The organism is Amycolatopsis sp. (assembly GCF_035546795.1).
Taxonomy (GTDB): Bacteria; Actinomycetota; Actinomycetes; order Mycobacteriales; family Pseudonocardiaceae; genus Amycolatopsis_E.
This window is the reverse complement of sequence record NZ_DASZWC010000013.1, coordinates 1-41780: the sequence shown is the minus strand read 5'-3', so window position 1 is coordinate 41780 and position 41780 is coordinate 1. Positions and strand designations below refer to the sequence as shown.

34 protein-coding genes are annotated in these 41780 nt (G+C 70.1%); 24 read left to right on the top strand and 10 right to left on the bottom strand.

The window, feature by feature from the left end:
* Positions 1-46 precede the first annotated feature (46 nt).
* The 8 genes from ruvA to VHD82_RS10095 all read left to right on the top strand — a co-directional run bounded on the left by ruvA (position 47) and on the right by VHD82_RS10095 (position 8909).
* Positions 47-637 (top strand): Holliday junction branch migration protein RuvA, encoded by a 591-nt coding sequence (gene ruvA / locus VHD82_RS10130; RefSeq protein WP_325700123.1) that lies wholly within the window; start codon positions 47-49, stop codon positions 635-637.
* Entirely contained in the window at positions 634-1701 is a 1068-nt protein-coding gene (gene ruvB / locus VHD82_RS10125; RefSeq protein ID WP_325700112.1) for a Holliday junction branch migration DNA helicase RuvB, read from the top strand. The genes ruvA and ruvB overlap by 4 nt, the downstream gene beginning before the upstream one ends.
* 95 nt (positions 1702-1796) lie before the next feature.
* Complete coding sequence (yajC, locus tag VHD82_RS10120) at positions 1797-2180, top strand: preprotein translocase subunit YajC (RefSeq protein WP_325700109.1); 384 nt, start codon at positions 1797-1799, stop codon at positions 2178-2180.
* Positions 2181-2309: 129 nt separating this feature from the next.
* On the top strand, positions 2310-3887 hold the full coding sequence (gene secD / locus VHD82_RS10115; protein ID WP_325700106.1) for a protein translocase subunit SecD: 1578 nt from the start codon (positions 2310-2312) through the stop codon (positions 3885-3887).
* A gap of 2 nt (positions 3888-3889) precedes the next feature.
* The gene (gene secF, locus VHD82_RS10110; RefSeq protein WP_325700103.1) at positions 3890-5125 is read left to right on the top strand and encodes a protein translocase subunit SecF; all 1236 of its coding nucleotides are present in this window, start codon (positions 3890-3892) and stop codon (positions 5123-5125) included.
* A 2-nt stretch (positions 5126-5127) separates the two neighbouring features.
* The gene (locus VHD82_RS10105) at positions 5128-5646 is read left to right on the top strand and encodes an adenine phosphoribosyltransferase (protein ID WP_325700100.1); all 519 of its coding nucleotides are present in this window, start codon (positions 5128-5130) and stop codon (positions 5644-5646) included.
* 151 nt (positions 5647-5797) lie between these two features.
* Entirely contained in the window at positions 5798-8113 is a 2316-nt protein-coding gene (locus tag VHD82_RS10100; protein ID WP_325700097.1) for a bifunctional (p)ppGpp synthetase/guanosine-3',5'-bis(diphosphate) 3'-pyrophosphohydrolase, read from the top strand.
* A gap of 22 nt (positions 8114-8135) precedes the next feature.
* Positions 8136-8909: an enoyl-CoA hydratase/isomerase family protein gene (locus VHD82_RS10095; RefSeq protein ID WP_325700094.1), complete on the top strand. Its 774-nt coding sequence runs from the start codon at positions 8136-8138 to the stop codon at positions 8907-8909.
* Positions 8910-8994: 85 nt separating this feature from the next.
* On the opposite strand, the gene VHD82_RS10090 is transcribed toward VHD82_RS10095, so the two are convergent.
* A complete protein-coding gene (locus VHD82_RS10090) occupies positions 8995-10701 on the bottom strand; it encodes a GGDEF domain-containing protein (protein ID WP_325700090.1) in 1707 nt (568 codons plus the stop codon).
* A 106-nt stretch (positions 10702-10807) separates the two neighbouring features.
* Positions 10808-11842 (bottom strand): lycopene cyclase family protein, encoded by a 1035-nt coding sequence (locus tag VHD82_RS10085; RefSeq protein ID WP_325700087.1) that lies wholly within the window; start codon positions 11840-11842, stop codon positions 10808-10810.
* A 23-nt stretch (positions 11843-11865) separates the two neighbouring features.
* Between VHD82_RS10085 and VHD82_RS10080 the strand changes: the two genes are divergently transcribed.
* The 4 genes from VHD82_RS10080 to VHD82_RS10065 all read left to right on the top strand — a co-directional run bounded on the left by VHD82_RS10080 (position 11866) and on the right by VHD82_RS10065 (position 16343).
* On the top strand, positions 11866-13428 hold the full coding sequence (locus VHD82_RS10080; protein WP_325700084.1) for a dGTP triphosphohydrolase: 1563 nt from the start codon (positions 11866-11868) through the stop codon (positions 13426-13428).
* A complete protein-coding gene (locus VHD82_RS10075) occupies positions 13425-14117 on the top strand; it encodes an acVLRF1 family peptidyl-tRNA hydrolase (protein ID WP_325700081.1) in 693 nt (230 codons plus the stop codon). The genes VHD82_RS10080 and VHD82_RS10075 overlap by 4 nt, the downstream gene beginning before the upstream one ends.
* Before the next feature lie 107 nt (positions 14118-14224).
* On the top strand, positions 14225-15853 hold the full coding sequence (locus tag VHD82_RS10070; protein WP_325700079.1) for an ABC-F family ATP-binding cassette domain-containing protein: 1629 nt from the start codon (positions 14225-14227) through the stop codon (positions 15851-15853).
* Positions 15854-16133: 280 nt separating this feature from the next.
* Positions 16134-16343: a helix-turn-helix domain-containing protein gene (locus VHD82_RS10065; RefSeq protein ID WP_005437638.1), complete on the top strand. Its 210-nt coding sequence runs from the start codon at positions 16134-16136 to the stop codon at positions 16341-16343.
* Here VHD82_RS10065 and VHD82_RS10060 read toward each other — a convergent pair.
* Positions 16330-17628: a glycosyltransferase 87 family protein gene (locus VHD82_RS10060; protein WP_325700077.1), complete on the bottom strand. Its 1299-nt coding sequence runs from the start codon at positions 17626-17628 to the stop codon at positions 16330-16332. The two genes, VHD82_RS10065 and VHD82_RS10060, sit on opposite strands and share 14 nt — an antisense overlap.
* A gap of 146 nt (positions 17629-17774) precedes the next feature.
* On the opposite strand from VHD82_RS10060, the gene VHD82_RS10055 reads away from it, so the two are divergent.
* A complete protein-coding gene (locus VHD82_RS10055; protein ID WP_325700074.1) occupies positions 17775-19640 on the top strand; it encodes an ABC transporter ATP-binding protein in 1866 nt (621 codons plus the stop codon).
* Positions 19641-19646: 6 nt separating this feature from the next.
* On the opposite strand, the gene VHD82_RS10050 is transcribed toward VHD82_RS10055, so the two are convergent.
* Entirely contained in the window at positions 19647-20339 is a 693-nt protein-coding gene (locus VHD82_RS10050) for an SIS domain-containing protein (RefSeq protein ID WP_414637483.1), read from the bottom strand.
* 62 nt (positions 20340-20401) lie between these two features.
* On the opposite strand from VHD82_RS10050, the gene VHD82_RS10045 reads away from it, so the two are divergent.
* From VHD82_RS10045 to VHD82_RS10030, 4 genes are all read left to right on the top strand, one after another.
* Positions 20402-21082: an alpha/beta hydrolase gene (locus VHD82_RS10045; RefSeq protein ID WP_325700068.1), complete on the top strand. Its 681-nt coding sequence runs from the start codon at positions 20402-20404 to the stop codon at positions 21080-21082.
* A gap of 259 nt (positions 21083-21341) precedes the next feature.
* Positions 21342-22484 carry an LCP family protein gene (locus VHD82_RS10040; RefSeq protein ID WP_325700115.1) on the top strand — a complete coding sequence of 381 codons (1143 nt, stop codon included), beginning with the start codon at positions 21342-21344 and terminating at the stop codon, positions 22482-22484.
* 3 nt (positions 22485-22487) lie between these two features.
* Entirely contained in the window at positions 22488-23189 is a 702-nt protein-coding gene (locus VHD82_RS10035) for a hypothetical protein (RefSeq protein ID WP_325700066.1), read from the top strand.
* Positions 23176-23727, top strand: coding sequence for a GNAT family protein (locus tag VHD82_RS10030; protein WP_325700063.1), 552 nt, complete (start codon positions 23176-23178; stop codon positions 23725-23727). The genes VHD82_RS10035 and VHD82_RS10030 overlap by 14 nt, the downstream gene beginning before the upstream one ends.
* Before the next feature lie 17 nt (positions 23728-23744).
* Here VHD82_RS10030 and VHD82_RS10025 read toward each other — a convergent pair whose 3' ends face one another.
* The 6 genes from VHD82_RS10025 to VHD82_RS10000 all read right to left on the bottom strand — a co-directional run bounded on the left by VHD82_RS10025 (position 23745) and on the right by VHD82_RS10000 (position 32521).
* Positions 23745-24200, bottom strand: a complete 456-nt coding sequence (locus VHD82_RS10025) for a peroxiredoxin (RefSeq protein ID WP_325700060.1) — start codon at positions 24198-24200, stop codon at positions 23745-23747.
* On the bottom strand, positions 24197-26056 hold the full coding sequence (locus VHD82_RS10020; RefSeq protein WP_325700057.1) for a diguanylate cyclase domain-containing protein: 1860 nt from the start codon (positions 26054-26056) through the stop codon (positions 24197-24199). Before VHD82_RS10020 ends, VHD82_RS10025 begins: the two co-directional genes overlap by 4 nt.
* A gap of 189 nt (positions 26057-26245) precedes the next feature.
* Positions 26246-27670 carry a cytochrome P450 gene (locus tag VHD82_RS10015; protein WP_325700054.1) on the bottom strand — a complete coding sequence of 475 codons (1425 nt, stop codon included), beginning with the start codon at positions 27668-27670 and terminating at the stop codon, positions 26246-26248.
* 64 nt (positions 27671-27734) lie between these two features.
* Positions 27735-28760, bottom strand: coding sequence for a ribonucleotide-diphosphate reductase subunit beta (locus VHD82_RS10010; RefSeq protein WP_325700051.1), 1026 nt, complete (start codon positions 28758-28760; stop codon positions 27735-27737).
* Positions 28757-31513 (bottom strand): ribonucleoside-diphosphate reductase subunit alpha, encoded by a 2757-nt coding sequence (locus VHD82_RS10005; RefSeq protein ID WP_325700048.1) that lies wholly within the window; start codon positions 31511-31513, stop codon positions 28757-28759. The genes VHD82_RS10010 and VHD82_RS10005 overlap by 4 nt, the downstream gene beginning before the upstream one ends.
* A gap of 180 nt (positions 31514-31693) precedes the next feature.
* Positions 31694-32521 (bottom strand): enoyl-CoA hydratase-related protein, encoded by an 828-nt coding sequence (locus VHD82_RS10000; RefSeq protein WP_325700045.1) that lies wholly within the window; start codon positions 32519-32521, stop codon positions 31694-31696.
* A gap of 86 nt (positions 32522-32607) precedes the next feature.
* Here VHD82_RS10000 and VHD82_RS09995 point away from each other — a divergent pair, with 86 nt between their 5' ends.
* The 7 genes from VHD82_RS09995 to VHD82_RS09965 all read left to right on the top strand — a co-directional run.
* Positions 32608-33396 (top strand): TIGR03084 family metal-binding protein, encoded by a 789-nt coding sequence (locus VHD82_RS09995; protein ID WP_325700042.1) that lies wholly within the window; start codon positions 32608-32610, stop codon positions 33394-33396.
* Positions 33393-35159 (top strand): acyclic terpene utilization AtuA family protein, encoded by a 1767-nt coding sequence (locus tag VHD82_RS09990; RefSeq protein WP_325700039.1) that lies wholly within the window; start codon positions 33393-33395, stop codon positions 35157-35159. Before VHD82_RS09995 ends, VHD82_RS09990 begins: the two co-directional genes overlap by 4 nt.
* A gap of 88 nt (positions 35160-35247) precedes the next feature.
* Positions 35248-36387 (top strand): acyl-CoA dehydrogenase family protein, encoded by a 1140-nt coding sequence (locus VHD82_RS09985; RefSeq protein WP_325700036.1) that lies wholly within the window; start codon positions 35248-35250, stop codon positions 36385-36387.
* The gene (locus VHD82_RS09980; protein ID WP_325700032.1) at positions 36384-37982 is read left to right on the top strand and encodes an acyl-CoA carboxylase subunit beta; all 1599 of its coding nucleotides are present in this window, start codon (positions 36384-36386) and stop codon (positions 37980-37982) included. The genes VHD82_RS09985 and VHD82_RS09980 overlap by 4 nt, the downstream gene beginning before the upstream one ends.
* A 5-nt stretch (positions 37983-37987) precedes the next feature.
* Positions 37988-39865, top strand: coding sequence for an acetyl/propionyl/methylcrotonyl-CoA carboxylase subunit alpha (locus tag VHD82_RS09975; protein ID WP_325700029.1), 1878 nt, complete (start codon positions 37988-37990; stop codon positions 39863-39865).
* A 3-nt stretch (positions 39866-39868) separates the two neighbouring features.
* A complete protein-coding gene (locus VHD82_RS09970) occupies positions 39869-41026 on the top strand; it encodes an acyl-CoA dehydrogenase family protein (protein WP_325700026.1) in 1158 nt (385 codons plus the stop codon).
* A 94-nt stretch (positions 41027-41120) separates the two neighbouring features.
* A partial coding sequence (locus VHD82_RS09965) for an SDR family oxidoreductase (RefSeq protein ID WP_325700023.1) occupies positions 41121-41780 on the top strand: 660 nt, incomplete at its 3' end.

The following is a 41780-nucleotide window of genomic DNA, read 5'->3' as shown; positions in this document are numbered from 1 at the left end:
CCGCCCGGCTGAAGGCCGCGCCCGGCCGGATGTCGCGGAGCGCGCCGTGATCGCCTCGGTGCGCGGTGAGGTCCTCGACATCGCGCTTGACCACGTCGTCATCGAGGCCGCCGGCGTGGGCTACAAGGTGATGGCCACCCCGTCCACGCTCGCCACGCTGCGACGCGGCACCGAGGCACGGCTGATCACGGCGATGATCGTCCGCGAGGACTCCCAAACGCTGTACGGATTCGCCGACTCCGATGCCCGCGACCTGTTCCTCACACTGCTCGGAGTGTCCGGGGTCGGGCCGAAGATCGCGCTGGCGACGCTGGCGGTTTACGACGCGACCGCGCTGCGCCAGGCGTTGGCCGACGGTGACGTGACGGCCTTGACGCGGGTGCCGGGCATCGGCAAGCGTGGTGCCGAACGGATGGTGCTGGAACTGCGGGACAAGATCGGTGCGGTGTCCGGCGGCACCGGGGCGGCTGCGGCCACCGGGCACGCGGTGCGCGGACCGGTGGTGGAAGCCCTTGTCGGACTTGGTTTTGCGGCCAAGCAGGCTGAGGAGGCATGCGACAAGGTGCTGGCCGCCGATCCGGACGCGACCACGCAGAGCGCTCTGCGGGCGGCGCTTTCGATGTTGGGTAAGAAATGAGCAGGTTCGAGGGCGACGACGAAGACGAGGCGTTCGACCGTGATGTCTCGCCGGCCCTGACCGTCGGCGAAGGCGACATCGACGCCAGCCTGCGGCCCCGGTCACTGCGCGAGTTCATCGGCCAGCCACGGGTGCGCGAACAGCTGCAACTGGTCCTGGAGGGCGCCAAGAATCGCGGCGGCACACCGGATCACATCCTGCTGTCCGGACCGCCGGGTCTGGGCAAGACGTCGCTGGCGATGATCATCGCCGCCGAACTGGGCTCCTCGCTGCGCGTCACCTCCGGGCCCGCGCTGGAACGCGCCGGCGATCTGGCGGCCATGCTGTCGAACCTCGTCGAGCACGATGTGCTGTTCATCGACGAGATCCACCGCATCGCCCGGCCGGCGGAAGAAATGCTCTATCTGGCGATGGAGGACTTCCGGGTCGACGTCGTGGTCGGCAAGGGCCCGGGCGCTACCAGCATCCCGCTGGAAATCGCCCCGTTCACCCTGGTCGGGGCCACCACCCGGTCCGGCGCGCTGACCGGCCCGCTGCGCGACAGGTTCGGGTTCACCGGGCAGATGGAGTTCTACGCCGACCACGAGCTCGACCAGGTGGTCACCCGCGCGGCGGCGATCCTCGGCATCGAGATCGACACCGCGGGCAGCGCGGAGATCGCCCGCCGCTCCCGCGGCACGCCCCGGATCGCCAACCGGCTGCTGCGCAGGGTCCGCGACTACGCCGAGGTGCGGGCCGACGGGCACATCACCCTGGACGTCACGCGCGCCGCGCTCGAGGTCTACGACGTGGACGAGCTGGGCCTGGACAGGCTGGACCGCGCGGTGCTCAGCGCGCTGGTCAACTCGTTCGGCGGCGGCCCGGTCGGCATCTCCACGCTGGCCGTGGCGGTCGGTGAAGAGGCGACCACGGTGGAGGAGGTGTGTGAGCCCTACCTCGTACGCGCGGGTATGCTCGCGCGGACTCCCCGGGGCAGGGTCGCCACCGCGACCGCGTGGGAGCACCTGGGCCTGCGGCCACCGGCTGATTACGGCCGGATGGACCAGCCACCGCTGTTCGATTAGCGCCGGGTGATGAGAGTTGTGGTGGCACCTGGCACACTCGAGAGAGCACATCCGGACATAAAGGCGCGCGCACCGCGCTCGCCGAATGGAGAATCATGAATAGCCTCTTCCTGCCGTTGCTCCTGATGCTCGTCGTGGCGATCCCGCTCGTCATGGGCAGCCGCAAGCAGAAGCGCGCCGCGCAGGAGCAGAAGAACCTGCAGAGCAGCCTGTCCGAGGGCGACCGCGTGATGACCACCTCGGGCCTCTACGGCACGGTGGCCGACACCAGTGACGAGACCACGATCGACGTCGAGATCGCCCCCGGCGTGGTGACCACGTGGCTGCGGCAGGCCGTGCGCGAGAAGGTGCAGCCCCCGGTCGACGAGATCGAGGACGACGACACCGACGACACCGTCGAGGCCGTCGCCGAGACCCCGGCCGAGGACGAGAAGGCCGGTCCGCAGATCGCCCCGCCGCTCGAGCACGGCAAGAAGTAAGGCCCGCGCGGCCGGCCCCTGGCGCCCTCCGGAACGGCGCCGGGGGCAACACGCTGCGCTCACGTGGCACCGAGTACTGTCTCGGTGCTACCAGCGCCGTCGACCCTTTTTCCGAGGAGAACCACCACCGTGGCACCATCGGCCGGGCGGATCCGCCCGGGACGCTATCTCGCCATCTTCGCCCTGATCGTGGTCGTGCTCTACGCGCTGGTGTTCTTCACCGGCGGTGGCAAGCCGACGCCGAAACTCGGCATCGATCTGCAGGGCGGCACCCGCGTCACGCTGAGTGCGCGCACCCCCGACGGCTCGGCGCCGTCGAAGGACTCGCTGAACCAGGCGCGCCAGATCATCGAGAAGCGCGTCAACGGGATCGGCGTCGGGGGCACCGAAGTCCTCCTCGACGGCAACAACATCGTGATCACGGTGCCCGGCGAGCAGGGTGACCAGGCCAAGAAGCTCGGTCAGACGGCGCAGCTGAACTTCCGCCAGGTGCTGAACGTGACCCAGGCGACCGCGCCGCCCACCCCGGCGCCGGCGAACACCACCGACGACCAGTCGGCGCAGCTGATCCAGCAGGCCAAGGCGTCCCGCCAGGACGCCGCGCTGATGACCGGCACCGGTGACAGCATCGCCGCGTCCGACGCCTCGCAGCAGGCGCTCGCCGCGTTCACCTGCTCGGCGCAGGATCCCTTGCAGGGCAACGACGATCCGAACCTGCCGCTGATGACCTGCAACCAGGACGGCACCGAGAAGTACCTGCTGGGCCCGGTGTTCCTGAAGGGCACCGAGATCGACAGCGCGGTCTCCTCGCCGCCCGCGCAGGGCAAGCCCGGCTGGACGGTCGACCTGACCTTCAAGGACGCGGGCCGCCAGACCTGGGCGGACTTCACCACCAAGCACTACCAGCAGCAGACGCAGACCGCGTTCACCCTGGACACCCAGGTGGTCTCCGCGCCCGCGATCCAGAGCGCGATCGTCGACGGCAACACCCAGATCAGCGGCAACTTCACCCAGCAGCAGACCAAGGACCTGGCCGACATCCTCAAATACGGCTCGCTGCCGCTGTCGTTCACGTCCTCGGACGCGACGACGGTGTCGGCCACGCTCGGCCTGGCCTCGCTCAAGGCGGGCCTGATCGCCGGCGGCATCGGCCTGGCGCTGGTGTTCGTGTACTGCCTGTTCTACTACCGGCTGCTGGGTGCGCTGACCATCGTTTCGCTGGCGCTGTCCGGCCTGATGGTCTACGCGGTGCTGGTGCTGCTCGGGCGGTGGATCGGGTTCACGCTCGACCTCGCCGGCGTCGCCGGGTTCATCATCGCGATCGGTATCACCGCGGACTCCTTCGTCGTCTTCTTCGAACGACTGAAAGACGAGATACGCGAGGGCCGAAGTTTCCGCTCCGCGGTGCCACGAGGCTGGCAGCGCGCGCGGCGCACGATCCTGGCTTCCGACGCCATCCTGTTCCTGGCCTCGGTGGTGCTCTACGCCATCGCGGTCGGCGACGTACAGGGCTTCGCGTTCACCCTGGGTATGTCCACCGTGCTGGACCTGGTCGTGGTCTTCCTGGTGACGCACCCGCTGGTGGCGCTCGCGTCGAGGTCGAAGTTCCTGTCCAACCCGAAGCTCACCGGGCTCGGCGGCGTGCAGACACTGGCGAACGAACGCAAGTCCGCCCGTAAGGCCACCGCGGCCACGAAGGAGGCGTGAGCATGTCCACCGCGGAACCGCAGGACACCCAGGCCTCGCCGAAGAAGAACGAGGGCAGCGTCTTCCACCGGCTCTACGTCGGCACCGGCGCCTTCGACATCGTCGGCAAGCGCAAGCGGTGGTACGTCTTCTTCATCGCGCTGGTGCTCGTCAGCGTCGCGTCGATGGGCATCAAGGGGTTCAACCTCGGCATCGAGTTCGAGGGCGGCACCCAGATCCAGCTGCCGGGGCACGGCGCGCACGGCGCCATCACCTCCGACGACGCCACCCGCGTCTTCGCCGACGCGCTGGGCAGGCAGGCCACGTCGGCGCAGACCGTCGGCGTCGGCAGCGCCGCGACGGTGCAGATCCGGTCGGAGGCGCTGGAAGAGACCGACGTCGCGAAGGTCAAGCAGGCGCTTTTCCAGCGGCTGCAGCCGATCGGCTCGAACGGGCAGCCCAGCGAGCAGTCGATCAGCGACAGCGCGGTGAGCGCGTCCTGGGGCGGGGAGATCTCCCGCCAGGCGCTGATCGCGCTCGGTGTGTTCATCGTGCTGGTGACGATCTTCCTGGCGATCTACTTCGAACGCTGGATGGCGATCGCGGCGCTGATCTCGCTGCTCCACGACATCGTGGTCACCGCGGGCATCTACTCGCTGGTGGGCTTCGAGGTCACCCCCGCCACCGTGATCGGGCTGCTCACGATCCTCGGGTTCTCCCTGTACGACACCGTGGTGGTGTTCGACAAGGTCAAGGAGAACTCGCGCGGGCTGCTGGGCCTGACGAGGCGCACCTACGGCGAGACGGCGAACCTCGCGCTGAACCAGACGCTCATGCGCTCGATCAACACCTCGATCATCGCGCTGCTGCCGGTGCTGGGCCTGCTGATCGTCGGCTACCTCCTGCTCGGCTCCGGTACCTTGCAGGACCTGGCGCTGGTCCAGCTGACCGGCATGCTCACCGGTGTGCTGTCCTCGCTGTTCCTGGCCACCCCGCTGCTGGTCGACTTCAAGATGCGCGACCCGAAGTACAAGCAGCAGGCCGAGCGGGTCAAGGCGCGCCGCGCGAACCTGGCCCGCAAGGCCGCCGAGCGCGAAGCGGTGGAGGACGACTTCGACGCGAGCGACGATGACGCGCTGGCGGCCGAGCTTCGCAAGGAGAAGGCGTACGCCGCCGCGGCCAGTGTCCCGTCGAGGACGCCGAAGGCGGCGAGGTCCGCGCCGCGCCGTGGACGGCCGTCGGGGAAGAAGAAGCGCTGAGCATGGATCTCGACGCGGCGCTGGGCCTGATCGCCGAGGTCCCGGATTTTCCCGAGCCCGGCGTGCTGTTCCGCGACCTCTCGCCGCTGTTCGCCAGCGGAGAGGGGTTCCAGGCCGTCGCCGGCGCGCTGGCCGAAACCGTGGAGCCGGATGTGCAGCTGCTCGCGGCGATCGAAGCACGCGGGTTCATGCTGGCCGCCGCGGTCGGGTATGCCCGCGGTCTCGGCGTGGTGCTGGTCCGCAAGCCCGGCAAGCTGCCGGTGGTCGCGGGCCGGGTGGACTACGCGCTGGAGTACGGAACGGCGACGCTGGAGCTGCCGGGTGGCGTGGTCGCGCCCGGGGCGCGTGTCGCGGTGGTGGACGATGTGCTCGCCACCGGGGGCACGGTGGGCGCAGCCTGCCGGCTGCTGGAGCAGGTGGGCGCCTCGGTCGCCGGCATCTCGGTGGTGCTGGAGCTCGCCGCGCTGGACGGCCGCGCCGTGCTGGCGGACCGGAAGGTCAGCGCGCTCCAGTCCGTCTGAGCCGTTTTCCTGATCGGCCTGGCCGAATCGGCACCGACCGCTGGGCGCGCGGGGCCGCCGCAGAAAGAGCCCCGGGGGATCACGACGACGCCATTCGGCGTACGCGCGTTAGGCTGGGTGTTCGGACAGGTCACGCGAAGAGGAGGTGGGGGTGAGCCAAGAGCTCGATTCCCCGGCGCCCCACGACAACGCGTTGACGCACCAGGGTGTGACCAGGGCGCCGTCGGCGACGCGCCGGGTGCGGGCCAGGCTCGCGCGGCGGATCACGGCGCAGCGCGCCGCCTCGGTCAAGCAGGTACTCGAACCACTGGCCGCGATCCACCGTGAGCTGCACCCCAACGCCGATCTCAGCCTCCTGCAGCGCGCCTACGACGTAGCCGAGGAGCTGCACCGCGACCAGCGGCGCAAGTCCGGCGACCCGTACATCACGCACCCGCTCGCGGTGGCCACCATCCTGGCCGAGCTGGGCATGGACACCATCACGCTGGTCGCCGCGCTGCTGCACGACACGGTGGAGGACACCGGCTATTCGGTCGAGCAGCTCGCCGAGGACTTCGGCGACAAGGTGGCGCAGCTCGTCGACGGCGTGACCAAACTGGACAAGGTCAAGCTCGGCACGGCCGCCGAGGCCGAGACGATCCGCAAGATGGTCATCGCGATGGCCCGCGACCCGCGGGTGCTGGTGATCAAGCTCGCCGACCGGCTGCACAACATGCGCACGATGCGTTTCCTGCCGCCGGAAAAGCAGGCCCGCAAGGCGAAGGAAACCCTGGAGGTGCTCGCCCCGCTGGCGCACCGCCTGGGCATGGCCACCGTGAAATGGGAGCTGGAGGACCTCGCGTTCGCGATCCTGCAGCCCAAGAAGTACGACGAGATCGTCCGCCTCGTCGCGGACAGGGCACCTTCGCGGGACATCTACCTGCGCAAGGTGATCGACGAGCTGAACCTGAGCCTGGGCAACTCGCGGATCACCGCGAAGGTCGAGGGCAGGCCGAAGCACTACTACTCGATCAACCAGAAGATGATCGTCCGCGGCCGGGACCTCGACGACATCCACGACCTGGTCGGCGTGCGCATCCTGGTCGAGGACGTGCGGGACTGCTACGCCGCGATGGGCGTGGTGCACGCGCTGTGGCAGCCGATGCCCGGCCGGTTCAAGGACTACATCGCGCAGCCGCGGTTCGGCGTCTACCAGTCGTTGCACACCACCGTGATCGGGCCCGAGGGCAAACCGCTCGAGGTGCAGATCCGCACGTACGAAATGCACCACACCGCCGAGTACGGCATCGCGGCGCACTGGCGCTACAAGGAAACCAAGGGCACGCACAGCGGCACCGCCGTCGACATCGACGAGATGGCGTGGATGCGGCAGCTGCTGGACTGGCAGCGTGAGGCGGCGGACCCGGGGGAGTTCCTCGACTCGCTGCGCTACGAGCTCGCCGCCCGCGAGATCTTCGTGTTCACGCCCAAGGGCGACGTGGTGACCTTGCCCGTGGACGGCACCCCGGTGGACTTCGCGTACGCGGTGCACACCGAGGTCGGGCACCGCTGTATCGGCGCCCGTGTCAACGGCAGGCTCGTCGCGCTGGAGCGCAAGCTCGAAAACGGCGACGTGGTGGAGATCTTCACGTCGAAGGCGGAGAACGCCGGCCCGACCCGGGACTGGCTGCAGTTCGCCCGCTCGCCCAAGGCGCGGGCGAAGATCCGGCAGTGGTTCGCCAAGGAGCGCCGCGACGAGGCGATCGAGGCGGGCAAGGACGCCATCACCAAGGAGATCCGCAAGGTCGGGCTGCCGATGCAGCGCCTGGTCACCGCGGAGTCCATGGGCGCGCTGGCCGCCGAGCTGCGGCATCCGGACATCAGCTCGCTGTACGCGGCGGTGGGGGAGAGCCACACCAGCGCCAAGCACGTCGTGCAGCGGCTCGTCGCGCTGATCGGCGGGGTCGAGGAGGCCGAGGAGGAGCTGGCCGCCCGCTCCACCCCGTCGACGGTGACGCGGCGCCGCGGCTCCAACGACGTCGGCGTGATCGTCAAGGGTGCCAGCGATGTGTGGGCGAAGCTCGCGCGCTGCTGCACCCCGGTGCCCGGGGACGAGATCCTCGGGTTCGTCACCCGTGGCGGCGGCGTGAGCGTGCACCGGACGGACTGCACCAACGCCGAGGATCTGCGCAGCCAGCCCGAGCGGCTGGTCGAGGTCGAATGGGCGCCGTCGGAGAACTCGGTGTTCCTGGTGGCGATCCAGGTCGAGGCGCTGGACCGGCACCGGCTGCTTTCGGACGTGACGAAGGTGCTGGCGGACGAGAAGGTCAACATCCTGTCCGCCTCGGTCACCACGTCGCGGGACAGGGTGGCGGTGAGCCGGTTCTCGTTCGAGATGGGCGACCCGAAGCACCTCGGCCACGTGCTCAAGGTGGTGCGCGGCGTGGAGGGCGTGTACGACGTGTACCGCGTCACGTCGGCTTCCTGATCGCTGCGGTTAGGGTGCCGGTATGGCATCTGGGCTGGAGTTCGCGCGCGAGGGCGAGGTCGGCACGCTGACCTTCGCGCGGCCGGAGAAGAAGAACGCGATCACGCACGGCATGTGGTCGGCGATCCCGGAGATCGTCGCCGAGGCCGAGGCCGACGCGGCGCTGAAAGTCCTGGTGATCACCGGCGCCGGGGCGGATTTCTCGGCCGGCGCGGACATCAGCGAGTTCCGGGAGCTGCGGTCCACCGCGGAGGGCGCGGCGGCCTACGACAAAGCTGTCGAGGGTGCGGTCACGGCGCTGGCGGGGATGCGGAAGCCGAGTATCGCGAAGATCCGCGGCAACTGCATCGGCGGTGGCTGCCAGATCTCGGTCGCCTGCGATTTCCGGTTCGCCGCGCCGGGTTCGCGGTTCGGGATCACCCCGGCGAAGCTGGGCATCGTCTACGACTTCCGGTCCACCCGGGCCCTGGTGTCGCTGATCGGCCCGGCGCACGCGCGGTATTTCCTGTTGTCCGGCCAGCTGATCGACACGGCGCGGGCGCGCGAGATCGGGCTGGTGAACGAGGTGTTCGAGGATCCGGACGCGCAGGTGGCCGCTTTCGCGGAGACGCTGTGCGCCCGCTCGCAGGCCTCGATCCGCGGGATGAACCACATCATCGGGAAAATCCTTGCGGGACAACAGGAATCGGATGCCGAGATCGAGGAGATCCGGCTGGCCGCGCTGCACGGCGAGGATTATCCCGAAGGCGTGGCAGCCTTTCTGGAGCGCCGGGCGCCGAATTTCCTGTACAGGTAAGGGAAAACCGGGCTACTCGCCACCCGCCGCCCGGCAATGGCAACGCGAGCCACCCCACGGCCACACCCCGCCGAGCGACCCAGCCTCAGGCCGGCTGGTCCAGTCGCTGCCGCGGCTCGGGCGGGGTCGCACGACGGCCGCGGAGGATCTCGACGCGTTCGGAGTTCGGGCGCGCCAGCACCCAGCTCGAACCGGGGACGTCCTTGGCGCGTTTCTTCAACGGCGCCAGCAATCTCGACGCGTCCCGGTAGGACGAAATGGACGAAGTCGCGCACACCAGCGTCGCCAGTGAAACCGTGACCGGCATCCCTTCGGCGGACCACGGGGTGTCCAGCAGGGCGCCGGCGATGGTGCCGATCTCGTCCACGTCGCAGGCGATCAGGAAGTCGTCCCCGCCGACGTGGCTGACCGTCATGCGCGGCAGGCGGGACGTCAGGTCGGTCAGGGTGCGGCCGAGCGCGCGGATCAGGTCGTCCCCGGCGGCGAACCCGGCGTTGTCGTTGACCAGTTTGAACGAGTCCACGTCGAGCCAGGCCGCGACGAACGGCTCGCGGCAGGCGATCCGGCGGTCCACGTCCTTGGCCACGGTTTCGCTGCCCGGCAGGCGGGTCAGCGGGTTCAGCGAAGCCGCCTCCTCGACCTTGGCTTCGGCGACACCGCGCACCACCTCGGTCACCAGCACCACGCCGAGACAGCGCCCCTGCTCGTCCACCACGACCACGTCGTCCCCGGTGCGGCCCCAGTCCGCGTCCGTGACCAGTTCCAGGAACTCCAGCGCGCTGGCGTCGGCGTTGATCACGTGCGGGGAGTCGGCCAGCCGGGCCGCCGGGCGCTTCGCGTGCAGCGCGTGTCCGTAGGGGCCCGTTACGGACACGAGGAAACGCGTCCGGTCGACCGACCATTGTGGACAGTTGTGCGCGTCGACGCCGACGATGCCGGACGGGGCGTCCGCGGCGGCGAGCATGGTGCGCACGTCGTCACAGGTGGCGTCCTCGGGCAGGGTGCTCGCGGGGCGCAGGAAGTCCCGCACCCGCGGCGCTGTCAGCGGCCCCGGCACCACGCGCTCGTCCGGGTCCGGGGTGGCCGGGGTGAGCAGGTTCGTCCAGTTGACCCCGTCGGCGGCCGGTGCGAACAGGTTCCCCTGCGCGATGCGCACCCCCAGTTTGCGCATCGCGGTCAGCTGCGCCTCCTGCTCGACTCCGGTGGCCACCAGACGCCGGCTGGTGCGCGCGGCGAAATGCAGCAGCGACTCGACGACGGCGATCGCCCCGGCGTCACCGGGCAGCCGGCGCAGCACGGTGCGGTCCAGCTTCAGCATGTCCACCGGCGCGGCGGCGAGCAGCGAGAACGGCAGGTCGGCGCGGCCCAGCCCGTCGAAGGCCAGCCGGAACCCCAGCTCGCCGAGCCGGTGCAGGCCGGCCAGCAGCTGCTCGGGCCAGACGTGCGAGAACGGCGGCCCGATCTCCAGCACGACCTCGCGCGGGCGCCTGCCGATGCGGGCGAGCGCGTCCAGCAGCGGATCGAACGCCGATTCGGGCGCGGCCACGGTGGGCGCCGTCAGATTCAGGTGCAGGGGGAGCAGCGTCTCGTGGTCGGCCTCGGTGAGCACGGCTCTGGCGGCCAGCGAGACGTCCACCTCGGCGAGCCGGTGCTGACGCATCGCGCGGTCGAGCAGCTCCTGCACCGAGCCCTTCCCGGGCCGGGCGAGTGCTTCGAGTGCGACGATGCCGCCGGTGTGCAGGCTGTACAGCGGCTGGAAGGCGAACCGAACCGCATTCGGGGCTGCGCTCACTGACCTATCCTCGCTGCTGGCACCCGGGTTTCTCCACGGATGTCGACTGATGTTCATCGAGCAGCAGCCAGAGTTCCCTAGAACGGGCTAATCGGCAGCGAAGATCTCAGGATGCGAGAACTCTCCGTAATCGCCAGGGGGCCGCGCGGAAGAGCTCCAGCATGGCAGCGGCGGTTCCTTCCACATCAGTGCGTCCTGAAACGAACGCGTACTGTAACCGCGGCGGCAGCCGGAAGAACAGCTCGAAGAACTCCGGGACGAGCTCGCCCGGCATCCGGCGGAGCGCGCGCAATCCGAAGCGCCGCATCGAGTGGACGGCCTGTGCGGACGGCGGCCACAGTTCGTGCCGGGCCGCTCGCACGGCGTGCGCGGGGCTTGTGCGGAGGCCTTCGGCGAGGGCCGCGGCGACGGTGGGCGCGAGCCGGAGGGCCGTGGCGAGCGAGTAGCCGGTCGCGGGATGGACGAGCCCGGCGGCGGCTCCGAAGGCGAGCGCGCCGGGACGTGGCACGTCGAGCGGGATCCGGACGAGCTCCTCGCGGCCTTCGACCGGGACGCCCGCCCGGACCAGCCGGTGGCGCAGGCGGGCGGCGAGCACGTCGGGCGGCAGCCCCGGTTTCCGGGCCAGGCAAGTCTCCTCCACCAGCACACCGTCGCGAACCGGGACGCCGTAAAGGAAACTCGGTTCGCGGGACGGCCGCGACCAGTCCATGAACACCGCGGTGTCCGGCGGAACGAGAGCACCGGCGCCGGCGACCACGAGCCCGTACGCCGTCTGTTCCGTGCCGCGCCCGCGCCCGCCGGTCGCGTTCACGACCACCGGGGCGGTCACCTCACCGAGGCGCCCGTCGACGACCTCCACCCCGGGATCGGTGAGCCAGTCGCGCAGCTTTTCGTTGTCCAGCACCGCGTACCGCCGGTCGAGCACATGCGGAGAGGTACCGAAGGCGATCGTGTGCCGGGGCGCCGCGGCCACCACGTCGCGGGGCAGGCCCGGCAGTTCGTCGAGCCAGATCCCGTAGGTCGCGCGCCACGGCGCCCACGGGTGGGGAGCCAGCAGGACGGTGTGCAGCCCGGCCCGGGCGCACGCGGCGGCGAGCGCCCGGCCCGCCGGCCCGGCGCCCGCGACCACCACCTCAGGCATGCACGGAAGATACGGTGAGCCCCATGCACAACGATCTCCGGGCGCACCGCCGGGACGCGGCGGCGGAAGCGGCCACCACCTGGACCGATCTCGCGGACAACCCGTACCGCGCCGATCGCGACCGGATCGTGGTCTCCCCGTTCTTCGCGCGGCTCGGCGGGGTCACGCAGGTGGTCAGCGCGGCCGGGTCCGGTCTGCTGCACAACCGCCTCACGCACAGCCTCAAGGTGGCGCAGGTGGCGAGGGCGATCGCGGACCGGCTGCTCGCGTCGCCGGATTCGGCCGAGCTGGTGGGCAAGCTCGGCGGCCTGGACCCGGTGGTGGCGCAGGCCGCCGCGTACGCGCACGACCTGGGGCATCCGCCGTTCGGTCATCTGGGGGAGCAGGTGCTGGACCGCATCGCCCGGCACCGGTTCGGCCTCGCCGACGGCTTCGAGGGCAACGCGCAGACCTTCCGCATCCTGACCACCACCGACGTGCGGGGCCCGTCCGGCGTCGGGCTGGATCTCACCGCTGCGGTGCGCGCGGCGGTGCTGAAATACCCGTGGGCGCGATTGCACCGGCCGGATCCGCATCCGTCGAAGATGCCCAACCCGCCCCGGGGCGCCGCGGAACCGGGGGACGCCCCGGGCACCGGTTCTGCGAAATTCTGCGTTTATTCGAGCGAACTGGACGATTTCGAACAGGCGCGAGCACCGTTTGTCTCGATAATCGAGCCCTGGCAGCAGACTATCGAGGCTTCGGTGATGGATACCGGCGACGACATCGCCTATGCCATTCACGATTTACAGGATTTCCACCGAATCGGCGTGCTGCAGCACGCGCCGGTCGCGGCGGAACTGACCGAATGGCTCGCCACCGGGCTGGAGCTGGCCGAAATGGACAGTGCCACGCTGGCGGCGCAGGCCCGCAGGCCCGGCCGTTCGCTGGAGCTGCTGCGCCGCCGGATGCACGCGCGCGACGGCTGGATCGTCGATGACGACGCTTTCACCGCCGCGGTCGCGAGGGTCCGCCGCGAGCTCGTGGACGGCTTGCTGGTGCGCGGGTTCGACGGCTCGACCGAGGCCGAGCAGGCGACCGCGGCGTTTTCCGCGGCCTGGACCAAGCGCCTGGTCGACGGGGTGATCGTGGTCGAGTCGCCGACCACCCGCTCCGGGCACGTGAGCCTGCGCCAGGCACAATGGCACGAGGTGCAGGTGCTCAAGTTCGTGCACCGCACGTTCGTCCTGCTGCGCCCGGAACTGGCGTTGCACCAAAGAGGACAGGCCAGCCTGGTGACCAGCCTGGTGGACGCGCTCGACGCCTGGCTCGGCGACCGCGACGAGGAGTCACGGCTTCCGCGCCGGCTGCACGATCTGGTCGAGCTGGCGCACTCGGAGTTCACCGGACTCGCCGCCACGGCCCCGGAACTGCTCGTCGGCGCCACCGGCGAACCGGTCACCGGCGCGGACGAAGTGGCCGGGCTCGCCCGTGGCCGCGCCGTGATCGACTTCGTCGCGTCACTGACCGACAAACAGGCCGTGACCCTGCTCGACGCGCTGTCGGGCCGGTCGTCGCAGCCCTGGTCCGATTCGTTCGTGCTGTGAGCGGGGCGCGGGAAGCCGCCGGGGGCGGGCGGATCGTCGAAGTGTCCCCGGAGCGGCTTTCGGGCTGGTTCGACCGCTTCGCCGAGCGCAACGGCGGAATCGACGGCACGACGGCGACCGATACCGAGGTGGTGGTGACCGCGCGCAACGGCACCACGGCCACGGCGACGGTGCCCTTCCCGCCGTTGGAAGGGTCTGGTCCGCCTACCATTCGCCTTGCCATACAAGCGAAACGCCCGCGCCGGATCGGGCTGGTGCTGGTGCGGCTCGGCGCGCACAGCATCGGGATCGCCGAGGGCGGCAAGGTGCTCGTGTCCCGCACCGACCGGCATCACGTGCACGGGCGCTCCGCCGCGGGCGGCTGGTCGCAGCAGCGCTTCGCGCGCCGCCGCGAGGGCCAGGCCCGGCAGGCGCTCAAGGACGCGGCCGACGACATCTTCGAAGTGCTCGTGCCGCGGGCCGGGGAGCTGGCCGGGGTGCTGCTGGGCGGGGACCGCCGCGCGCTCGACGAGCTACGCTCCGACCGTCGGCTGGAACCGGTGTTTTCCCTTGCGGCACAACGTGTTCTGGATGTGAGCGAACCTCGCCGCGCGGTGCTCGACGACGCCGCCCGGCGGGCGCGCGAGGTGGCGATCGTGATCCGGGACGGGGTGAGTCCCGCCACCGGCACGCAAATCACTGGACAGTGATCCGTACACTGGTCGTCGTGGAAATCCTGCTGGAGTAGCTCCGGCCCGGCCCCCAGCGCCGGGCCGTCGCATGCTGCCCACGTCCACCCCCTGCTCCGGGAGTTCACTTGATCACGGCCACCGGCCTCGAACTGCGCGCCGGTTCGCGCATCCTGCTCGCCGACACCACGCTGCGCATCCAGCCGGGAGACCGCATCGGTCTCGTCGGCCGCAACGGCGCGGGCAAGACCACCACGCTGAAGGTGCTCGCCGGCGAGGGCCAGCCGTATGCCGGCGAGGTCCGCCACGGCAGCGAAATCGGCTATCTGCCGCAGGATCCGCGCGAGGGCGACCTGTCGGTCACGGCGAAGGACCGGGTGCTTTCCGCGCGCGGGCTCGACACGTTGCTGCGCGACATGGAGAAGGCCCAGACGGCGATGTCCGAGCTGGTCGACGACAAGGCGCGGGACAAGGCGATCAACCGCTACGGCAGGCTCGAAGAGCGCTTCGCCTCGCTCGGCGGGTACGCGGCCGAGAGCGAGGCGGCGCGAATCTGCGCGAATCTCGGCCTGGCCGAACGGATTCTGGCGCAGCCGCTGGCCACGTTGTCCGGTGGCCAGCGCCGCCGGGTCGAGCTGGCCCGCATCCTGTTCGCCGCCTCCGACGTCGGCGCGTCCGGCCGGTCCGACACGATCCTGCTGCTCGACGAGCCGACCAACCACCTCGACGCCGACTCGATCAACTGGCTGCGCGGCTTCCTCAAGTCGCACGAGGGCGGTCTCGTCGTGATCAGCCACGACGTCGAACTGCTCGGCGACGTGGTCAACAAGGTGTGGTTCCTCGACGCGACCCGTGGCGAGCTGGACCACTACAACATGAACTGGAAGCGGTACCTGGAAGCGCGCGCCACCGACGAAAAGCGCCGCCGCCGGGAACGCGCCAACGCCGAAAAGAAGGCCTCCGCCCTGCAGCAGCAGGCGGCGAAGCTGGGCGCGAAGGCGACGAAGGCGGTGGCGGCGAAGAACATGGCCCGCCGCGCCGAGCAGATGCTGGCGAACCTGGACGATACGCGCCAGGCCGACAAGGTCGCGCACATCAAGTTCCCCGCGCCGGCGCCCTGCGGGCGCACCCCGCTCACCGCGGAGGGACTGTCCAAATCGTACGGTTCGCTGGAGATCTTCACCGGCGTCGACCTCGCGATCGACCGTGGCTCCAAGGTGGTCGTGCTGGGCCTCAACGGCGCCGGCAAGACGACGCTATTGCGCCTGCTGGGCGGGATGGAGCGGCCGGACACCGGGGAAGTGGTCGCCGGGCACGGCCTGCGGCTCGGTTACTACGCGCAGGAACACGAAACGCTGGACCACGACGCGAGCGTCTGGGACAACATCCGCCATCTCGCCCCGGACACCGGCGCCCAGGAACTGCGGAACCTGCTCGGTTCCTTCCTGTTCACCGGCGAGCAGCTGAACCAGTCCGCCGGCACCCTCTCCGGTGGCGAGAAAACCCGGCTGGCGCTGGCGGGCCTGGTCTCCAGCGCGGCGAATGTGCTGCTGCTGGACGAGCCGACCAACAACCTCGACCCGGCCAGCCGCGCGCAGGTGCTGGATTCGCTGCGCAGCTACAGCGGCGCCGTCGTGCTGGTGACGCACGATCCCGGGGCGGTCGAGGCGCTGGAGCCCGAGCGCGTGATCCTGTTGCCCGACGGCACGGAGGATCATTGGTCGGCCGATTACCTCGAACTGGTGCAGTTGGCGTGAGCGCCGCGCCGTTCCTTGGCAAGCCGGCCACAGCCACGGCGGAAACGGGTTGCCACCAGTGGGCCGGCCGCGGACGCGTGTCCCTCTGCTTCCGGTCGGCTTGGTAAAACGGCCACAGGTTGTTTAGTTGTTGTAGGCAACCACACTGAAATGGCCCAATATCGGGTTCTCGAGGCAGGTTTTTCGGCTGCCGTCTGGCATTCCGGCCGCGCGTGATCGATCATTGCCTGTGCGGGCCGCGCCAGGCCCGGAACATCTGTCTGGAGGAAGGCGGAACGACGTGGCTGACCTGAAGAAGGGCGCGCGTATCACCGGGAACACGCGCGACAAGCTGGCCGCTGACCTGAAGAAGAAATACGAGAAGGGTGCCAGTATTCGCGCGCTCGCCGAGTCGACGGGACGCTCGTACGGTTTCGTGCACCGCGTACTTTCCGAATCGGGAGTGCAGTTGCGCGGGCGCGGCGGCGCTACTCGCGTTAAGAAGAAGTAGTACCCGGCGAAGGAGTTTCGGACTCCGCACGGCGAAAACACAGCATCGCCGCGAGCAGCACGAGCGGATAAACGAGATATCCGTACCGGGTGGCCGGGGTGAGCAGCGTGAACGCCCCCAGCCCCACGGCGATCCGCAGCATGGCGTCCGAGCCGGTGACCGGTGGCCGGCGCAGCAGCCACCAGAGGATCGCGATCGCGGCCGCGCCGAGCAGGGTGAACGCGGCGGCCTGCCCCACCGGGCCGGTGCTCGCGATGAGATAGCCGGGCAGCGGGCTCGCGGCGGGCGAGGTCACGACGCCGAGCCCGGCCGGGAACCGGATCACGTGCTCCACGAAAGCACTGGGGTCGACCAGGAGCACGGGGACGTTGAGCAGGGCACAGGCCGCCACCAGGGTGGCCAGGAACCGGGTGAGCGCCCGCCCGCCCAGCCTGGTGGCGACCAGGACGGCGAGTACCACCGCCGCCGGCGCCACAATGAGCTTCGCGCTCAGCACGAGCGCGAGCAGGATCGCCGATGCCACCGGCCGGTCCCGTGCCGCCAGCGCGCCGGCGACGAGCATCAGGCCCACGATCGCCAGGTCCGGGCCGGCCACCGACCAGGTGAGCGCGGTCAGCGGGCAAGCCATCGCGAGCTGTGCCGCGCGCACCGGCACGCGGGGCCTGCCCATCAGTCGCAGCGTCACCCACACGCAGACCACCGCGGTGATGGCGAACATCAGTCTGGCGTCGGTCAGCGCGTCGCCGGCCGGTGTGCCGCCGAACAGCGCCCGCGGCAGGCCGAACACCGACATCACCGGGCCGTAGGGGGTGTAGTCGTTGACCTCGGGCGGCCTGCCGAGCGCGGTGATGTCCACATAAGGCGTGCCGTGGTGCAGCAGCAGGCTCGCCGAGCGCTCGATGACCCAGACCTCGGGCTGCGCGCTCCACGAGAACGGGGTGATCAGCCAGTCCACCCCGGTCAGCCGCCGGATGACGAGGAAACCCAGCGGCAGCAGCATGCCGAACACGCCGACAGCGGCGAGACCCACCCGGCGCGAGTACAGCCACCCCGGCCGCCGCGACCGCGTGGCGAGCCAGATCGTGTGCACGCCCGCGATCCCGTAGCCGATCGCGGCGAAGGCACCCCACATCCGGAATCCGTAGAACTCCGAGGCGTACGCGATCACCACCGCGTACACCAGGCAGCCGAAGTAGAAGAGCAGATCGCCCACGAGTGGCGAGCGGGCGGACCCCGGCTGCCGACGGGTGCGGGCGCGGGTCGGCTCGAACGCGTCTACACCCATGACCAGCAAGATTACCGATCCGGGCGGCGAGGCCGGGAATCGGCGCACGATTCCGGGAAGTTCGCCGCGCTACCCTGCGTTGTCCAGGGATGATGTGCTGAATATCTCGACTAATGTCGAGGTATGGGGATGGTGGAGGGGAAACGGTGGACAACAGCTGGAGCCTGCTCGGCTCGGCGATGCGCGGTGCCGACGCCCGCAGAGGACTGACTCCCGGCACGGTGGGCCGGGTCGCCCGGTTCGCCCGCCCGTACTGGCGCAGTCTCGGGGTTTTCCTGGTGCTGACCGTGATCTCGGCGGTCATCGCGGTGACCACCCCGGTGCTGGCGGGCCGGGTGGTCGACGCGATCGTCGCCGGGCACGAGGCGGGCATCGTCATCGGGCTGGCGGTCGTGGTCGCGGTGCTGGCCGTCGCCGACGCCGGGTTCGGGCTGATCGAGCGCTGGCAGTCGGCCCGCATCGGCGAGGGCCTGATCCTCGATCTGCGGCGCGCCGTGTTCGAGCACGTCCAGCGGATGCCGATCGCGTTCTTCACCCGCACCCGCACCGGGGCACTGGTCAGCAGGCTCAACAACGACGTGATCGGCGCGCAGCGCACGTTCACCGCGACGCTGTCCGGCCTGGTCACCAACGTCATCCAGCTGGTGCTCTCGCTCGCGGTGATGGTGACGCTGTCCTGGCAGGTCACGGTGCTGGCGCTGGTTCTGCTGCCGGTGTTCGTGCTGCCCGCGCGGCGGATGGGCGCCCGGATGGCCGCGCTGCAACGGGAATCCGCGCAGCTCAACGCGGGCATGACCACGCAGATGACGGAACGGTTCTCCGCGCCCGGCGCGACTTTGGTGAAGCTGTTCGGCCATCCCCGCGCCGAAGCCGAGGAGTTCGGCCGCCGCGCCGGGCGCGTGCGCGACATCGGGGTGCGCACGGCGATGCTGACCCGGTGGTTCCTCACCAGCCTGACCCTGGTGTCGGCGCTCGCGACCGCGCTGGTCTACGGGCTGGGCGGCTGGCTGGCGATCAAGGGCCAGCTGGCGCCGGGCACGGTGGTGGCGCTGGCACTGCTGCTGGCCAGGTTGTACGGTCCGCTCACCGCGCTGGCCAACGTGCGCGTGGACGTGATGACGGCGCTGGTGTCCTTCGAGCGGGTCTTCGAGGTGCTCGACCTCGACCCGATGATCACCGAGAAGCCGGACGCGCGGCAGGTGCCGGCAGGCGGGGTCTCGGTGGAGTTCGACGACGTGCGGTTCGGCTATCCGGCCGCGGACAGGTACTCCCTCGCATCGCTGGAGGAAGTATCCACATTGGACACCCGTGGCGGCGAGGAAGTGTTGCACGGCGTGTCCTTCCGCGCGGAGCCGGGACAGATGGTGGCACTGGTCGGTTCGTCCGGCGCGGGCAAGTCGACCATCGCCACCCTGCTGCCACGCCTCTACGACGTGGACTCCGGCGCGGTCCGGCTGTCCGATGTGGACGTTCGCGAGCTGAGTTTCGCGTCGCTCCGGCAGACCATCGGCGTGGTCACTCAGGACGGGCACCTGTTCCACGACACGATCCGGGGCAACCTGGAATACGCCCGGCCGGGCGCCCCGGAGGAAGACATCTGGGACGCGCTGGAGCGCGCGCGGCTGGCCGGGCTCGTGCACTCGCTGCCCGACGGCCTGGACACGGTGGTGGGGGAGCGGGGCTACCGGCTCTCCGGCGGCGAGCGCCAGCGGCTGACCATCGCGCGGCTGCTGCTCGCCCAGCCGAAGGTGATCGTGCTCGACGAAGCGACCGCGCACCTGGACTCCGAGTCCGAGGCCGCGGTCGGCGAGGCGCTCAACCACGCGCTGGCCGGCCGGACCTCGCTCGTGATCGCGCACCGGCTCTCGACGGTCCGCGCGGCCGACGTGATCCTGGTCGTGGAGGCCGGGCGGATCGTGGAGCGCGGCACGCACGAGGAGCTGCTTGCCGCCGACGGCCGCTACGCCGAGCTGTACCACACCCAGTTCGCGGAGGAGCCTGCCGCGGCGTGAGCAGGCTCAGCCCAGCTGAGGGATCCGCGGTTGGTAGCGGGCGAACAGTGCGGCGTTCGCCTCGTCGCCGCCGGGGACGTTGGAGCTGACCCACAACGGCACGTCCGCGCCGGCGGCCGACACGAGCCTGGCCAGCACGGCGTTCCACAGGAACGCGTTGAGCACCGTGGACAGCGCGGCGGTCCGCGGGTTTTCCGGCGGGAAGCTCGCGTCGCCGGGGCGGATCCCGGTGTCGAGCACGACATCGGCCTCGTCGATCAGCGTGCTCGACGACCGCTTCGGCGCCGCGGCCACCGAGGCCCGGGAGCCGACGGCGATCACCGGGGTGCCCGCCGCCCGGGCCGCCCGCGCCAGCTCCACCGGGTACGGGTTCACGCCCGAGGTCGAGAACACCACCAGCACGTCGTCCGGCCCCGGCGCGACGGCGGCCAGCACCTCGGCGGCCAGGCCGGTGCGCCGCTCGGCCTTCGTGCTGGACCGCGCGCCGTGCAGGGGCAGCAACTCCGGGTGGTACAGCGGATGGACGCTGGCCAGCCCGCCCGCCCGGTAGAACGTCTCCGCCACGGCGGCCAGCGAGTGCCCGGCCCCCGCCGTGAACACCAGCCCGTCGGCGCGGAGTGAGCCGAGCACCAGCTCGGCCGCTTCCTGGAGCTGCTTCGTGTTGGCCGTTTCCGCGTCCTGGACGGCGCGGGTCACCAGATCGACGATCACGCGGTGACCCTATCGGGATAATTTCCGGCCGCGCGGGCGTTGACCCCGATGTGATCGATCGACAACCGAGTCTGTCCCGCTGGGACGCGCGCGGGCCCGTCCGCGCCGTGGCGCTGGTCCTGCACGGCGGGGCGGAGGCCGGCCTGGCCCCGGTCCGGCCCTGGGGGGTGGCCTACCTGCGGATGGTGCCCTTCGCCCGCGCGATCCACGCCGCCGCGGCGCAGCACGGGGTCGAGGTGCGCCTGCTCCGGAACCGGGTGCGCGGCTGGAACGAGCCGAGCCTGCACCCGGTCGCCGATGCCCGCGGGGCGCTGGAGCGGATCCGCGCCGAACGCCCCGGTGCGCCGGTTTTCGTGATCGGGCATTCGCTCGGCGGCCGGGTCGCGTTGCGGGTGGCCGACGACCCGGCGGTCACCGCCGTGTGCGCGCTGGCGCCGTGGACGCCGGAGGGCGAGCCCGTCGAGCCGGTGAAGGAGCGGAGCGTGCTCATCGCGCACGGCACCCGTGACCGGATCACCAGCGCGGCCCAGTCGTATTCCTACGCTGTGCGAGCACGGGATTACGCAGCGCGCATCGCCCGGTTCGAGGTGCTCTCGGAAGGGCACGCCATGCTCTACCGCGCGGGCGCCTGGACCAGACTGGTCCGCGACTTCGTGCTCGACGCCGCCGGGGTGCGCCCGCTCACGGCCTGGGAACAGCGCCCCGAGCAGCGGCTGAGGCTGCCGTTGTAGCTCCCGCACAACCCTTTCGGGGAGTCAGACGTCCCACTTCGGGAGGTTTGCGGTTCACTAGGGCACGCAGGCCGAGATCGGGGACGTTAGCGAGGCGTAATGAGCACCGAGGCACCGCACGCAGCCGGCGTGACGCAGGAATGCCGGCGTGGAGGACCGACCGGGTGCGGGTGTCCCGCATGAGCACCGAGGCACCGCACGCAGCCGGCGTGACGCAGGAACGACTGCGTGGAGGACCGACCGGGTGCGGGTGTCCCGCATGAACCCCGGCGGTTATCCGGAACGACCGCGCCAGCCCAGGGGCGCGCGGCAGCACCAGCCCGCGCAGATGATGCCGTTGCCCGGCCGCGAAGCGCCACCAGGCCCGCCGCCGCGCCGCCCGGCCGGGCCGCCGCCCGGGCCGCCGCGGGAGCAGATGCCGCCACCGGGGCCGCCGCGTAAACGTCGGCGGTTCGGTATCGGCAAGATCCTGCTGAGCCTGGTGCTGGTGGTCGTCGCGTTCATCGCCGGGGTGTGGATCTACCTCGAGTTCTCGATCAACCGCGTCGAAGCGCTCAAGGACTACTCCGGCCGTCCGGCCGCGGCCTCGGGCACGAACTGGCTGATCGTCGGCTCGGACAGCAGGGACGGGCTGACCACCGACCAGGAGGAGCAGCTCGCCACCGGGGACAGCGCCGCCGCGGGCGGCGGGCAGCGCACCGACACGATCATGATCGCGCACCTGCCCGGCAACAGCACCAAGCCGACCCTGGTCAGCCTGCCCCGCGACTCCCAGGTGACCATCCCCGGCCACGGCAAGAACAAGATCAACGCCGCGTTCTCGATCGGCGGCGCCCCGCTGCTGGTCCAGACCGTGGAGCAGGCCACCGGCCTGCACATCGACCACTACGCCGAGATCGGGTTCGGCGGTTTCGCCAGCATCGTGGACGCCATCGGTGGCGTGGACATGTGCATCGACAAGGAGATGCACGACGACTTCACCAACATCACCATCCCCGCGGGCTGCCAGAAGCTCGACGGGGCGCACGCGCTGGGCTTCGTCCGGATGCGCCACAGCGACGCGACCCCGCGCTCGGATCTGGACCGGGTGGAGAACCAGCGCAAGTTCATGGGCGCGCTGGCCAGCCAGATCGCCTCACCGGGCACGCTGCTCAACCCGTTCGACCTGTTCCCGCTGCTGTCCTCGGCACCGGACGCGCTGACCATGGACTCCGGCGACCACGTGCACAATCTCGCCGCGCTGGCCTGGGACCTGCGCGGCATCTCCAGCGGCGGCGTGGTGACCACGACGGTGCCGGTCACCTCGGGTTCGGCGGAGAACTGGGACAAGACGAAGACGGCACAGCTGTTCGGCGCGCTCAAGAACGACACGGCGGTGCCCGACAGCGTGATCCTGAACTAGCCGGTGGCGGGCCTGGCCTACACCACCGGCGGCGGCGTCGTGGGTGCGGTGGTGACCGACTACCTCACCAGGACACAGGAACGGCGCCGCCGCCGGGCGGACGCGCACCACTGGGCCACCCGCCTGATGCTGATCAGCGGCGGGGTGCGGGGCGTGGAAATCGGGCCGGCGCCGTATCCCTCGCCCGGCGGGCGGCTGGCCACCGGGCTGGGCCTCGTGCCGATCCTGCAGGACGGGACCGATGCCGAGCAGGCACTGCGGGAAGCCCTGGCGGGCCTGCTGACCGCCGTGCTCGCCGCCGGAATGCCGCGCCGTGTCACGGACTTCGCCGGTGGTGCGCACGAACGGATGCTCGCTGATCGCCGTGCTCGACCGGTACGCCGGTGGCGTGCTGGGGCAGGACGCGGACCGGCTCGTCGGGCCGCGCACGAGTACCGCAGGGCCGCGACCGGGCTGCTGCTTTCCGTGCTGTGGCGTCCGTGGCGCGCCCGGTTGCGGCTGCGGGGCAGGCTGGCCAGGCTGAGGCTGCGCGTACACGAGCTGAACGAGCAGCAGCAGGCGGCGAAAGACGTGCTCGTTGAGCACAAAACCGTGCTGTACCAACGAATCGACCCGGATGGGACGCGCCGCGCGGCGTGGGGGCCCGGAAAATCCGATGCGGGTGAAGGGGTGGAACGGGCAGCATCAGGGGATGGAACCCGCTGAAACACTCGCCGGCGAAACGGTCTCGCTGCGCCGCTGGCGTGCCACCGACGGCGCCGCCCTGCACCGGGCGATCAACGAGTCACTGGACCACCTCGGCGCCTTCCTGCCCTGGGCCGTCGACAGTTACTCGGAGTCCGACGCCGGGGAGTTCCTGCGGCGGACGGACCGGCAATGGCGCTCCGGCGACAGGTTCGAGTACGCGATCACCGGCACCGGCGCCGAGATCGTCGGCGGCTGCGGGCTGATGACCCGGATCGGCGGGCGCGGCCTGGAGATCGGTTACTGGCTCGCGAAGAGCGCTACCGGCAGGGGCCTGGTGACGCAAGCGGCGCGGCTGCTCATCGACGAAGCGCTCCGCATCGGGGCCACCCGGGTGGAAATCCACCACGACGAAGCGAACCAGCGCAGCGGCGCCGTGCCACGGCGGCTCGGGTTCACGCGCGCCGGCACCCGCGCCGCGAGCCTGGGCGGCGGCACCGCGTCCACCGGCACGCTCGTGGTGTGGCGCATGTTGCCGGGGGAGTGGGGCTCACGGTGAAGTGAGCGTGACCTGGCTCAGGCGGCCTTGGCGCGCAACACTTCCAGCGCCCTGTCGGCGTGCGCGGACATGCGCAGCTCGCTCTTGATCACTTCCAGCACGGTGCGGTCGGTGTCGATGACGAACGTGTGCCGCCGGGTCAGCAGCGGGCCGAACTTCCGCCGCACGCCGAAGAGGGTGGCGACGGCACCGTCCGGATCGGACAGCAGCGGGTAGTCGAAACCGTTGCGGGAGCTGAACTCCTGCTGCTTCTCCACCGCGTCCGGGCTGATCCCGACGCGCTGCGCGCCGACCTCCGCGAACTCCTTGGCCAGATCGCGGAAGTGGCAGCTTTCCGCGGTGCAGCCGGTGGTCATCGCGGCGGGGTAGAAGAACAGCACCACCGGGCCGGACTCCAGCAGCCCGGACAACGAGCGCTGTTCACCGGCGTCGTCGGTGAGCGTGAAATCCGGAACCTTGTCGCCCTTTTTCATACCCGCACCCTCCCGGCGTCGCCATTGATCAACTCGTCCACGTCGTCGCCGCTCACCGAGATCCCGATGAACGGGCCCCGCGCGGCGATCACCCCGTGTTCGGCGAGCCGCGCCGCCTGCTCGTCGGTCAGCACGCCCTCGGCGCCGATGCGCAGCCTCAGCTCGCGGGCCCGGGTGATCAGCTGGTCGAGATGCCGCACGGCGGGCTCGTCGTCGATGTCGTCGATCGCGTCGACCACCGAGCCGCTGAGCACGATGTGCTGCACGTTCAGCTCGTGCCGCGGGATCAGCTCCAGATCCGCGGACCCGCTGACGGTCAGCACCAGCTTCACGCCGATATCGGCCAGCACCGACAGGGACTCCAGCACCTCGCCGCGCGGGTCGAGCAGGGAAGCGCTGTCCGTGCACAGCCGCAGCGCCTTCGCGGGCAGCCCGTGGCGGTCCAGCTGCTCCTTGACCAGCCGCACCAGATCCGGGTCGATGGCCAGCCGGCCGGGCAGCCGCACGCACACGTCGGGCGCGGCGTCACCGTGCTGCTCCCGCCAGCGCGCGCTGGCCTTCAGCGACTCCGCGAGCAACCATTTGCCCAGTGCCATCGTCATTCCGGTGGTGTCGGCGAGCGGGTAGAACTCGGCAGGCTCCAGCTCGCCCAGTTCGCGGTGGCTCCAGCGCAGCCCCGCGTTGACCGCGGCCAGCTTGCGGGACCCGTCGAGCTTCAAGGTGGGCTGGTAGACCAGCGAGAACTCGCCGCTTTCCAGCGCTCCCGCCATCTCCGCACCCAGCCGGTATCTCGTGCGGTCGCGCGCGTCGAGCTCGGGGTCGAACAGCATCCACTGCGCCTTGCCGGCCTCTTTCGCCCGGTGCAAGGCGATTTCGGCGGCGCGCTGCAGGTCCTCGGGGCCGCCGTCGGCCACGTCCCGGACCACGATGCCGGCGCTCGCGCTGATCCCGACCCCGTGGCCGTCGAGGTAGATCGGCTCGGCCAGGTCGGCCAGCGCGTCCTCGACGAGCTTGATCACGTCCCGCGGTTTGAGCTGACCGCGCAGCAGTACCCCGAACCCGTCGCCGGGCAGCCGGGCCACCAGCGCCTCGTACTCGGTGAACGCCGACTCCAGCTTGCGGGCGACGCCACGCAGCACCCGGTCGCCGTACCCGGCGCCGAGCCCGTCGTTGATCACCTTGAACCCGTCGATGTCCAGGTACACCAACGCGACCTGATCCCGCGCGGACGGGTTGAGCGCGCCTTCGAGGAAGGTCTTGAACCGGGATGCGTTGGACAGCCCGGTGAGACTGTCGTGCACGCTCTGCCGGCGCAGCGCCTCCTGCAGGTCGTAGACCTCGTTGGCGTCGCTGACCATCAGCACCGGGTACGTCGCGCCCGGCCGGTCGCCGGGCATGCCGGTGATGGTGACGTCGGCCCAGACCCCGGTGTCGTCGGCGTGCGCGAGCCGCACGCGGTGGGTGAACTGGTCGGCGTCGGTCTCCTCGATCTCCTCCAGCCCGTCGGCGAGCGTGATCTCGTCGCGCCGCTCGAAGCCGAGGCCGGAGATCTCGAGCCCGCGCAGTTCCTCGGGTTTGCGGTCGAGGAACCGGCCGAGCGCCGCGTTCGCCTCGACGATGCGGCCGTCCGGCCCGGCGACCGCGACACCGACCGGCGCGGCGGAAAAGAGCGCGGTGAACCGGCGGGTGGCCGCTTCACGAGCCGCGTCGACCTTGGCCACGGCGTCGCGGGCGACACCGGTCAGGATCTCGGCGAGCTCCCCGGGTGGAAGCGATACCCCATCCGTGTTCGCCAGCTGCGCCGCCCAGCGCTGGACGACCTCCGCCAACCCTGGCGCCCCACCAGGTTCCGGCACGCTTCACCTCATTAACGTACGGACAAAAGCCAGGTCAGCCACCGCAGGAGTACCTTCGGCGCCCCTGCGCTGGGTGTCCGGCCCGGAGTCATGCCACGCCATCACTTCCGGATGGGCACTGTCTACCGGCTGAACGAGTGGTGATCAGTGTAGATGTGGTCACTATTCGTGATGTTTTCGGCTACCGCGCTACAGAGCGGTCAGGTGTACTGGTAACCCATCGACAGGAACGGGCAGGGAGACGTAGTCCCAGCGCATCCGGTACGACCCGGGTACCGACCAGCGGTGCGCGCGCAGCATCTCGTGCAGCACGGCCTTCACCTCGAACATGCCGAAGTGCAGCCCGATGCACTTGTGCGCGCCACCGCCGAACGGCATCCACGCGTACCGGTGCGACTTGTCCTCACGGCGCCCTTCGGCGAAGCGCTCCGGATCGAACTCGTGCGGGTTGCTCCAGTGCCCGGGCGAGAAATGGTTGGTGTTGGGGGAAACGCTGACCAGGGTGCCCTTCGGGATGTAATGCCCGAGCACCTCGGTGTCCCGCACCGCCCGGCGGGGCAGCGACGGGACCGGCGCGGTCAGCCGCAGCGACTCCTTGATCACCAGGTCCAGCGTGCTCAGCCGGTCGAGCTCGGCCAGGCCGGGCAGCCCGTCGCCGAGCGCGAGGGACTCCGCCCTGGCGCGCTCCTGCCACTCCGGGTGCTTGGCCAGGTGGTAGGCGGCGGCGGTGCTGGTGATCGTGGTGGTGTCGTGCGCGGCCATCATCAGGAAGATCATGTGGTTGATGACGTCGGCGTCGCTGAACTGCTCGCCGTCGTCGCCGGTGGCGTGGCACAGCGCGGAAAACAGGTCGTCGCCGGGGGAACTCCGTTTCGCCGGCAGGTTTTCCGCGAAGTAGCGCTCCAGCAACCGCCGGCCCGCGAGGCCCGCGGCCCACCGGCCGCCCGGCACCGGGAACCGCACGATCGCCGTCGCCGCGCGCACCGAGTCGACGAAGGCGCGGTTGATCTTGGCCGCGTCGGGCCCGCTCGGCATGCCCATGAACACCCGCGTGGCCACGTCGAGGGTCAGCCGTTTCAGCGCCCAGTACAACCGCGGCCGGGGTTCGCCGCCCCAAGCCCTGATCCCGTCGCGGAGGACCGGCCCGAACTGGCTCGCGTAGCCGGTGAGCCTGCCGCGGGTGAAGGCCTCCTGCATGATCCGCCGGTGCAGGTGGTGCTCCTCGAAGTCCAGCAGCATCAGCCCGCGGTGGAAGAACTTCTCGATGAAGAACCGCCAGCCCTCTTGCGAGAAGACCTTGTCCTTGTTCACCAGCGCGATCTGGGTGGCTTCCGGCCCGGCGAGCACGACGATCTTCTGCCCGAGCGAGCCCATCCACGACACCGGGCCATAGGTTTCGTAGTGGCGCAACGCGAAATCCACGCCGAAGCGCATCGAATCCAGCGTGTGCCCGATCAGCGGGGCCCCGCCGTCGCCGAGAACCGGGGCCAGGCCGCTGCCCGGCGGCGGGGAGGCAAGCGCTGTCACCGGCCAGCGCTTGCCGAGGATCCGGCGATCCACGGCCCTGGGCAGCGGGATCGACGTGAGGGGCGGAACCCGGTCGCGGATCGTCACGATGCCTCCTTGCAACGGTCCCGTTCAGGTTGCCGCCCCGTACGCCGACTGGCAAGCCCCGTTGTCAGTCCCAGTCGAGGGATCCTCCGGTCCGGTATTCGGTGACCCGGGTTTCGAAGAAGTTCTTCTCCTTCTTCAGGTCCATCGCCTCCGACATCCAGGGGAACGGGTTTTCGGTCTCGCCGAACAGCGGCGCGAGGCCGAGCTGCCGGGCCCGGCGGTCGGTGATGAAGTGCATGTACTGCTCGCACAGCGGCGCCGACAGGCCGAGCATCCCGCGGGGCATGGTGTCGGCCGCATACGCGACCTCCAGCTCGCACGCCTCGGCCAGCATCTCCCGGACTTCTTGCTGGAACGCGGGCGTCCACAGGTGCGGGTTCTCGATCTTGATCTGGTTGACGCAGTCGATGCCGAAGTTCAGGTGGATCGACTCGTCGCGCAGGATGTACTGGTACTGCTCGGCGATCCCGACCATCTTGTTCCGCCGCCCGAGCGAGAGGATCTGCGCGAACCCGGTGTAGAACCACATGCCTTCGAACACCACATAGAACGCCACGAGGTCACGCAGGAAGTCCTGGTCGTGCTGTGCCGCCCCGGCTTCGAGGCCCTGGGTGTACTTCAGGGCCCAGGCGTCCTTCGCGGTGATGGAGGGGACTTCGCGGTACATGTTGAACAGCTCGCCCTCCACCAGGCCGAGGCTTTCGCAGATGTACTGGAAGGTGTGCGTGTGCACGGCCTCCTCGAAGGCCTGGCGCAACAGGTACTGGCGGCATTCCGGGTTCGTGATCCGCTGATACACCGCGAGCACGAGATTGTTGGCCACCAAGGACTCCGCGGTGGCGAAGAACCCGAGATTGCGCTTGAGCATCAGCCGCTCGTCGTCGGTGAGCCCGTCGCGCGACTTCCACAGCGCGATGTCGGCCTGCATCGCGACCTCGGTCGGCATCCAGTGGTTGTTGCAGCCGGCGAGGTACTTGTCCCACGCCCAGTGGTATTTCAGCGGCAGCAGCTGGTTCACGTCGGCGCGGGCGTTGATCATCGCCTTGTCGTCCACGTTCACCCGGGCGGCGCCGGTGTCGATCACGGTCACTGGCAGGCCTCGCAGCCGGGGTCGTCGATCCGGCACGCGGCCGGTTCGGATGCCGGGGCGGGCGCGACGGCGTTGAGCTTGCCATCGGTGCCGCGCAGGGTGGACTTTTCGACGCTCGTCGCGGCGCGGGCGCGCAGGTAGTAGGTCGTCTTGAGGCCCTTGTGCCAGGCATAGCGGTACAGCTCGTCGAGCTTGCGGCCGCTGGGCGCGTCGAGGTAGAGGTTGAGCGACTGCGCCTGGTCGATCCACTTCTGCCGCCGCGACGCCGCGTCCACCAGCCACTTGGCGTCGAGCTCGAACGCGGTGGCGTAGCGGCGCTTGAGGTCGGCGGGCACGCGGTCGATCCGGCCGAGGCTGCCGTCGAAGTACTTCAGGTCCGAGACCATCACCTCGTCCCACAGGCCACGCTCCTTGAGGCTGCGCACCAGATGCGGGTTGACGACGGTGAAGTCGCCGGACATGTTGGACTTCACGAACAGGTTCTGGAACTGCGGCTCGATGGACTGGCCGACCCCGCAGATGTTGGAGATCGTCGCGGTCGGGGCGATCGCCATCACGTTGGAGTTCCGCATCCCCGTCGCGCGCACCCGCTGCCGCAGCGTCTCCCAGTCCAAAGTGGACGAGGTGTCGACGTCGAGCGCGTCGCCCTCGCGTGCTTCGGCGAGCAGGCGGAGTGAGTCGATCGGCAGGATTCCCTGGCTCCACAAGGAACCTTCGAAGGTCTCGTACCGGCCGCGCTCGGCCGCGAGATCGGCCGACGCCGAGATCGCGTAGTAGGACAGGTGCTCCATGCTCACGTCGGCGAAGGTGACAGCCTCGTCGGACGCCAGCGGCAGGCCCAGTTCGAACAGCGCGTCCTGGAAGCCCATCAGCCCCAGGCCGACCGGGCGGTGGCGCAGGTTCGAGCGGCGGGCTTCGGGGATCGTGTAGAAGTTGATGTCGATGACGTTGTCGAGCATCCGGACGGCGGTGCGCACCGTCTTCTCCAGTCGCGCGGTGTCGAGGCCGTCCGCGGTGACGTGCCTGAGCAGGTTCACCGAGCCGAGGTTGCACACCGCGACCTCGTCGGTGCTGGTGTTCAGGGTGATCTCCGTGCACAGGTTCGACGAGTGCACCACGCCGGCGTGCTGTTGCGGCGAGCGCAGGTTGCACGCGTCCTTGAACGTGATCCACGGATGCCCGGTCTCGAAGAGCATCGTCAGCATCCGCCGCCACAGCTCCACGGCACGCAGCCGGCGGAACACCTTGAGCTCACCGCGGTCGGCGGCCGCCTCGTACTCGCGATACCTGGTGGCGAACGCGTTCCCGTAAAAGTCGTGCAGGTCCGGGGTTTCGTCGGGGGAGAACAGGGTCCACCGGCCGTCGGCCTCCACCCGGCGCAGGAACTCGTCGGGCACCCAGTTCGCCGTGTTCATGTCGTGCGTGCGCCGCCGGTCGTCCCCGGTGTTCTTGCGCAGGTCGAGGAACTCCTCGACATCGATGTGCCACGTCTCCAGGTAGGCGCAGGCGGCGCCCTTCCGTTTCCCGCCCTGATTCACCGCCACCGCGGTGTCGTTGGCGATCTTCAGGAACGGGACCACGCCCTGGGACTCGCCGTTGGTGCCCTTGATGTGCGCGCCAAGGCCGCGCACCGGGGTCCAGTCGTTGCCGAGCCCGCCCGAGTACTTCGCCAGCAGCGCGTTGTTCTTGTACGACTGGAAAATCGAGTCCAGCTGATCGTCCACAGTGGTCAGGAAGCACGAAGACAGCTGAGCGCGGGTGGTGCCCGAGTTGAACAATGTCGGTGTGGAGGCCATGAAGTCGAACGACGACAGCAGCTCGTAGAACTCGATCGCCCGGGCCTCGCGATCGTCCTCGCGGAGGGCCAGGCCCATCGCGACGCGCAGGAAGAACGCCTGCGGCAGCTCGAACCGGGTCCCGCCGTGGTGCAGGAAATACCGGTCGTACAAGGTCTGCAGGCCCAGGAACGAGAAGCCGGAATCGCGCTCCGGGCGCAGGGCGGCGCTCACGCGGTCCAGGTCGAACGTCGCCAGCTCGGGGTCGACCATCTGCAGCTCGATTGCGCGGCGCAGATAACCGGCGAAATAGCCGGGATAGTCCAGCTCGGCCTGGCTGGCCTGGCGCGGCTCGCCGGCCAGGTAGCTCAGCGCCTCTGTCCGCAGCTTGTCCAGCAGCAGGCGCGCGGTGACGTAGGAATAGTTCGGTTCCTGCTCCACCAGCGTGCGGGCGGCCATGATCTGCGCCGTGGCCAGCTCTTCGGTGCTGATGCCGGGGTAGACGTTGCGCCTGGTCTCGGCGAGTACGGGCGCGGCTTCGACGTCTTCGATGCCGGCGACCGCTTCGCCGACCACGCGCTCGACGCGGGCCCAGTCGACGTCCGCCGATGACTCCGGCGCCGCGGGCTTCGCTGCTTCGCGGGCCTTGGCGTGCTCCTCGCGGTAGAGGACGTACGCGCGGGCGATCTTGTGGTGACCGCCGCGCATCAGGGCCAGTTCGACCAGATCCTGGATCTGTTCGATGTGCAGCGCGGCGTCGGAACTCGCGTGGCGCAGCAGGGAATTCTCCACCTGCGTGGTCAGCTCCGCGACCACGTGGTGGATGCGCGAGGACGCGGCGGCGCTGTCCCCTTCGACCGCGAGGAAGGCCTTGGTCAAGGCGACCGAGATCTTGTTCGCGTCGAAGGGGGACACGCTGCCGTCGCGCCGGATGACCTGCACGGCGGTGCGCACCCGTGCGGTGGTGTCCAGGGACATGAGCCTCTCCAAAAATGGGTGTGTTTCATCGGCACGCCGACCCGCGGACGACGTGCTCAGGACAAGGCACCACCGGGGCGCCGGCTCTCGCGGCGCTGGGGGTTCCCGGTGATCCAGAGACTACATGTAGGGGTTGTGGTGTGCACGTACCCCAATATGATGGCGTGTCCGTGCGTCGTGCTAGTCAGTCCACGGCAGGAACGAGGGCAGGTCGCGGTCCACCCGCAGCGGGAATCCGGGCGAGCGCTTCTGCAGGAACGACGCGACGCCTTCGACAGCGTCGCTGTGCGTGGGCAGCAGTGCGGTGAGCCGGGAGTCCAGCTCGTGCGCGGGGTAGGGGGAGTCGGCGGAGGCCAGGTGGTACAGCAGTTGCCGGGTCACCGCGACCGACCCCGGCGACGTCGTCGCGGCGATCTCCCGCGCCAGCTCGTACGCCTTGTCCAGCACCTCGCCCGGCTCATGCACCTGGTGCACGAGTCCGGCCGATTTCGCTTCCTCCGCACCGAAAATCCGGCCGCTGATCATCCAGTCCAGCGCCCGGCCCATGCCCACCAGGCGGGGCAGGTACCACGCCGAGCCGCCTTCGGGGAACATGCCGCGGCGGGTGAAGACGAGACCGAACTTGGCGTCCGTGGCGGCGAGCCGGTAGTCCGCCAAGAGGGTGATGGTCAGGCCCGCGCCGACGGCTGCCCCGCGGATCGCGGCGATCACCGGCTTGTTCATCTCGTGGATCCGCTTCGAACACCGGCCGGCGGGCTCCTGCCAGGCGGACTCGCCGAGGTCGAACCCGCCGCCCTGGGTCAGGCCGGCACCCGCGCGGAAGTGCTCGCCCGCGCCGGTGAACACGACCACGCGCACGTCCTCGTCCTCGTCCTCGTCCGCGCGCCCGAACGCGTCGGCGAGTTCGTCGGACATCCGGACGGTGTAACCGTTTCGGGCCTCGGGGCGGTCGAGGGTGATGGTGGCGTTGCGGTCGCCGGCGGCGTAGGTGATCTCGGCGTAGTCCAACGCTCCTCCTTCAAAACAATCAAGCGTGCTTGATTTTTCTCGGCGGCGGTGTCACCCTCGCTGTGAAGCGCGAGGAGGCGGATGCAGTGGTGGATCTGGGACCGATCCTGGGTGATCTCGCGGCGGAAAGCCAGTCGCTGGACGAAGTCGTCGCCCGGCCGGAGGTCAGCTGGGAGACGCCGACCCCGGCGGAGGGCTGGGCGATCCGGCACCAGATCGCGCACCTGGCCTGGACCGATGCCAAGTCGCTGATGTCCGTGCGCACGCCGGACAAGTTCCCGGACGAGGTGAAGGCCGCGCTGCTCGCGGGCGAAGACTACGTCGGCCAGGGCGCGCTGGAGGAAGCCGAGAAGCCGCGCGATCAGCTGCTCGCGGAATGGCGGGCCGGCCGGGCGGCATTGGCGGAGGCGCTGGCCGAAGCGCCCGCCGGCGCGAAATTCCCTTGGTACGGCCCGCCGATGAGCGCCGCCTCGATGGTCACCGCGCGGCTCATGGAAACGTGGGCGCACGCGCAGGACGTGTTCGACGCGCTCAAGCTCGACCGCGAGCCGTCGCCCGGTATCCGGCACATCGCGCGGTTCGGGGTGCGCACCCGCGACTTCGCGTTCGCCGTGCATTCGCTGGCACCGCCGGTCGAGGAGTTCCGCGTCGAACTGCGCGCGCCGGACGGTGAGCTGTGGACCTACGGGCCTGAGGACGCCGCCCAGCGGGTCACCGGCAGTGCGCTCGATTTCTGTTACCTGGTAACGCAACGCCGTCATCCGGCCGACACCGATCTCGCCGCGCGGGGCGTGGACGCGGAGAAATGGCTGGAGATCGCACAGGCCTTCGCCGGCCCGCCCGGCAATGGCCGGAAGGCGGGCCAGTTCGCATGACCCTGCGTATCGGCAACGCCTCGGGCTTCTACGGCGACCGGTTCTCGGCCGTGCGCGAGATGCTCACCGGCGGCCCGCTCGACGTGCTCACCGGCGACTACCTCGCCGAGCTGACCATGCTCATCCTCGGCCGGGACCGGCTCAAGGACCCCGATCGCGGCTACGCCAAGACCTTCCTCCGCCAGCTGGTGGAAAACCTGGCACTGGCCAAGGAAAAGGGCGTCAAGATCGTCACCAACGCGGGCGGGCTCAACCCGGCGGGCCTCGCGGCCGCGATCCGCGAACTGGCGGGGCGGCTCGGGCTCGAGATCTCGGTCGCCCACGTCGAGGGCGACGACCTCCTGTCGCGTGTGGACGAACTCGGGCTCGGGAAACCGACCGAGTGCCCGCACGCAGCGGACGCGGCGCAGGAGCGACCGCGGGGAGGACCGACCGGGTGCGGGTGTCCCGCGAGGCCACTGACCGCCAACGCCTATCTCGGCGCCTGGGGCATCGTGGAATGCCTGAACTCGGGCGCCGACGTGGTCGTGACCGGGCGCGTTACGGACGCTTCGCTGGTGGTCGGTCCGGCGGCGGCGCATTACGGCTGGGCCCGCGACGACTACGACGCGCTGGCCGGGGCGGTAGCCGCGGGCCACGTGATCGAGTGCGGGGCGCAGGCCACCGGCGGCAACTACGCGTTCTTCACCGAGCACCGGCTGGGCGTGCCCGGCTTCCCGATCGCCGAGATCGAGGCGGACGGGTCGAGCGTGATCACCAAGCACGACGGGACCGGGGGAGTGGTCGACGTCGGCACGGTCACCGCGCAGCTGCTGTATGAGATCACCGGCGCGCGCTACGCGGGGCCCGACGTCACCACGCGGTTCGACACGATTACCCTGGCGCAGGACGGCCCGGACCGGGTGCGGATCAGCGGCACCCAGGGCGAACCGCCGCCACCGTCGCTGAAGGTGTGCCTGAACCGGCTCGGCGGATTCCGCAACGAGACGACGTTCGTGCTGACCGGCCTGGACATCGAGGCCAAGGCGGCGTTCGTGCGTGAACAGCTGGAAGCCTCGCTCAAGGACAAGCCGCCGGCCGAGATCCGCTGGACGCTCGCGCGGACCGACCACGAGGACGCGGACACCGAGGAACGCGCCAGCGCGCTGCTGCACTGCGCGGTCAAGGACGCGGACCCGAAAATCGCCGGGCGCGCGTTCAGCAGTGCGGGGATCGAGCTGGCGCTGGCGAGCTACCCCGGTTTCCACGTCACCGCACCGCCTTCGGACGCTTCACCGTTCGGCGTGTACTCGGCGTCCTATGTGGACGTAGGTGCGGTGCCGCATGTCGCGGTGCTGGCGGATGGCGTCCGGGTGGATGTCGCGCCCGCGACCGAGACCCGCGAACTGTCCGATGTGGATGAACCAGTGCTGCCGGAACCGTTCACCGGCAACGCGAAGCGAGTTCCGCTGGGCCGGATCGCCGGTGCCAGGAGCGGCGACAAGGGTGGTGACGCGAACCTCGGCGTGTGGGCGCGTACCGACGGGGCGTGGCGCTGGCTGGCGAACACCCTGACCGTCGAGGAGTTCCGGCGGTTGCTGCCCGAGACAGCCACGCTCCCGGTGCGCCGGCACGTCCTGCCCAACCTGCGGGCACTGAACTTCGTGGTCACCGGCCTGCTCGGCGACGGGGTCGCGTCGCAGGCGCGGTTCGACCCGCAGGCCAAGGCGTTCGGCGAATGGCTGCGCGCGCGGTACGTCGATGTTCCGGAGGCGCTGTTATGAGGACTGCTTGCGGGTCCGAATCGTTGGCGCCGTGCCTGGCCGGCGTGATGGCACAGTCGTGGCTTGTCGCGTCCGAAGAGGAGGCCGCATGAGTGAGACGCCGGAACGGGCCGCGCTGCGCAAGACCGTGCGGCGGTTCGTCGCGGCCGAGGTGCTGCCCCATCTCGACGAGTGGGAGCGGGCCGGGGAGCTGCCCCGGGACCTGCACCGCAAGGCCGGGGAGATCGGCCTGCTCGGCGTGTCCTTCCCGGAAAGCGCGGGTGGCGGCGGGGGTGATTACCTCGACGCGCTCACGGTTGCCGAGGAGATCCTGTACGCCGGTGGGTCCGGCGGGCTCATCGCGTCGCTGCTGACGAACGGGATCGCGCTGCCGCACATCGTCGCGGCCGGGGACGAGGCGCAGATCGAACGCTGGGTGCGGCCGACGCTGGAAGGCAGGCTGATCGGCTCGCTCGCCATCACCGAACCCGGCGGCGGCTCCGACGTCGCGGGCATCCGCACCACCGCGCGCCGCGAAGGCGACCATTACGTCGTCAACGGCGCCAAGACGTTCATCACCTCCGGCTGCCGGGCCGATTTCGTCACCACCGCGGTGCGCACCGGCGGGCCGGGCGCGCACGGCATCTCGCTGCTCGTGGTCGAGCGCGGCACCCCCGGGTTCACGGTGAGCCGCAAGCTGGAGAAGATGGGCTGGCACTGTTCCGACACCGCTGAACTGTCCTATGTGGATGCCGAGGTGCCGGTGGAGAATCTCGTCGGCGCGGAGAACAGCGGGTTCGTCCAGATCGCCACCCACTTCGTCGCCGAGCGGGTTTCCCTTGCGGTGCAGGCCTATGCCACCGCGCAACGCGCGCTGGATCTGACGCTGGACTGGTGCAGGCTGCGCGAGACCTTCGGCAGGCCGCTGATCTCCCGGCAGGTCGTGCAGCACAAGCTGGTGGACATGGCGCGCCGGGTCGACCTCGCCCGTGTCTACACCCGGCACGTCGCCGGACGGTTCGTCGCGGGCGACGACTGCATCGCCGAAGCCTGCTTCGCCAAGAACAGCGCCGTCGAAGCGGCCGAATGGGTGGTGAACGAAGCGGTGCAGCTGCACGGCGGGCTGGGCTACATGAGCGAGTCCGAGGTGGAACGGCACTACCGCGACGTGCGCATCCTCGGTATCGGCGGCGGCACCACCGAGATCCTGACCAACTTGGCCGCGAAACGATTGGGGTACACGGGTTGAGCGTCATCCGGTCCACTGTGGACGTCGCGGGCGAGGAGTACGCCGCCAACCGCGGCGCGATGCTGGCCAAGCTCGCCGAGCTGGCCGCCGAGCACGAGAAGGTGATCGCGGGCGGCGGCGAGAAGTACGTCGCACGGCACCGCAAGCGTGGCAAACTGCCGGCCAGGGAACGGGTCGAGCTGCTGCTGGACGAGGACTCCCCGTTCCTGGAGCTGTCGTCGCTGGCCGCCTGGGGCACGAACTACCAGGTCGGAGGGAGCCTGGTCGCCGGGATCGGCTGGGTCGAGGGCGTCGAGTGCATGATCATCGCCAACGACCCGACCGTGAAGGGCGGCGCGACCAACCCCTCGGGGCTGAAGAAGGGCCTGCGCGCGGCGGAGATCGCGGCGCAGAACCGGCTGCCGACGATCAACCTCGTCGAGTCCGGCGGCGCGGATCTGCCCACGCAGAAGGAGATCTTCATCCCCGGCGGGCGCAGCTTCCGCAACCTGACCAACGCCTCGGCCGCGCGGATCCCCACGATCGCGCTGGTGTTCGGCAACTCGACGGCGGGCGGGGCGTATCTGCCGGGCATGTCCGACTACGTGGTGATGGTGAAGGAACGGGCGAAGGTGTTCCTCGGCGGGCCGCCGCTGGTCAAGATGGCCACCGGCGAGGAGTCCGACGACGAGTCGCTGGGCGGTGCCGAGATGCACGCCCGCAAGTCCGGCCTCGCCGACTTCCTCGCCACCGACGAGCACGACGCCATCCGGATCGGCCGCGGCATCGTCAAACGGCTCAACTGGCACAAACTCGGCCCCGCGCCGAAGCCCGACTACGACGAACCGCGCTACGACGCCGAGGAACTCGCCGGGATCGTACCGGGCGACCTCAAGGTGCCCTTCGACCCGCGCGAGGTGATCGCGCGGGTGGTGGACGGTTCGGACTTCGACGAGTTCAAGCCGCTCTACGGGCCCAGCCTCGTGACGGGCTGGGCGGACCTGCACGGCTATCCGGTCGGGATCCTCGCCAACGCCCAGGGGGTGTTGTTCAGTGAGGAGTCGCAGAAGGCCACCCAGTTCATCCAGCTGGCCAACCAGAGCGACACCCCGCTGATCTTCCTGCACAACACCACCGGCTACATGGTGGGCAAGGAGTACGAGCAGGCCGGGATCATCAAGCACGGCGCGATGATGATCAACGCGGTGTCCAACTCGAAGGTGCCGCACCTCTCGGTGCTCATGGGCGCCTCCTACGGCGCCGGGCACTACGGCATGTGCGGGCGGGCCTACGACCCGCGGTTCCTGTTCGCCTGGCCCAGCGCGAAATCGGCGGTGATGGGGCCGCAGCAGCTGGCCGGGGTGCTCTCGATCGTCGCGCGTGCGTCCGCCGCCGGTCGTGGCCAGGACTATGACGAAGAAGGCGACAAGGCCATGCGCGCGATGGTGGAGCAGCAGATCGAGGCCGAGTCGATGCCGATGTTCCTGTCCGGGATGCTCTACGACGACGGGATCATCGACCCGCGCGACACCAGGACCGTGCTCGGGCTGAGCCTGTCCGCGATCCACAATGGACCAGTCAGGGGCGCCGACGGCTTCGGCGTCTTCCGGATGTGAGGGCGATGATCACCAGCATTCTGGTCGCGAACCGGGGCGAGATCGCCCGCCGCGTCTTCCGCACCTGCGCGGAACTCGGCATCGGCCGGGCGGCCGTGTTCTCCGACGCCGACGCCGGTTCCCCGCACGCCGCCGAATCCGACGCCGCCGTCCGGCTGCCCGGCGACGCTCCGTCGGACACTTATCTGCGCGCGGATCTGCTGATCGGCGCGGCGAAGGCGGCCGGCGCGGACGCCGTGCACCCCGGCTACGGCTTCCTTTCCGAGAACGCGTCCTTCGCGCAGGCGGTGCTCGATGCCGGGCTGACGTGGATCGGGCCGCCACCGGCCGCGATCGCGTCGATGGGGTCCAAAGTGGAGGCCAAGCGGATCATGGCCGCCGCCGGGGTCCCCGTGCTGAGCGAGCTGGACCCGTCCGCGGTGACCGAGGCCGAGCTCCCGGTGCTGATCAAGGCTTCCGCCGGCGGCGGTGGGCGCGGGATGCGCGTCGTCCGCGAGCTGAGTGAGCTGGCTGAGGCCGTCGAGAGCGCCGGCGCCGAGGCGGCTTCGGCGTTCGGCGACGCGACGGTGTTCTGCGAGCGCTACCTGGAGACCGGGCGGCACATCGAGGTGCAGATCCTGGCCGACGAGCACGGTACCGTGTGGACGGTCGGCGAGCGCGAGTGCTCCCTCCAGCGCCGCCACCAGAAGGTGATCGAGGAGGCACCGTCGCCGTTGGTCGGCGACGCGATGCGCGCGGAGCTGTTCGACGCGGCGGCCAAGGCAGCGAAGGCGATCGGCTACGTCGGCGCGGGCACCGTCGAGTTCCTGGCCACCGCGGACGGGGAGTTCTTCTTCCTGGAGATGAACACCCGGCTGCAGGTGGAGCATCCGGTGACCGAGCTGGTCTTCGGGCTGGACCTGGTCGCGCTGCAGATCCGCGTCGCCGAGGGGTACCGGCTGCCGCCGGAGCCGCCCGAGGCTTCCGGGCACGCGATCGAGGTCCGGCTCTATGCCGAGGATCCGGCCGCGGGATGGCAGCCGCAGACCGGCACGCTGCACCGTTTCCACGTGCCCGGCGACGTCCGGGTGGACAGCGGCGTGGCCGACGGATCGGTGATCGGCGTGCACTACGACCCGATGCTGGCGAAGGTGATCGCGTGGGCCCCGGACCGGGCCGAGGCGGCGCGCAAGCTTGCCGCCGCGCTCGCCGCCGCCCGGGTCCACGGCGTGCGCACGAACCGTGATCTGCTGGTCAATGTGTTGCGGCACAAGGATTTCCTCGCCGGGGACATCGACACCGCGTTCTTCGACCGGCACGGCCTGGACACGTTGTCCGCGCCACTGGGCGACGAACGGCTCGCGGCGGTGGCCGCCGCGTTCGCCGACGCCGCGGCCAACCGGGCCGGGAAGCGCTTTCCGGCGGGCTGGCGGAATGTGCCTTCGGTTCCGCAGCGCAAGCGCTACACGATGGGTGACGACGAGTATGAGATCGCCTACCGCGACGGTAAAGTCGTGGGCGAGGACATCATGGTGGTCGCGGCCACCCCAGAGCAAGTCGTGCTCGCCGTCGCCGGTGTGCGGCGGACCTTCGATGTAGCGCGCTATCCCGGGCTGGTGTGTGTCGGACCGGTGTCGCTGACACCGGTCCCGCGGTTCACCGAACCGGGCCAGGCGCTCGCCGCCGGATCGCTGGTGGCGCCGATGCCGGGCACCGTGCTGCGGGTCGCGGTCGAGGCCGGTGCGTCCGTCGCGGCCGGGGATCCCCTGCTGTGGCTGGAAGCCATGAAGATGGAACACAAGATCACCGCACCCGCCGACGGCGTGGTCGCGGAACTGCCCGTGTCCGTGGGACAACAGGTCGAGGTCGGCGCCGTGCTCGCCGTTGTGACGTCGAAGGAGTAGTCAGTGAGCTTCACCGAATCCGAGGAACGGCAGGCCCTGCGCAAGGCAGTGGCCGATCTGGGCCGCAGCTACGGCCACGAGTGGTACACCAAACTCGCCCGCGGCGGCGGGCACACCACCGACCTGTGGAACGAGGCGGGGCGGCTGGGTTACCTCGGCGTCGCGGTGCCGGAGGAGTACGGCGGCGGCGGGGCCGGGATCGGTGACCTCGCCGCGGTCTGCGAGGAGCTGTGCGCCGCGGGCACGCCGATGCTGCTGATGGTGGTCTCCCCGGCGATCTGCGCCACCGTGATCGCCCGCTACGGCACCGGCGAGCAGAAGTCCCGGTGGCTGCCGAAATTCGCGACCGGCGAGGTGCGGATGGCGTTCGCCATCACCGAACCCGACGCGGGCTCGAACTCACACCGCCTCACCACCACCGCGAGCCGTGACGGCGGCGACTGGATCCTCAACGGCCGCAAGGTGTTCATCTCCGGGGTCGACGAGGCCGACGCGGTGCTCGTCGTCGGCCGCACCGAGGACGCGAAGACGGGCAAGCTCAAGCCCGCGCTGTTCATCGTGCCCACCGACACCCCCGGCTTCGAGTACAAGAAGATCGAGATGGACCTCGTCTCGGCCGACAGCCAGTTCCAGCTGTTCCTCGACGACGTGCGGCTGCCGCACGACGCCCTGGTCGGCTCGGAGGACGCGGCGCTGGCGCAGCTGTTCGCCGGGCTTAACCCGGAACGCATCATGGGCGCGTCCTTCTCCATCGGCATCGCCCGCTACGCGCTGGAGAAGGGCGTGGCCTACGCCAAGGAACGCTCGGTGTGGAAGGTGCCCATCGGCAGCCACCAGGGCCTCGCGCACCCGCTGGCGCAGGTCAAGATCGAGCTGGAACTGGCGAAGCTGATGACGCAGAAGGCCGCCGCGCTCTACGACGGCGGTGACGACTTCGGCGCGGGCGAGGCCGCGAACATGGCCAAGTACGCGGCGGCGGAGGCGGCGATCAAGTCCGTGGACACCGCGGTGCAGGTGCACGGCGGCAACGGGATGGCCTCGGAGTACGGTCTGGGTTCGCTGCTCGGCGCCGTGCGGGTGGGGCGGATCGCGCCGGTCAGCCGCGAGATGGTGCTCAACTTCGTGGCCCAGCACAGCCTTGGCCTTCCCAAGTCCTATTAGGAGTATCGATGAACGGGCTTTGCGGGCCGGTGCAAGCCGTTCGCCCACCGCAGGCGGCTCCGCGCTTCGAAAAGCAACCCAGGAGCGTGTCGACATGAGGTTGTCCGGTAAGACGATCATCATGTCCGGCGGCAGCCGCGGCATCGGCGAGGCTATCGCGGTGCGCGCGGCGCGGGACGGGGCGAACGTCGCGCTGCTGGCGAAAACCTCGGAGCCGCACCCGAAGCTGCCGGGCACGATCCATACCGCGGCCAGGGCGGTCGAGGACGCGGGCGGCCAGGCCCTGCCCATCGTGTGCGACGTGCGCGAGGACGACGCGGTCGCCGACGCCGTCGAGCGTACGGTGCGGCGGTTCGGCGGGATCGACATCGTGGTGAACAACGCCAGCGCCATCGACCTCACCCCGACCGAAGCGGTCAGCATGAAGCGCTACGACCTGATGCAGGACATCAACGCGCGCGGCTCGTTCCTGCTCTCGAAGCTGGCGATCCCGCACCTGCGCAAGGCAGCCAACGCGCACATCCTCACCCTGTCGCCGCCGATCAGCCTCGAGGAGAAGTGGTTTGAGGCCGGGCATCTGGCGTACAGCATCGCCAAGTACTCGATGAGCCTGGTGACCGTCGGGCTGTCCGCGGAACTGCGGGCGCACGGCATCGCGGCGAACTCGCTGTGGCCGCGCACCACCATCGACACCGCGGCCGTGCGGAACGTGATCGGGGCCGAGGTGGCCCAGCGCAGCCGGAAGCCGGAGATC

Coding starts and splice junctions, on each gene's coding strand:
- ruvB (WP_325700112.1), top strand. CDS start 634: ATGAGCAGGTTCGAGGGCGACGACGAAGACGAGGCGTTCGACCGTGAT.
- yajC (WP_325700109.1), top strand. CDS start 1,797: ATGAATAGCCTCTTCCTGCCGTTGCTCCTGATGCTCGTCGTGGCGATC.
- secF (WP_325700103.1), top strand. CDS start 3,890: ATGTCCACCGCGGAACCGCAGGACACCCAGGCCTCGCCGAAGAAGAAC.
- VHD82_RS10105 (WP_325700100.1), top strand. CDS start 5,128: ATGGATCTCGACGCGGCGCTGGGCCTGATCGCCGAGGTCCCGGATTTT.
- VHD82_RS10095 (WP_325700094.1), top strand. CDS start 8,136: ATGGCATCTGGGCTGGAGTTCGCGCGCGAGGGCGAGGTCGGCACGCTG.
- VHD82_RS10085 (WP_325700087.1), bottom strand. CDS start 11,842: ATGCCTGAGGTGGTGGTCGCGGGCGCCGGGCCGGCGGGCCGGGCGCTC.
- VHD82_RS10080 (WP_325700084.1), top strand. CDS start 11,866: ATGCACAACGATCTCCGGGCGCACCGCCGGGACGCGGCGGCGGAAGCG.
- VHD82_RS10060 (WP_325700077.1), bottom strand. CDS start 17,628: ATGGGTGTAGACGCGTTCGAGCCGACCCGCGCCCGCACCCGTCGGCAG.
- VHD82_RS10040 (WP_325700115.1), top strand. CDS start 21,342: ATGAACCCCGGCGGTTATCCGGAACGACCGCGCCAGCCCAGGGGCGCG.
- VHD82_RS10030 (WP_325700063.1), top strand. CDS start 23,176: ATGGAACCCGCTGAAACACTCGCCGGCGAAACGGTCTCGCTGCGCCGC.
- VHD82_RS10025 (WP_325700060.1), bottom strand. CDS start 24,200: ATGAAAAAGGGCGACAAGGTTCCGGATTTCACGCTCACCGACGACGCC.
- VHD82_RS10005 (WP_325700048.1), bottom strand. CDS start 31,513: ATGTCCCTGGACACCACCGCACGGGTGCGCACCGCCGTGCAGGTCATC.
- VHD82_RS09990 (WP_325700039.1), top strand. CDS start 33,393: ATGACCCTGCGTATCGGCAACGCCTCGGGCTTCTACGGCGACCGGTTC.
- VHD82_RS09985 (WP_325700036.1), top strand. CDS start 35,248: ATGAGTGAGACGCCGGAACGGGCCGCGCTGCGCAAGACCGTGCGGCGG.
- VHD82_RS09975 (WP_325700029.1), top strand. CDS start 37,988: ATGATCACCAGCATTCTGGTCGCGAACCGGGGCGAGATCGCCCGCCGC.